Below are 57,264 nucleotides of genomic sequence, written 5' to 3' on the forward strand. Positions count from 1 at the left end.
CGCTGGCCGCGGCATCAAGACCGTTATCCCGCAGAAGAGCACCGAGACCGACGCCCGCAAACGCAAAGGCTCCACCGGTGGGCGGCCTCCTGCTTTCGATGCAGTCCTTTACAAGGGCCGCAACGTTATTGAGCGTTCCTTCAACGACACCAAGCAGTGGCGCGCCCTGGCCACCCGCTACGACAAACTCGCCATCACCTACCGAGCCGCCGTGGTCCTACAGGCATGCCTCCGCTGGACACGCCTATTAGGAGACACGCCCTAGCCATGACCATCGAAGAGCAGGACACGCAGGTGCACCCGGACAAGCGGCGCCGCTCACGGCGCGAACTCGCCCTGAACGTGGGCGCGATCGCGGGCACCATCTGCATCGTCGCCACCGTGCTGTCGTTGATGTTCGGCGTCAAGCCGCTGGTCTTCCGTTCCGGCTCCATGTCGCCGGCGATCACGACCGGTTCGCTGGCACTGGCGCAGAGCGTCTCGGCCGACAAGGTCAAGGTGGGCGACGTCGTCAGCGTGATGAATCCGCAGGGCACGCGAATCACCCACCGCGTCTTCCGGATTCAGCACATCGACGGCCAGACGCTGCTGACCCTGAAGGGCGACGCGAACGCGCAGCCGGACCTGCTCCCCTACCCGGTGACCAAGGTCGACCGCGTCTTCGCGCACGTCGGCTTCCTCGGCTACCTGGTCGCGTGGCTGTCCAGCGGCATCGCGATCTTCCTCGGCGGCCTGCTCGCCGGTGCGCTGCTGATGCTCGCGTTCGGCCCGATGCGCCGCCCCGGCGATAAGCCCTCCGACAACCAAATCACTCAGTCCGACAATGACATTCAGCCAGCGTTCGCCACCAGTCCGGTGAATGCCAACGTCGTCACCGAAGACGCAGCCGACCCAGTCGAGGAGCCCCAGCGTGCCTAACCTTCCCAAACTCTTGCGTATGCGGCCGTCCAAGCGCGTGCTCGTTGCCATCGGCGGAGTCGTCGCGATCGGCACCGGTGCCGCCAATACCGTTGGGACACAGGCCGCGACGCAAGACGTCGCCACCGCGAAAGCCTCACAGATCGCGACGCAGAACTTCTATCCTGTACCCGTTTCAACATCGATGAGCTGCTCCAAGAGCGGCTCGAAGGTCAACCTGTCGTGGACGGCAATGCCAGGAGTGAAGTACTCCGTCGAGGAATGGCGGAACAACAGCTCCCTTATTTGGTCGGGAGTTCAGACCAGCAATTCGTACAACGGCTGGTACGGCGGTACGGGGGGCGGCACAGCAACCAACGATCGCGTGCGGATCTATTCGATCAACACGACAACCAACGAAAAATCGACTGGCTATATCAGCTGGTCCACGTATAACCCAACGATCTTCGGCACGAACTGCTCATCGTCATTCCCGCAAGAGAACGTCACCTGTTGGCAACAGCAAACATCCTGGAGTCCCGGGCAGGATTCGGCCACATGTGCAGGCGACTCGCTTGTCCAGGGCGCGGGCACCAACCAGTCACGGTTGCTGCGGTCACCCGTGACGAGCACTGCCACGCCGGCACCAACAAGCACGACCACGTCGGCGCCGACAACCACAACCTCACCCACCCCGACAACAGATGCAACGTCCACGGCTACGAACAGCCCAACCGCGCCGACGGTACCTACGTCCAGCCCGACGATCACCACAACCACACCGCCGGAAACGATGCCGAGCAGCGGTGCAGCGGCCAGCACGCCGACCGCCCCGGCCACGACGACCGCCCCGGCGACCACCACAACACCCACGAACTAGGGCGACGCCGACCCGGATAGGTGAGTTCTGACATGTTCAATCGCACAGCGACTATGCAATCCCGTACGTCCAAGCGGGCCGTTCTGGCGCTGGGCGGAGTAGTGGCAGTTGGTTTCAGCATTGCGAATGCCGTTGGGACACAGGCCGCGACGCAAGACACCGGCACGGCCAATGCGTCCCAGATCGCGACGCAGAACTATTACCCGGTCCCGGTCACCTCCGGCGTTACTTGTTCGAATAGCGGAACCGCCGGATTCCGCAGTGCAAACCTGTCGTGGACCAGCGCTGGCTCGGGGGTGAAGTACTCGGTCGAGCGATACCTCGACAACGCCGGCAGCCCCCAATCGACCGCGTCTGTCACGGGTACCAGCTATGGCGGAATCAATGTGGGCAGCACCGGCAAGAGCTATCGAATGCGGATCTACTCGGTAAACACCACAACTGGCGAGAAGTCGACCGGGTACTCCAGCTACACGATCTACAGCGCCACCGTGTGGGATACATACTGCACAGGATCCGCATACATCCAGGAGAACGTCACCTCCTGGCAGCAGCAAGCGTCGTGGACCCCGGGCTCGCCGGCGCAGGTGTCGGGCTTCGCCGCCCAGCGGATGGTCGCACCGCCCTCCACGACCGGATCGACAAACCCATCGACCACGGCTCCGTCGACCACCACCTCGGAGCCGTCCACGTCGCAGTCGTCCACCTCGCCGAGCACCACGACCACGCCGACCGCCACGACCGCACCGACGACGACCCCGCCGGCCGCGTCGGCACCGACAACCACGACGACGGCACCGAAGACCACCGCCACCACGACTGCACCGTCAACGACGACCACGAGCAGCACGACCTCGTCGACTTCGGCGACTTCGGCGAACTGAGGAAACACTCCCGGACTGCACAGCGGCCCGGGGGCGTTTGCACAGCTGACGGTAAGGGCACAGCTGATACCGTGTTCGGAACCCTTGGGCCTTGGAACCACCGCGGGCCTGTCCGTTGTCCCCGACGTAAGAGTGTGCGCTAGCCGATGACCATCACCGGTAACCCGACGCCTGCCGGCGCCGGGATCAGCGCCCCGCAGACCAGCGATCACCCGGCCGTTCGGCCCGCCGCGCGAGCCCACATGTATCAGCTCGACCTGGTTCGCGTGATCACCTTCTCGTGCGTGATCCTGGCGCATGCGCTGTCGACGACCACGCTGGACACCTCGGCGGGCGCGGGCGCGATCACCCTGTTCCTGCATTTCACCCGCAACGCCTTCTTCGCGTTGACCGGGTTCGTGCTGATGTTCCAGTACTTCCACCGGACCGACTTCAAGGCGCACCAGTTCTGGCCGCGCCGCCTCAAACCGGTGCTGGTGCCCTATCTGGTGTGGTCATTCGTCTACTGGATCTACTCGCTCTGGAGCGAGGGCCGGATGGACATCCTGCTGCACCCGAGCCGGCACGGCGGCTTCCCGGCCAACCTGGGCGAGTTCGTCGAGCGGGCGTCCTGGGGAATGTCCGGCTTCCAGATGTACTTCCTGTTCGTCACCATGCAGGCGTACCTGCTGTTTCCGGCGCTGATCTGGCTGGTCCGCCGGACCGTCGGCAACCATCTGTGGGTGCTGGCCGGCAGCGCGCTGCTGCAGGTGCTGACCCTGGTGGCGATGATGGACTGGCATCAGCCCGCCTGGCTGGCCGAATACTCGTGGCACGCCTACGCGACCTTCCTGCCATACCAGTTCTTCATCGTCGCGGGAGCGCTGGCGGCGGTGCATCGGGAGGCCATCGAAGAATGGCTGCGCGGTCGCGGCGCGTGGATCGCGATGTCCTGGCTGGTCGCTGGTGGCGTGGAGCTGGTGCTCTATCTGCGGCGCACCACCAATGGCGATCCGGTGTCGCTGGCCAGTTCACCGTTTCAGCTGACGCTGTTCCCGTTCATCGCGCTCACCATCGTCGCGCTGTACTCGTTGGGACTCTGGTGGTCCGATCGCCGAGTGCCCGGATCGTTCGCGGCGCGCGCGTACGCCTACGGCGCCAACCGTTCGTTCGGCGTCTTCCTGGTGCACGTGCTGATCCTGCAGTTCCTGGTGCAATTCAACGCCCTCGACCTGCACAAGCAGGGCTGGCTGAAGGCGCACCTCGGCGGCTGGACCACCGTCGTCGTGTACCTGCTGACCATCGGCCTGACCCTGGTCGCCGTCGAGGTCCTGCGCCGGCTGCCCGGTTCCTACCTTTTGACGGGAAGGTCCCGAATTCCATTGCAGCGCAAGGTGACTGCGCCAGCAACTGCCTGAACACACCGGCGTACCGTCGACGCTCATGAAGCGCGTCATACCGATATCCATTGCCGTCTCGGCTGTCGTGGCCACGCTCGGTGCCGCCGCGGCGGTCGCCTCGCCGATGCTGCCGACCCTGCCGGTGGGCGCGCTGTCGTACACGGTGAACGTCAACAGTCCGACCGGCGCACCCGGAGATGTCTTCTACACGACCGGCATGAGCGCCGCGGCCGTGCTGCCCAACATCCCGCTGCCCGCGGCACAGCCGTCGAACGTCATCGCCACCAAGACGGGACAGGCGATCTGGCGGTATACACCGCCGAACGGCCAGGGCGTCAGCAACTTTCGGACGCAGACCTATCAGGGTCGCAAGGTGCTCACCTGGTGGCAGGGGACGTCGGTCGGCGGTCACGGCACCGGGGAGGACGTCATCTCCGACGGTCGCCGGATCATCAGGACGCTCACCCCGGGCGACGGCTTGACGTCTGACGTCCACGAGTTCCGTCTGGTCTCCGGCGGCCGCGCCCTCATCACGTCCTACCGGCCGGTGACAGCGGATCTGCGGAGTATCGGCGGACCGGCGAACGGCACGATGTACGACTGCATCGCCTCGGTCGTCGACGTGGCCAGCGGCCGGGTCATCTCTCGTTGGGACGCAAGGCAACACGTGCCGATCACTGATACCGAGTCGGCGAAGACACCGGGGGACGCGGCTTTCGACCCGTTCCATATGAACTCGATCGCGCTCGACCCGGCCGGCAACCTGATCATCTCGATGCGCAACACATCCGCGGTCTACGACGTGAATCCGAGCACCGGAGTGATCAACTGGCAGCTCGGGGGCAAGCATCCGACGCTGCGAGCCGATGCGGGCGTCGAATTCGCCTTCCAGCACGACGCCGAATTCGTCGGCCCGAACGAGATCACACTCTTCAACGACAACTCGAGCGGCGCCGATACGCGCGGACTCTCCAGCGCCGAGGCGATTCACATCGACGCCGCCCACCACCACGCGACCCTGGTGCACAACTTCACCCATCCGGCCGGGCTGGTCTCGTTCGCGATGGGCAATGTGCAGACCCTGCCGAACGGCGATGAATTCGTCGGCTGGGGCATGGCGCCGCACATTTCGGAGTTCGATCGCGCCGGCCGGTTGGTCTACGACGCCTCGCTGCCGCTCGGCAGTTACCGCGCGTTCCTCGACACCTGGCCGTGAGCGCTCGCGCTGCTCAAACCGTGGGGATAGCGGCATGCCATGGACATAGCGTCAACGGCGCCGCGCTATCCCCACGGCTTGAGCGGGCATCCCAGACAACTCGCCTGAACCAGACAGCAGGCTGCCAGGAAGTTCACAGCCACGTACGGGCGCCCGCCCAGCAAATACCCCGACAGTGGTGCCCATGACGACCCTCGCGCCGACCGCTGCTGTCGGCACCACGATCCGCGACCGGGCCACCGACCTCCGACACAACTGGCGTCAGCACATTCCGCTGGCGCTACTGCTCATCGGAACCGCGGTCTTCTATCTCTGGGACATCACCCGCAACGAGATGGGCAACAGCTTCTACGCCGGCGCCGCCTGGGCCGGCTCGGAGAACTGGAAGGCCCTGCTGTTCGGGTCGGTGGACCCGTCGAACTTCATCACCGTCGACAAGCCCCCGGTATCGCAGTGGGTGATGGGCCTGTCCGGCCAGATCTTCGGCTTCTCCAGCGCCAGCATGCTGATCCCCGAGGCGATCATGGGCGTGCTGTCGGTCTGGTTGCTGTATTCGGCCGTGCACCGGCTGACGAACAATCGAGGCGCCTCGCTGCTCGCCGGTCTGGCGCTCGCGCTCACTCCGGTGGCCGCGCTGATGTTCCGATTCAACAACCCCGATGCCGTCATGGTGCTGCTGATGACCGCGGCCGCCTACTGCACGGTCCGGGCCACGCTCGCCGGATCGGCGAAATGGCTGGCACTGGCTGGCGCGGCAATGGGATTCGCGTTCCTGGCGAAGATGCTCGAGGGCCTGATGAGCCTGCCGGCCCTGGCGCTGGTCTACCTGATCGCGGCGCCGGTGGTGGTGTGGCACAAGCGCATCCTGCATCTGCTCTATGCCGGCCTCGCGATGATCGCCGCATCCGGCTGGTACGTGGTCCTGACCCTGTTGTGGCCCAAGGATTCCCGCCCGTACCTGGCCGGCTCGACCGACAACAACTTCATGAACCTGGTGTTGGGCTACAACGGCCTGGACCGAATCCAGGGCAGGTCCGGCGGGCATGGCGGGTTCAACCCGGGCCGACTGCCGGAGAACATCACGATCAACGGCCACACCTATAGCCACGACCAGATCACGCACGCGTTCCACGGCGGCGGGATGGGCGGCGCCAGCGCCGGCTTGTTCCGCCTCTTCAAAGGCGAGTTCGCCGTGGAGATCTCGTGGCTCATCCCGGCGGCGATCGTCGCCTTCGTCGCCGTCATCGTGCTGCGCTGGGGCATGCCGCGCACCGACGCGATCCGCGCCGGCGGCATCCTCTTCTTCTGCTGGATGCTGGTCGACGGCATCGTCCTGAGCTACATGCAGGGCATGATCCACCCCTACTACACGTTGGCCATCGCCCCGGCGATCGCCGGCACCGTGGGCGTCGGCGTGGCCGCCGCCTGGGCCGAGCGCGGGCGATTGATCGGCCGGGGATTCCTCGCGGCGATGGTGGTCGCCGCCGGTATCTGGGGCTTCGTGGTCGCCGACCGCGCACCACAGTGGAACGGCTGGCTGTCGTGGGTCGTGTTGGCGCTCACCATCATTGCGGCCGCTGCCATCATCGGCTCCCTCGCGCTGCCGGCCCGGCTGACCCGCGTGGTCGGCCTGGGCGTGATCGCCGCAGCACTGATCGCCGCCCTTGCCGCGCCGGCCGTGTACGCGGCGAATGCGGTGGGCACCAAGCAGACCGGCGGCAATCCGTCGGCCAACCCGGTGAGCCGCGCCGGCGGTTTCATGGGCGGCGGCACGAATCACCACGGCGGTGGCGGATTCGGCTTCGGCGGCGCCACGCAGGCGGATCCGCAGCTGTCGGCGCTGCTGAAGAGCGCGAACGGATACCGCTGGCCCGCGGCCACCAGCCGTTCCTCCTCGGCCGCCGGATACGAGCTCGCCTACCGCGTACCGGTGATGGCCATCGGCGGATTCATGGACGATCCGGCCCCGAGCCTGGCGCAGTTCCAGCAGTACGTGAAGGACCACGACGTCCGCTACTACCTGCAGCCGAACATGTCCGTCACCGCCGGCACGCAGGCGGGACCGAGCACCGGCGCGCCGACAACCGGTGGCACCACACACCATCGGGAACGTCCGGGTGGCGCAGACCAGCAGCAGTCGGGGCAACCGCAGTCGGGGCAGCAGCCCGGCGGATTCGGATTCGGCCGCGGTTCGAACGGCGTCACCGCGCAGATCCAGCAGTGGGTCGACGCGAACTTCCACTCGCAGACGATCGGCGGGGTGACCGTCTACGACCTGCAGGCGCCGCTCCACTGAGTCGCCGTCACGGTGAACCCCGCACCGCGCGACATCCGCGACCCGTTTCGGGTGTCGGATCCGTCGCCCGGTGCGGGGTTTGCCGTCCGCGCTACCCGAGCAGGCTGACGAGCATCTTCGGCCGCGACAGCAGCATCTCCCGCAGATAGTTGCGGCCGACAGTCCAGGCCGCGCAGGGACATCCGGCCTCGACCCCCGTCGCGGCGATGCCCGCATGCCGGCACAGCGCGATCGCCCGAGGCAGATGGAAATCCTGGGTGACGATCGTCGCGGCCCGCACACCCGCCGACCGCAGGTTGTGACAGCTGTCGGACGTGTCATAGCCGGTCTCATCGACGGCGATCAGCCCGTCGGGCACCCCGCGTTCGCGCAGATAGTCGCGCATCACCGCCGGCTCGTCCCCCGCCGACGGCCGGCCGTTGCCCGAGACCACGATTCGGTGGACGCCGCCATCGGCGTACAGCCGCAGCGCGGTGTCGAGCCGCCCGCGCACGTAGTTGCCGGGCGCACCGTCGGACACCTTCGACCCGAGCACCAGCAGCGTCGAACTGCGCGCACCGTCATGGATCCGGCCGACCGATGCGGTGTAGGCGACGGTCGCCCCGAGTGTGACGGTTAACACCAATGCGGCCCAGGCGCCACCGATCACCAGAACAACAGGCCGATCGCGCATGGGTACATCGTGGCGCATTGATCACATATCGAACGCTCAGGCGGGTTTCTTAGGGCAACCTATGCAGATTTTCGTCCAGGCTTGGCTTTACCTTTATGGGGAACGAGTCTGACCGTTGCCCCGCGGTCGGATAAGCCGAGGAGAAAGGCCGGTTCGCCGTGAATGCCACGACGATCACCATTGGCGCCATAGCTGCCGCCATCAGCCTGCTGTGCTGGGCATCATTCCTGAGTGGCGTCAGCCGCATCGTCCGCGTGGTCATGAAGGGCCAGCCGGCACCCGATCGCTGGTGGCCGCTGTTCCCGCGACTGAAGACGATGCTGGTCGAGTTCGTCGCGCACACGCGAATGGTCAAGTTCCGCACGGTCGGCTGGGCGCACTGGCTGGTGATGTTCGGCTTCCTGATCGGATTCCTGTTCTGGTTCGAGGCGTACGGCCAGATCTTCGATCCCGAGTTCCACTGGCCGGTCATCGGCGCGTGGAACATCTACATCTTCGCCGACGAGGTCCTCGGCCTCGGCACGGTCATCGGCATCACGGTGCTGATGATCATCCGCCAGCTCAATCACCCGCGCGTTCCCGAGCGGCTGTCACGGTTCGGCGGATCCGTTTTCGGCGCAGCGTATTTCGTCGAGGCCGTGGTGCTGCTCGAGGGCCTGGGCATGGTCTTCGTGAAGACCTTCAAGATCTCCGGCGGACTCGAAGACCCGCCCGTGTGGACGTCGTTCTTTACCCACTACTTCGCGGAGCTGTTCGACGGATCGTCCGAGTACTGGGTCACCGGCGCCGCGATCGTGAAGCTGATGAGCGGCATGATCTGGCTCGCCGTGGTCGGCAAGTACATCACCTGGGGCGTGGCCTGGCACCGCTTCGCGGCGTTCTTCAACATCTACTTCAAGCGTGAGGACGACGGCGGCGTCGCGCTCGGCGCGGCCAAGCCGATGATGTCGGGCGGCAAGGTCCTCGAGATGGAGACCGCCGATCCGGACGTCGACGCCTTCGGCGCCGGCAAGATCGAGGACTTCACCTGGAAGGGCATCCTCGACTTCACCACCTGTACCGAGTGCGGCCGCTGCCAGAGCCAGTGTCCGGCGTGGAACACCGGAAAGCCGTTGTCCCCCAAGCTGCTCATCATGTCGCTGCGCGATCACGCCTACGGCAAGGCGCCGTACCTGCTGGCCGGCGGCAAGAAGGACATGGGCGGCGACGAGATCGGCCTGGTCGACAAGGACGGAAACGTCCTGTCCGACAAGCTCGATGCGATCCCCGAGGCAGCTCGCGCCGAGGCCGAGCGCTCGATCGTGGGTGCGGCCACCGGCGGCCTCGACGGTGCGGTCATCGACACCGAGACCCTGTGGAGCTGCACCACCTGCGGCGCCTGCGTCGAGCAGTGCCCGGTCGATATCGAGCACGTCGACCACATCATCGACATGCGCCGCTACCAGGTGCTGATCGAGTCGGACTTCCCGACCGAGCTCGCCGGCCTGTTCAAGAACCTGGAGAACAAGGGCAACCCGTGGGGCCAGGCCTCGGCGGCGCGGACCAACTGGATCGACGAGGTCGACCTGGAGATCCCGGTGTTCGGCAAGGACACCGACACCTTCGAAGGCTTCGAGTACCTCTTCTGGGTCGGCTGTGCCGGCGCCTACGAGGATCGCGCGAAGAAGACCACCAAGGCCGTCGCGGAGCTCCTCGACATCGCCGCGGTCGACTTCCTGGTCCTCGGCGAGGGCGAGACCTGTACCGGCGACTCGGCGCGCCGCGCGGGCAACGAGTTCCTGTTCCAGATGCTGGCGCAGCAGAACATCGAGATGCTCAACGAGGTGTTCGACACCGCGCCCAATCAGCGCAAGAAGATCGTCGTCACCTGTGCGCACTGCTTCAATGCTCTCGGCAACGAGTACCCGCAGGTCGGCGGACAGTACGAGGTGGTCCACCACACCCAGCTGCTGAACCGGCTGGTCCGCGACAAGCGGCTGATTCCGGTTGCGTCGCTGGGTGATTCGGTCACCTACCACGACCCGTGCTACCTCGGCCGGCACAACAAGGTCTACAACGCGCCGCGTGAGCTGATGGCCGCGTCGGGCGGCGTCCTGACCGAAATGCCCCGGCACGGCGAACGCTCCATGTGCTGCGGCGCCGGCGGTGCGCGGATGTGGATGGAAGAGACCATCGGCAAGCGCATCAACATCGATCGGGTCGACGAGGCGCTCGGCACGCTCGACGGCACCCCCGAGAACGACGGGGCGACCAAGAAGATCGCGACCGGTTGCCCGTTCTGCCGCGTGATGCTGACCGACGGCGCCACCGCCCGGACCAGCGGCACCGAGCAGGAAGACAAGATCGAGGTCGTCGACGTCGCGCAGATGCTGCTCGAGTCGGTCAAGCGGGGGGCCCCCGAGATCAAGCGCAGCGGCCGGTTCCTGGGCGCCATCACCTCGGCCGCTGCCGGCGCAGGGGCCGCCGCGGCGACGAAGGAAGAGGCTCCGGCCGCGACTGCTGCCCCGGCGGCAGCTGCGGCTGCACCCGCCGCACCGACCGAGGCGAAGCCGAAGGTCGGCCTCGGCATGGGCGGCGCGGCCAAGAAGCCCGGCGGGGGAGCGCCGAAGCCGGGCGGCGGCGGCCTCAAGATGGGCGGCGGGGCACCCAAGCCCGGCGGCGCACCCAAGCCTGGCGGCGGAGCGCCGAAGCCGGGCGGGGCACCCGCACCGGGTGGCGCACCCAAGGCCGGAGGCGGCCTCTCGACGGGTGGCGGCGCCAAGAAGCCCGGCGGCGGCCTGTCCATGGGCGGCGGCGCCAAGAAGCCGGGAGCGGCAGCTCCCGCGGCCGACAGCGCACCGGAAGCGGAGGCACCCGCGACCGAGACACCGGCGGCTCCGGCGGCCCCCGCCAAGGGATTGGCGATGGGCGGCGGCGCCAAGAAGCCCGGCGGCGGTCTCGCCATGGGCGGCGGCGCCAAGAAGCCGGGCGCGGCAGCAGCCGCCCCGGCGGCCCCGGCAGCGGAGTCGACCCCGGCGCCGGCCGCCGAGGTCGAGGCGCCGGCTGCCGAAGCTCCGGCCGAAGCGGAAGCGGCTCCCGCAGCACCGGCAGCACCGGTGAAGGGGCTCGCGATGGGCGGCGGCGCGAAGCGTCCGGGTGCCCCGCGGGCGGCTGCCCCGGCAGCTTCGGCACCGGCGGCCACTCCGGCACCGGCCGAGCCCGAACCCGAGCCCGAGGCGGCTCCGGCCGAATCGGCCGAGGCTGCCGCAGCTGCGCCGACGGAATCGGCACCCGCAGCGGCGGAATCGGAGACCCCGGCGTCGGAGGCCCCGGAACCGGACGCCCCAGCCTCGGACTCCACTGGCTCGGACTCCTCCGCCTCGGATGCCGCGGTCACCACCGAGGCCGAGCCGACCAAGGCGAAGGGCTGATGCCGCGGTCACCACCGAGGCCGAGCCGACCAAGGCGAAGGGCTTCGGCATCGCGGCCGGCAAGAAGCGGCCCGGATCGCACTGATCACGCACTGAAATGCGGCCCTCCTGCTCACCCGAGCAAGAGGGCCGCATTTTCTGTTGCTGTGGGGCGCTTAGGGACAATATTTGTCGCATGGCGGCGCCACAGCCACAGATAATCACGCCGCCCCGATCCGACGGTGATTGTTATTCACTTGCCCCCACCTGGCACGATGAACGCGTGAGCCGACCACACGTGATGCAGCCGAACACCAACCTCAAGCCGCTTGAGCAGTCCACCAAACTGCGCAACGTGTGCTACGAGATCCGTGGACCCGTGCACGCCCACGCCGCCCGACTCGAGGCCGACGGCCACCGCATCCTCAAGCTCAACATCGGCAACCCGGCGCTGTTCGGTTTCGAGGCGCCCGACGTGATCATGCGCGACATGATCCACGCGCTGCCGTATTCGCAGGGCTACTCCGAGTCCAAGGGCGTGCTGTCGGCGCGGCGCGCGATCGTGACCCGGTACGAGATGGTCCCCGACTTCCCCTACTTCGACGTCGATGACGTGATCCTGGGCAACGGCGTGTCCGAGCTGATCACGATGACGATGCAGGCGCTGCTGGACGACGGCGACGAGGTCCTCATCCCGGCGCCGGACTATCCGCTGTGGACGGCGATGACCGCACTGTCCGGCGGCAAGGCCGTGCACTACGTCTGCGACGAGGCCAACGACTGGAATCCCGATATCGCAGACATCGAGTCGAAGATCACCGACCGCACCAAGGCGCTGCTGGTGATCAACCCGAACAACCCGACCGGTGCGGTCTACTCGCCGGAGGTGTTGCGGCAGTTGGTCGATCTGGCCCGCAAGCACTCGCTGCTGCTGCTCGCCGACGAGATCTACGACAAGATCCTCTACGACGACGCGGTGCACACCTCGGTCGCCTCGCTGGCGCCGGACCTGCTGTGCCTGACGTTCAACGGCCTCTCCAAGGCGTACCGGGTGTGCGGTTATCGCGCCGGCTGGGTCGCGATCACCGGACCCAAGGATCATGCCCGCGGCTTCATCGAGGGCCTGGAGACCCTCGCCTCCACCCGCCTCTGCTCGAATGTGCCTGCGCAGCACGCGATTCAGGTCGCACTGGGCGGCTACCAGAGCATCGATGATCTGGTGAAGCCTGGTGGGCGCCTGCTGGAGCAACGCAATGTCACCTGGGAGAAGCTCAATGAGATCCCCGGCATCTCGTGCGTGAAGCCGATGGGCGCGCTGTACGCGTTCCCGCGAATCGACCTGGAAACACACAACATTCACGACGACGAGCTGATGGTGCAGGATCTCCTGCTGCGCGAGAAGATCCTCGTCGTGCAGGGCACCGGCTTCAACTGGAGCAAGCCCGACCACTTCCGCATCGTCACCCTGCCGTGGTCGCGCGACCTGGTGGACGCCATCGAACGTCTCGGAAACTTCCTCGCCAGCTACAAGCAGTAGCCGGCCATGAGCGCATCGGGCTGAGATCACGCCGGGCCAGGTCCAGACGACTCCGTACGACCCTCGAGTCGACGCGGCCCACCGCCCTGGCGCTGCGAGTCACGCCGTCTCACCAGCAGCTCGTTCCGTTGAGAGGAACCCGGCGTAGACCTGCTTATGGGCACCCAATAGCGTCACCTGTGTGACTCAGGACACCACCGCCGAACTCGAGCAGCTGCGCCAGCGCGTGGCGCGCATGGAAACCGTCGAGGCCATCAAGGCCCTCAAGCATCGTTATTGGCGTGCGTGTGATGCCAAGAACCCGCAGGGTTTTCGAGATTGCTTCATCGCAAAGGGCGCCTCCATCGATTTCGGCGCGCTGGGCCGGTTCGACGACGCCGACGGCATCGCGAAGGTCTTCGAATCCATTGCGCTGCAGCAGGTCGACGGCAAGCCGGTGATCCTCGACATGCATCACGGCGTGCTCCCCGACATCACCATCACCTCGGAGACGACCGCCACCGGCGCCTGGACCCTGCGCTTCCGCCAGGTCAATCTCATCGACAACACCGAAACCGTCTCGACCGGCGAGTACGACGACGAGTATGTCATCGAGGACGGCGAATGGAAGATGTCCAAGTGCCATTTCCGGCCGTACTGGTCGATCACCCGTCCGGTCACCGCGGACACCGTCGTCACCGCCGAGTAGCACGGCTGCGCCGTCCGAAAACCACTGAAGGAGAACGCAGATGAGCAAGGTCGCAGTAGTCACCGGGGCGAGCCGCGGTGTCGGTAAGGGTGTCGCCACCGCATTGGGCGCCGGCGGCTGGACGGTGTACGTCACCGGCCGCGGCCCGATCGACGCCGACTCCCCCTTGGGGTCGACAGCCCAGGTCGTCGACGACCGCGGCGGCAAAGGCATTGCGGTACAGGTCGATCACCGCGACGATGAGCAGATCGCCGGACTGTTCGCCAAGATCGCACAGGAGCAGGACGGGCAGCTCGACCTGCTGGTCAACAACGCCTGGACCGGGCCCGACGACGGCTACGCCGGATTCGCCACACCGTTCTGGAATCGTCCGGTCTCCGACTGGGATTCGCTCATCGGCGTCGGTCTGCGCGCACATTACGTCGCCTCGGTAGAGGCGGCCAAGCTGATGGTGCCCCGCGGCTCCGGCGTGATCGGGAACATCAGCTCGTTCGGTACTCGCGGCAAGCTGCATTCGGTGCTCTACGGTATGTCGAAGGCCGGCCTGGACAAGATGGCCGCCGATATGGCGGTCGAGCTGGACGGCACCGGCGTCACCGCCGTGTCCTTCTGGCTCGGCCTGGTGAAGACCGAGCTGCTGATGTCCTTCGGCGTCGACGAGTTCGAGGGCTTCTCGATCACTCGGGCCGAGTCGCCCGAATTCGTCGGCCGGGTCATCAAGGCCGTCGCCGAGGACCCGAACGTGACGGCACGCAGCGGCGACACCATCATCACCGCGGAGGCGGCGCTCGAGTACGGCATCACCGATGTCGATGGGACGCAACCCGATTCGCACCGGACCCAGTTCGGCGGCGGCGCCGTGTTCGGGCCGTCGGTCCTCGGCCGCTACCCGCAGCTGGGATAGCGCCTAGGACGCCGCCCGATGCATGCCGCGTGCCAGTGCGGACCGGCGCACCTCCGACGGCGAGTGCCCGGTCGCGGCGCGGATGGCCCGGGTGAACGAGGTGACCGCGCCGAAGCCGGCCCGCTCGGCGACGTCGCGGACGCCGAATGACGCATACCGCGGGTCGGACAGCAGGCGGATCCCCTCCTGCGTCCGGCGTTCGCGGAACAGTCCGGGGACCGTCGACCCGTCCTCGGCCAACAACGTGTGCAGCTGGCGCACGCTGATCCCGACATGCTCGGCGACGGCCGCGGCGTCGGCATGCATGTCGCGGAAGTTCTCGTCTATGAATTTCAGTGCGGCGCATCGCATGACGGCCTTCGCGCCGACCATCTCGGCGCCGCGGAAATAGATGGTCGCGGCGGCGAGGTTGGCGGCCGCGGCATGCACATAGTGCCGGACCGGCACATCACGGACGATCGTGGCCCCGGCAGCCAGCTCGGAACTGATCGCCGTCAGCCGTGCCGCGATGTCGGGCTCGTCCTGCCGTAAGTCCGAAACAGGCCGCTGGGCAAGCAGATTCTCGGCCCGGACGGCGCGCGGCGACTTGCCCGTTTCCTTCGATATCACCCGGCTGAACTGTGCGTGGCCGTTGAAGCCACTGATTCGGCCGATCTCGGTGATCGTCAGTTCCGCCCGTGCGGGATCGCGCAGAAGGCGCAATCCCTCCTCGATCCGCCGATGCAGGATCAGGTTGTACGGCGACTGCCCGACATCGGCGAAGACGACATGCAGTTGCCGCCGGCTCACCATCACGTCGGCGGCGATGTCACCGACACCCAGCTGCTCCTCGCGGAACCGCAGGTTGATCGACGCCGTCGCATGCTGACGGATCGCATACCGTTCGGCGTCGGTCGCGCTCCGGCCGACGACGGTAAGTATCAGGTCATCCAAGGCGGTTTCGATCAGCCGGCACGCCGTGGGCTGCGTGCCGTTCCTGATACACGCCCCGAGGATATGGCGTAACTCGGCGCGGATCCGCTCCGCGGAGCGCGGTGGAACGACGGTCCCGACCGCGCGCATCGACATCCGAACGTCCCCGACCGACCGGTTCGCCACCGGCCTTACCGTTACGGCAGTCACTGCACTCCCTCCGAGAATACTTAGCGCAAACAATGCATAAACCTGCGCGTCAAAATCCGGTGAAATACGCAACTGATCGTATGGCGGGCGCGAGTCGGAAATTGCCATTCCGATGCCCGGCACCCGACGCTTACCGCCGACCATCCGACGATTTCCGCCACGCCCCACCCAACGGGACGATACGATCCGGATGCTGGCTAAATAGACGTCTGATGGGTCTCGGGGGAGCCATGCTTGACGACGATTTCCATGTCGGCGACGATCAGCGTCGCTGGGCGTCAGGCATGCGACTGGCAGGGCCGGACGACCTCAATGCGCTGGCCCTTCCGCTGCGCTTGACCTGCGACGGCGAGTTCGAGGCCAGGTTGTGGACCGGACGCAGCGGCCCGATGATCTTCGTCCGATACGACGGGGTTCGAGTGCGCGCCGAACGCACCGCACAACACCTCGGCGACAATCTGTCGGGCCACGTCATGCTGACCGTGGTGCTCCGCGGACATTGGAAGGGATTTCAAGGCGGCCGCGAATTCAACGCCGTTGCGGGCGAAGCGATGGCGACGCGATTCGATCAGACCTTCCAACTGCTGACGACATCAGCCGATAGCGACACTCTGGGGATCTACATTCCGTTACCGCTGTTCGATACCGCCAATCTCAGCCCCGACGCGGTCGCGGGAGGATCGTGGAAACTGGCGAATCTGACGATATCCGCAGTGGAATTCGTGACGTCGGCGCTTGCCGACTCCTCGAAGAACAGCCCGACACGCGCGGCCCGCCTCGACGGGATGATGGTGCGGATCGCCATGCTCATCCTGGACGACTTCCCCACCGCGGCCCACGACTCCGGCCTCGACCGCGACGATATTCGCACGCAGGTCCGCGATGTCATCGATACCGACTTCCGGGACCCGCTACTGAACTCGGACACCATCGCCGAACGGCTCAATATCAGTCCGCGCAGCCTCTTCCGCGCATTCGAGAAGTCCGACGTCACCGTCAATCAGCTGATTCGCAACACCCGCCTCGATCGCGCGGCCGCCGAACTCGCCGGACAGGGATCGACCAGAACCATTGCCGCAATCGCGCATTCACACGGTTTCAGCGGGGCCGACACGTTCTCTCGCGCCTTCCGGCTGCGTTTCGACGAGTCGCCCTCACAGTTCCGCCGCCGCATCAATTCGTCCGTGACGACATGACGACCCGGGTCGGAACCCGAGTCAGAACAACGAATCCTGTTGCGGGGCCAGCACACCTTCCAGCTCCAGCAGGAACCGCTTGCGATCCGGGCCACCGGCATACCCCGTCAGCGAGCCGTCGGCACCGATCACCCGGTGGCAAGGCACGATGACGCCCAACGGATTCCGGCCGTTGGCCGCTCCCACGGCGCGCGTCAGCGTGGGGCCGCCGAGCACCTCGGCGATCTCGCCGTAGCTCCGCGTCTCGCCGTAGGGAATCTCCCGCAGCCGCTGCCACACGCGCTGCTGGAAGTCGGTGCCCACCGGCGCCAGCGGCATGGTGAATTCGACGCGTCGCCCTGCGAAGTACTCGCCGAGCTGCTCGCGGGCCTCGGGATACAGCGCATCGTCCCGCTCGCCGAACGACCCGGGATCCGGCAGATGCCGCTGCAGGCCGAAGTAGGAGCCGGTGAGCGCCCGCCCGTCGCCGACGAGCGTCAGCTCGCCGATCGGCGTCTCGAGCACCGCGTACGACATGGGTCGATAGTAAGGCCGGCCACTGACAGGTCCGGGCAACCGGAGAGACTGGCGAGCCGACCGGACTGGCGAACCCAGCGGATCAGGGAATGACGACGATCGGCGGCTGACCGGGGATCGGGTTCGGCAGCACCAGCCGCGGCTTGTGACCGCGCGTCGGGCCGTTCCCGCCGCCGCCATTGCCACCGACACCGCCGCTGACGGAATTGGGCGGCGGCTTCGTCGGGCCCGGGGTGAACTGCACGACCGGTGCGGTGGCCCCCGCGGTATCCGGCGCGACCGACGGGATCGGCACGTTCGGCGTCGGCGTGACACTCGGTCGCGGGCCTTGGTCCTGGGTGCCGACGGCCGCCTCGTTGGCAGTCGACCGATTCGGCGTATCACTCGACCACGACGGCGAGGTGATGGCGACCGCCCCGCCCACCAGAACCGCGGCCGCGGCGGCGGCACCCAACAGAACGTTGCGGTTGTGCCGACGGCGCGCCGCGCGCTGCTCCGGATTCAGCAGTGCCGTCGCGTCGAACGGCTCCGGCTGCATGGCCGGCGGGAACTCGTCGGTGTCCAGATTCTCGATGATCGCCGGGATGTCGAGCTCGTCGGTGACGGACGTGTCCACGTCGACCGCACCGGTGGCGCCCGGGACCTCCGAGTACGCGAGCGCCAGCGGCATCGCCAGCCGGTCCTGCTCGCGGGTCGTCGGCGACACCCGAGGCGCGTGGGTGACCGGCGCGACGACGCTGGTCACGCCCACATCGGGCTGCTCGTGTCGATATCCGGCCACGACCGCGACGGGCTGGCCGACCGCGATCACCGGCACGCCGTAGGCCGCGGTGAGCCCGGCCGTCAGGCCCGGCCACCACGACTGCTGAGAGGTCAGTACCGCCGCGGTCACCTCCAAGGTGCAGGCCACGGCGGCCCGGTTGCCCAGCCGCTCGGCGCGGGCCACGAACGGCAGCAGGGCCGCGTCGACGACCCCGCGGTCGATCTGGATGAAGCCCACGTGCTCGGAACCCATGACGAAGGTGCTCGTGTGCTCGACCAGCCGCGCCCGTACGGTGGCCATCAGGCCGACCAGCTCGCGCGCCCACGCCCGCGTCGTCGGGCGCTCGGCAACCCCGCCGGCCACCAGATGATCGGCGATGTTGCGGTCCAGCGCGGCCGTGCTCACGGCACCGTCGCGGACATGCGCCAGCACCTGGCCGGTGGTCATGTCGACGGCCGCCACATGCAGGGCGTCGGCGACCAGATCGAAGAGGACGATGGCCGGGCCCACGGGCATACCCTGCGAGGCCAGCCGGCGACGAATGGTGCTCAGCAGGACCGGATCCACGATCGCGCCCGGTGACAGATCATCGCCGAGTCGCGCCGTATCGATCGACGGTGCCTGACTCACGTAACGATTAGAACACGTCACCATTTCTCTGACCGACTTAGCGATGTCCGTTAGTGGCTGTACTCACGCGGCCTCAGCGCAGGCGGGACTCCGTAGGTGCCGCCGTCCGCGCAGGTGACGCCAGCCGGCCCGCATTGAAGTCGTCGAGGAGCAGGCGCACGGTCTCCTGCGCGTCCGACTTGTTGGTCCCGATGAACCCGGTCGGCCCGCGTTTGATCCAACCGGCGACGTAGACGCCGGCCATCCCGTCGACCCGGCCGGCCGCGTTGGGGATCACCCCGCGCCGATCGTCGAACGGCAGGCCGGACACCGGACGGCCGTGATACCCGACCGAGGTCAGCACCAGCGACTCCGGGACCGTCTCGACATCGTCGGTGGCGACCACTCTCGTGCGGCCGTCGGCGTCGGTCTGGAACTCGTTGCGGACGAGCGTGATGGCCCCGTCGCCGATCGCGCTCGGGGCGCGCATGAAGCGGAGGCGGATCAGCCGATCGTCGCTCGCACCCGCGTCGCCGCGGGCCGCGACCTCGCGCAGCATCTGCAGTTTGAACTTGGTGGCATGCGGCAGGTCGCCGGAGGCCTCCAGGGCGGCGGTCTCCGGATCGATGACCAACTCGGCCGGATCCACCGCGAGCGTGATGTCGGGCCGGTCGACCAGACCCACGAACTCGGGCACGGTGAACGCCGCCTGGGCGGGACCGCGTCGGGCCACGATGTCGATCTCCCGAATCTTGCTGTCCCGCAGGGCCTGCAGCGCGTAGGGCGCAATGTCGGTCTCGGTCAGCTTCGCTGGGTCGACCGCCAGAATCCGCGCCACGTCGAGGGCCACGTTACCGTTGCCGACGATCACCACGCGCTCGCCGGACAGGTCGAAGGTTCGGTCCGCGTAGTCGGGATGGCCGTTGTACCAGGCGACGAATTCGGTAGCGCTGGTGACCGTTTCCGCTCCGGGGACATCGAGCTTCTTGTCGGTCGACGCGCCGACGGCATAGACCACCGCATGGAACTGCTGCTGCAGCTCGTCGATCGTGACGTCCTTGCCGACCTCGACGCCGGTCAGCAGCTTCACCCGTGGGTTGGCGGCGACCAGGTCGAACAGCTCGGTGACCTGACGCGTGGTCTGGTGATCGGGCGCGACGCCGCGCCGGGCCAGGCCATACGGATCGGGGAGCCGCTCGAAGATCGTCACCTGCACTCCCGGCCGCTTGATGAGGTCCTCCGCGGTGTACATCGCGGCCGGCCCGGAACCGATCACCGCGACCCGCAGGTCCTCGTCGACCTTGGTGATCGGGGTCAGCGGAATCGGTTTGGCGAGGATCGACCGGCCACTGGCGCCGGTGACGGTGGAGCCGCTGCGGTCGGTTCCGTCATAGAAATCGTGGTTGATCTCGAGGAATCGGGACTGCTTGGCGTTCAGCTTGCGGTCCGGGACGATCGCACCGACGGGGCAGGCCCGCACGCAGGCACCGCAATCGACGCAGGCATACGGGTCGATATGCAGCATTTCCGCGGTGAGGAAATCGGGCTCGTCCGGGGTCGGATGGATGCAGTTGACTGGGCATGCGTAGACGCACGAGGCGTCGCTACAGCATGACTGGGTGACGACGTGAGGCATTATGTGAATGTACGGCTGCTACACAGGGTTTCCGTGTAGATCAGGCAGCCATCTCCTCATGCGGCTGGCTGCGGTAGCGCGAGACCTTGCCGTCGATCTTCAGCGCCCGCCACAGCTTGCGCGACACCGGGTTCATCAGGCCCGAATCGTTGGCGAGCATCCGGACGTCGGCGAACACCTCGGTGAGCAGTGCGCGGCCGTCCTCGCTGTCCCAGAAGATCTCGTCCATGACTTCCTTGGGGACATCGAATTCCTTGCGGAAGGACTTCGGCGGCTTCACGATCACGTCGCACAGCACCCGCATGACGATCGGGAACATCAACGACGACATGAACTTCTTCGCCTTGCCCATCTCCTTGAGGTGGTACTTGATGAACTCGTGCGCGTACGAGATGTGGCGCGCCTCCTCGGCGACATGCACGGCCATCACGTTCGCGAACATCGGATGCAGCTGATCGGCGCTGCGCAGGATGCTCTTCTGCAGATGATCGATCGGCTCCTCGCCGGCGAGGATGCCGGTGAAGAACGTCAGCGGCAGCGGCGTCGACGCCAGCGGGACCAGCGGCGACACGATCTTGAACCAGCGCGGGCCGCCGGGGACGTCCACGCCCATCCGGTTGACCAGCTCCTGGAACATCATGATGTGGTTGCACTCCTCCTTGGATTCGTGCATGCCGTAGCGGAATTCGGGCGCCCCGTTCGGCAGCTGCATGACGTACTGGATCATGCCGCGGATCAGGATGGCCTCGAACTCCAGACCGACCTTGGCGACGTTGGCCTGCCGCCACATGCCGATCTCGATCTGCCGTTCCTTGGTCTGGCTCTGGTACCAGGGGTGCTTGCCGATCGGGTCGACCGCCGGCAGGATCCATCGCTCATCGTTCTCGATGATCTTCATCTCCGGCGCGTCCCAATCGATGTCGCCGTAGGCGTCGAACGACCGGTTGACCGAGCCCTTGTTGAGAGTGTCGATCATGTCGGTGAACTCGTTGAACCGCTCGCCATCGGCGGTGCTGGCGCCCTTACGGGTGCTCCCCTTCTTGGCGACGCTGCGTGCGCTGCGAATGTCCATGAGGGTCATCGTCGGCTCCCTTGCCTGGTTCGGGTTCAGCCCAAAGCCAAACCTGTTACAACGATGCTAAGACGATGAACCGGAATGTTGCAATACCCGTTGTCACAATTCTCGACGGCGCGATCTGTGATGGTCGATACTCAGCCCCTGACCAGGGTGTTCGCGGTCACAGTCGGGAGCAGCGCCGGCGTGCCGCCGAGGGCCCGATAGGTCCATCCGGCGGTTTCCCAGGCCTTTCGGTCCAGGCAGCGACGTCCGTCGATGATGTTCGTCCGGCGTACCAGCGGCGTCACCTCGGCCGGGTCGAGGTGCACGAATTCGTTCCACTCGGTGAGCACCAGCACCGCATCCGCGCCGCGGGCCGCGTCCACGATCGAGTTCGCGTAGTTCAGCGTCGGGAACACCCGGCGGGAGTTGTCCATCGCCTTCGGATCGAAGACGCTCACCGTCGCGCCCTTGAGCTGCAGCTGGCCGGCCACGCTCAGCGCTGGTGAATCGCGCACGTCGTCGCTCTCGGGCTTGAACGCCGCGCCGAGGACCGTGATGTTGGCCCCGAGCAGGGTGCCGCCGCAGGCCGCGGTAGCCAGATCGACCATGGCCGCGCGGCGGCGCATGTTGATCGAGTCGACCTCGCGAAGGAAGGTCAGCGCCTGCGGCGCACCGAGTTCGCCGGCGCGCGCCATGAATGCGCGGATGTCCTTGGGCAGGCAGCCGCCGCCGAAACCCAGTCCGGCATTGAGGAAGCGGCGCCCGATGCGGGCGTCATGCCCGATCGCGTCGGCCAGCATGGTGACGTCCGCCCCGGCCGCCTCGCACACCTCGCTGATCGCATTGATGAACGAGATCTTGGTCGCCAGAAAGGCATTCGCCGACACCTTGACCAATTCCGCGGTCGCCAGATCGGTCACCAGGAACGGGATGCCCTCGTCCAGGATCTGCGCGTAGACCTCGCGGACGATCGATTCGGTGCGCGTATCGGTGTCATCCGCATTGAGACCCAACACGATCCGATCCGGATGCAGGGTGTCGTCGACCGCGAACCCCTCGCGCAGGAATTCCGGATTCCAGGCCACGGTGATCGCCGCGTCGGGCTGCGCCGCGAGTCGAGCGCGGGCGCCGAGCTCGCGCGCGGTGCCGACCGGCACCGTCGACTTGCCGATGATCAGGTGCTCGCCATGCAGTCGCGGGGCGAGATCGTCGATGACTGAGTGCACGTGCCGGAGGTCGGCGCCGTACTCGCCCTTCTTCTGCGGCGTGCCGACGCCCAGGAAGTGCACCCGCGCGAAGTCGGCCGCCTCGGCACTGTCGGTGGTGAAAGACAGTCGGCCCGAGTCGATCCCGCGGCGCAGGACGTCCGACAGACCCGGCTCGTAGAACGGCAGCTCCCCCGAGTTGAGCCGCTCGACCTTCTGCGGATCGACATCGACGCCCAGCACCTCGTGACCGAGCTCGGCCATGCAGGCCGCATGGGTGGCACCGAGATATCCGCAACCAAAGACTGTGACCTTCATACTCATCTGAGTACGCGGCGCAATCGACGTCGCCGGAACCTGCGGGTGTCAGACACTCACGACTTCGGTGAACCGTTGGGCGACAACATTGCTGACGAGTGAACGCGGGGCATCACCCGGACGCCCGCCGCCGGCGGTCAGCGCAGTACGAAATGCCCTTCTATCGGCGCGCGATGCTCATGCCACACGTCCACCAGCCGCCACGGGCACGCGACGATCACGCGACCGGTGTCGTTGCGGTAATACGTGTGGGCGTTCGGCGAATGCCGCCAGATGGTCTCCTCCATCGCGGTATCGATCCGTTCGACATAGTCGTCGTAGGCCGCCCGTGTCGGCTCCATCGACCGGGCCCCGCGCAGCGCCATCAGGTGCAGACATTCGACCAGGTAGTGCACCGCCACCTCGATGCCGAAGTTGTTGCCGGCGCCGTGACTCGGGTTGGCGTTGGGCGCCGACGTGATGAACAGGTTGGGAAAGCCCGGCACGGTGCCGCCGCGATACGCGCGCGGGTTGCCGGCCCATTCGTCGTTCAGGGTGCGGCCGTCCCGACCGCGGATGTCCAGCGTCGACAGGAAGTCGAGGTAATAGCCGGTCGCGTAGACGATCGCGTCGAGCTCGATGAGCCGGCCATCGGCCGTCACGATCCCTTCCGGAACCACCTCGGCGGGTTCGCCGGCGATCAACTCGACGTGCTCGCGGGCGAGCGCCGGGTAGTAGCCGCCGGGATCGCGGATGATGCGCTTGCCGAATGGCGCGAAGTCAGGGGTGACGGCGGCCGCGAGTTCGGAGCCGGCGCCGAAGATGCGGTCGATATAGGCGAGGCAGTCCTGCAGCAACAGGTCGTTGGTCGGCGAGATCGACAGATGCGACGCCGCCCATTCCCGGTCGACGATCACCACCTTGTAGGCGGCGTCGGCTGACCCCCAGAAAGCCTTGAGCCGCAACCAATTCGCGTAGTACGGCAGCTCGCGGCACAGGATGCGCTGGTACTCGGGCACGTCGTCGGACTCGCGTTTGCGCGGCGCCACCCAGTGCGGCTGCCGCTGGAACTGCGTGAGGCGCGCGACGTCGGGCGCCAGCGTGTCGACCAGCTGCGCCGCCGTGCAGCCGGCGCCGATCACCGCGACCCGCTTTCCGGTCAGATCGATCGCCGGGTCCCACTCACCCGAGTGCACGCTGAGCCCGGCGAAGCTCTCGCGCCCCGGCACGTCCGGAAACTTGGGTCGGTTGAGATAGCCGAGCGCGGTCACCACCACGGTGGCCCGGGCGCTCTGCGTGCGACCGTCGCGGTCCCGGAATCCGATCTCCCACACCGCCGCGTCGTCGTCCCACACCAGCGAGGTGACCTCGGCCCCGAAGAGGGTCCGTTGGTCGATTCCGTGCCGACGGCCGAGATCCTGCAGGTAGTCACGGTATTCGCCGCCCTTCGGGTAGTAGCTCGACCAGTCGGGGTTCAGCGCGGACGAGAGCGAGTAATAGGACGACGGCGTATCGACGCCGACCCCTGGATAGGTCTGGATCGTCCAGGTACCGCCGAGCTGGTCGCCGCGTTCGAAGAGCTGGTAGTCGATGCCCTCCCGGGCAGCCGCCAGGGCGGCCGCGATGCCGGCCAGACCGCCGCCGATGATCGCGAGGCTGAGCGTCTCCGGCAGCGGGCCCGTGCGCGGGACCACCGGCCGCGACTGATGGAACCCGCCCTGTTCCGCGAGCATCGGCAGGAACTCGTCCCCCACTGTCACGCCGAGCGCCAGCGGGACCAGGCGGGCGAACAGCGCCGGATCGTCGGGCGCGAGGCCGTCGCCCGGCCGGTCGAGCGCCGCGAACAGCTCGTCGATGATCGCCTCCGCGATCGCCGGTTCGGCGACACCGGCCATCTCGGGTGCCGCCGGGACATGTGTGATCGCGCCGGCGTAGCGGTCCAGCGCCGCGGTACTCCCGCTGACCTGGGCGAGCACCGCGAGCAGCACGGCGGGATCGGCGGCGCGCAGATGCTCGCGCAACGTCTCAGCTGCCGGGACGGCGGCGCGGACGGTGTCGGTGGCCATGGCAGAGTCCTCTCCGAGGTTCAATAGATCACCAATTCAGTAACTGAACTGTTAGTCTAGTTTTTTTACCTGAAAAGTCTGCCGAAAGACAGAAAACAAGGAGGCCCGCCGCATGGGTGAACTGCGATTCGACGGCCAGGTTGCCCTGGTCACCGGGGTGTCGACATTCGGCTTGGGGTTGGCCTACGCGCGCCAGCTGGCTGATCGAGGCTGCGCGGTCGTCGTCAACGACCTCGGGCGCGACTGGGCCGGCGGTACCAACGAACCCGGCACCGTCGAGGCCGTCCGGATCCTGCGCGAGGCGGGCGCGACGGCGGTCGGCGTCACCGGCGACGTGGTCACCGAGGCGACCGAGATCGTGCAGCGCGCAGTCGACGAATACGGCCGTCTCGACATCGTGATCAACAATGCCGGTGCCGGCGGCTCCTTCGACACCCTCATCGATGTGCATCTGCGAGGCGCGCACCGGATCAGCGAGGCCGCGTGGCCGCATCTCGCCGCGAGCGGTGGCCGCATCCTCAACATCTCGTCCAACGGCAGCTTCGCCGCCCCGGCCATGCCCGGCTACGCGGCCGCCAAGGGCGCCATCCAATCGCTGACCCGCACGCAGGCCGTGCTCGGCCGGGCCGAGGGCATCCGGTCGAACGCGATCCTGCCCGCGGCGTGGACCCGGTCGACCGCGGGCATTCAGCAACCCGGCTTCGCCGAATTCATGACCGAGCACTTCCCGCCCGAGGCCGTCGCCGCGTTCGCCGCCTACCTGCTGCACGCCGACACGTCGCTGTCCGGTGAATGCTTCGCGGTCGGCGGCGGACTGGTGACCCGCATCGTGCTGGCCGAATCGGCCGGAGCGCTAGCCGCGGCACCCAGCCCCGAGGCCTGGCCAGGCCTCATCGACCAGGTACTCGATTCCGCCGAACTGACCGTGCACCACTCGCTGTGGGAGCAGCTCGATTACTTCGTCGGCCGGATGGGACCGGACACCCGCGCCGCCTGGGAAGCGATTCGGATCAGCCCCGACACCGCCGCGAAGGTGAACGGATGAGCGCGCCCGAGACCGCGCCGACGTGGCCGGGCCTCGATTCGGACGTCGCCGCCTACCTGGGCAACCGCGCGATGGTGCCGATGCACGTGGCCGGCGTCGAGGCATCGCGGGCCGCCTTCGAGGCGCTCCCGCAGCAGCCCGGACCCGACATGCACAGCGTCCAGGATCGGGTCGTCGAAGGACCGCACGGCGATCTGCTCCTGCGGATCTATCGGCCCGTCGACGAGCCCGACCTGCCGGCGATGGTCTATCTGCACGGCGGCGGTCTGGTGATCGGCAGCGTGCGCACCTTCGATCGGCTGGCCCGGTTCCTCGCGGAGGCGGCCCGCGCGGTCGTGGTGTCCGTCGACTATCGGCTGGCGCCGGAACATCCCTACCCGGTGGCGAGCGACGAGACCTACTTCGCCGTGCAATGGACGGCGACGAATGCCGCCGACCTCGGCGTCGATACCGCGCGCATCGCCATCGGCGGCGACAGCGCCGGGGCGGCGCTGGCCGCGGGAGCCGCGCTGCAGACCCGCGACGAGGGCGGCGCCCCGATCGCCTTCCAGCTGCATATCTACGGCGGGTTCGAGCGGGACGACACCCGCCCGTCGGTCCTCGAATACGCCGACGGGCCGATCATCACCGCCGGCGACTTCGCCTGGACGAAGGATCTCTACCTCGGCGACGACCCGAGCAAGGACCATCCGTACGGCGTGCCGCCGCTGGCCGACGACCTGTCGGGACTGCCGCCGGCGATCGTGCTGACGGCATCGCACGACCCGAGCCGCGACGGCGCCGAGTCCTTCGGCGAACAGCTGCGCGATGCCGGGGTGCAGACGGCGCTACTGCGCTATCCCGGTGTGTACCACGGCTTCATGATGCATGCGGACGATCAGTCGCGGGCCCGGCTGGCGATGGCCGAACTCGGCGCGCTGATGCGGGCCAAGTTCGCGGTCGGTCCGGGATCGGTCGCCTGGGGACTCGACCACTGCTGAGCGTCCGCCCGCAGATCGACGGACTCAGCCGACCCCGAGGGTCGCGCACCAGACGTCCGTGAGAGTCCCGATGGCGCCGTCCCGGTCCATCGGGAAGCCGCGGACCATCCAGGTGTTGAGGAACAGTTCGAGTCCGCTGATCAGCAGCAGTGCCCGGCGCTCCTGTTCGGCCGCGTCGAAACGCGACCAGAGCGCGGCATTCGTCGTCAGCGCCGCGATGTAGCGATGGTGATAGTCGAGATAGTTCTCGTCGAACGCGACGACGCCGGCCGATTGCACCCGCAGCCGGTCGCCGCTGTCCTCCCACACGTCGATGACCCGACCGACCCAGCCACCGATCGATTCGCGCGACCATTCATCCAGCGCCCCGAAGTCGGCGTACAACGCCTCGGCCGCATCCCAGACCTGAGTGACGATGGCCCGGACGATCTCGTCCTTGCCCGGAAAGTAGGAGTACAGCGTCGCGCGGCTGGCACCGGCCGCCGACGCGATGTCGTCGATGGTGGTGCCGCGGTATCCGCGCTCGGCGATCAGCCCGGCGGCCACTTCCAGGAAATGCGCCCGGCTCTTGCGCTTCTGCAGTTCACGGAGCGACAGACGCCCGTTCGTTTCGGTTTCCATACTCGGGGTTCAGGTTACCGGGGTGCGGGCCATCGTCGGCCGCCGAATCGCGCCCCGCATCGCGCGCCCGCCCGGCTCGTACCAGGCGCAGCCAGGCCACGCCGTAGAGCAGCGCGCCCGCGGCGATCCAGCACAGCAGCACCAGCACCGGGCGGGCTCCGCCGGCACCGTCGAAGAAGGCCAGCGAGCGCAGCAGGTCGCCCGCGGCGCCGGGCGGGAGCAGCTGGCCGAAATGCCCCCACCCCGCCGGCAGCCATTGCCACCCGGTCGCCAGACCGGACAGCGGATTGCCGATGACCAGCATGACGAGCACGGTCAACACCAGTCCGACCTTCCCGACGATCTCGTTCAACCCGACCGCGACGAACGAAATCGCCATGGAGCCAAGGGCTATCGCGCCGGCCACCGACCAGTAGTGCCCGTCGACCGTGCCCGAACCGAACCGCAGGAACGCCGCCACCGCGAGGCCGAGGACCCCGGAGAACAGGGTGACGCCGACCAGCCGCCGGACGAACGAGTCGGCGATCAGCAGCACCACGAGCATGCCGGGCGCGTAGCCGCCCAGCACCAACGGCAGACCGAGTCCGGAGAGCCCGGCGGCCTGCGGATCGCTCGCGGTGGTCGGGGCGAGGTCATGCACCGGCACGCGATGCCCGGTCGACATCGATAGTTCGGCCGCAACCGTTTTCAGCGTCTGCGCGATCGGGGTTCCGGCGCCGGTCGCGATCAGCACCGCCGGACGGTCGGCCTCGGTGACGATCCCGCCGACCAGCTTTCGATCGGTGATCCCCGCGCGCACGGCGTCGCTCGACGAGTACTGCCGCAGATCGAATGCGCCGGACTGCGCGGCATCGAGGCGCTCGGCGACCCCGGTCGTAGCGGCACCGGCGACGCCGATCGGAAGATCATGCGGTCCGCTGTGCTGGGAGGGCAGGACGAAGGCCACGGTGAGCCCGACTATCGCCGCCGCCAACAGCAGCAATGCGACCGCTTCCTTCCGCAGTTTGGTGAACGACACGTCCATCTCAAGCCTCCGAACGCATTTCTGGAGGATTTTCCTCCGATTACCAGTGGAGGATTTTTCTCCATATAGACTGCGATTGTCAAGAAGGAGGCAGTGGATGCGAGCCGACGCAGCAGAGCGCCGACAGCGATTGATCGAGGTTGCGCGGGAAATCCTGGTCGAGCGCGGGCCGAACGCGCCGCTGGATGCCATCGCCAAGCAGGCGGGGGTCGGCATCGCCACTCTCTATCGCAACTTCCCCACTCGGGAGGCGCTGCTCGAGGCGGTTGCCGTGGCCAGCCTGACCGAGGCGCATAGCGCGGCGGTGTCGGCCACCGAACTCGCCGACACCGATCCCGAACGCGCTCTCACCGAATTCTTGATGGCGATGGCGCGCTTTCGCACCGGGGCCCTGCTGCCGATGCTCGCCGACCAGTCTCTGTCCGAGCTGCCGGCATCGGTGCACAAGGCGCGCGCCCGCAACATCGAGATCATCGATGACCTGCTCGCCAAGACCGCCGCGGCCGGCGTGACGCGGCCCGACATCGACACGATCCAGTTCATCTCTGGCCTGGCACTGCTCACGCGACCACTGCCGCCACTGGCAGAAGTGTTGCCCGCCAACAATATTGAGCGACTGCTGACCATCTACCAGGCCGGGCTGCGGCCGGACGGCAAGCCCCTGCCCTGATCCTGTCTACCGGGCAGGACTGCGGTCCCGCGGCGATTCGCTCCGCTCATCGTGCCGATCATCCGCCGACGGCGCGGCGTCGAGCACGCGTCGTCGCAGAAACGACAATTCGGCGGCGACGGCCGGTTCGTGACCGGCCAGGTAGGACGAGTAGTGCCCGCCGGAGAGTCGAACCAATTCGGCGTCCGGCGCGCGCTCGGCGACCCGCAGCGCCGGTTCGGTCAGCGCGGAATGGTCCTGATCGCAGGCGATCACCAGCAGTGGGCACCGAATACGGTCCGCGTACCGGCCCGGCCGGTAGAAGCCCGTGCGCATCGCCGAGCGTGCGGCCACCGTCTGCCGCCAGTCCGGATACCGGTCGTCCGGATTGAGAGCGCGGGGCATGTCGGCGCCATCGGGGGTGGTGAGCGCGGCGACCGTCCCGGGTTCACCCACGAGCGGCACCAACAGCGGCGCGCGGCCGAATAGTCCACCGATCGCGTCGAGCAGGGCCCGGCCGCCGAAGCGCAGCATCGCGGCCGGCCGCTGGTAGCGAGAAGCGTTGCGCGAGATGGCCTGGCCATCCGCGTGCGGGGACTGCGCGATGGCGGCGGCGAGGTCGTCCCGATGCGCGGCCAGATTCAGAACGTGGCCGCCGGAGAGCGAATGTCCCCAGATCGCCACCCGTGCCGGGTCGACCTCGGGCAGCTCCGCCGCGAAGTCGATCGCGGCATTCCAGTCCGCCAGCTGCTCGCCGATCCGCACCACCTGTCGGGGCTGACCGCCGCTCTCGCCGAGATGGCGGTAGTCGAAGGCGAGCACCGTGAATCCGGCGTCGTGGAACCTCGCCGCGAACGCGTCGGTGCCGGGTTCCTTGGTGGCCGCGATCGCACCCGCCATGACCACGCAGGCGCCGTTGTCACCGGGGTAATGCCAGGCGACGCAGTCCGCATCGACGCTGGTGAAACTGACTTTTCTGCGTGCGCCGGACATCACGGGCCTCTCTTCGGGTGTGCGGGTCATCGTCCCAAGTGAACCACGTGGTTCACTTTGAGGCAATGGGTTCGACCTGCGTTCGAATCAGCGGTCCGCGGCCTCCTCCCGATCCAGCGCACGGGTCAGCGCCTCGAACCCGACATTCGCCTCCTCCGGCTGACCGCTGATCAGCCAGTCCACGAGGAATCCACGAAGGGTTGCCAGGATCAGTTCGGCGATCTCGGTCTTGCGCTGCTGTGACCATTCAGCAGGGCAGATCGAAAGCAGCAGTGGCAGATACTGTTTCGTCGCCTCCCGGCCGAGGCGTGCATGCCGTCCCGGGTCGTACATCGCGAGCCCGATGGCCTGATCGAGGACGCGTAGACCCGACTCCGCGCCGGTCAGGATCGGCCAGAGCGCGCGCACTCGATCCGACAGTGCCGCATGTTCGCGGCCCGCGACTGCGAACGCGTTGGCGATGCGTTTCTCCCGCAGCAGCACGATCGCCTGCATGAGCAGGTCGTCGGCATCCTCGAAGTGATAGAGCAGGACCTTGTGCGTCGTGCCGGCCGCTCGCGCGGCTCGGCGCAGCGAAAAGTCCACCAGGCCTTCGGCCGCCAGATCGTCGGCGACGTCGTCGAGGAGCTTTCGACGTCTGGCCTCACCGCGTGCGGTCCCCGTGGATCGGCGGTAACCGGCCCGCTCGGGTGCAACCGGAGTGCCATCACCGGTGTCGGTAGCGCCGTCCATCACCGGAACATACCGCTGTTCCGGTGATGGCCGTGCGGGCTACTGCTGGAAGTTGAGATACGCCTTCGACGGCGTCGGGCCGCGCTGGCCCTGGTACTTGGAGCCGACCGCCGAACTGCCATAAGGATTTTCGGCCGGGCTCGACAGTTTGATCAGGCACAGCTGACCGATCTTCATTCCCGGCCAGAGCGTGATCGGCAGGTTGGCGACATTCGACAGCTCCAGCGTGATGTGGCCGGAGAAGCCGGGGTCGATGAAGCCAGCGGTCGAGTGCGTCAGCAGGCCCAGACGGCCCAGCGACGACTTGCCCTCCAGCCGACCGGCGAGATCGTCCGGCAGCGTGCACACCTCGAGCGTCGACCCGAGCACGAATTCGCCTGGGTGCAGGACGAACGGCTCGCCGCCGGCCGGCTCGACCAGGGTCGTCAGCTCGTCCTGGCGCTGCGCCGGGTCGATGTGGGTGTACCGGGTGTTGTTGAAGACCCGGAACAGACTGTCGAGGCGAACGTCGATGGACGAGGGCTGGACCAGGCTCGGCTCGAACGGGTCGAGGGCCAGGCGGCCCTCGGCGATCTGGGCGCGCAGGTCGCGGTCGGAAAGCAGCACCCGCACAGGCTATCGGGTCGGATCGTGACTGGGAGCGTGACTCATATGAGTCGTGAAGGACATATCGTCCTCCGCGGCTCGCCATGGTCACGCTCCCAGTCGCCGATGCCGCTGCTAAGCTCGTTCTCGCGGTCCCGGACCGCACGCCGATGTAGTTCAATGGCAGAACTTCTGCTTCCCAAGCAGACAGCGCGGGTTCGATTCCCGTCATCGGCTCCATAGAAAAGACCGCCGAACGCATGCGTCCGGCGGTCTTTTGGTTATCCGTCCGTCAGCTGAGCGCCTTGGCCTTCAGCGATTCGAACTCCTGCGGCGAGATCGCGCCGGAATCGAGCAGCGCCTTCGCCTCGTTGATCTGCTGCGTCGGCGTGGTGCCGGCGACGTTGCGGATGTAGTCGTCCGCGGCCTGCTTCGCCTGCACGCGTGCCTGCTGCTCCCGCTCGCCCATGCCCCGGCCCTTCGCCAGGAGATAAACGATGGCCGTGAGGTACGGGAAGATGATCAGGAAGATGGCCCAGGCCGCCTTTGCCCAACCCGACGATTCCTTGTCACGGAAAAGGTCGGTGACGATGTGCCACAACACGATCAGGTAGGCGACGAACGCGAACACCACGATCGTGTACCAGAGGAAATGCCAGAACCAATCCATCTATACAACCCCCATCAGCATCGATTGATCGCCCCGACCCTGCTGACCAGAATCGGTAGCTTTCGAAGTTTACCCTTGGGATTGTGACCCGGGGCACACTTCACCTGGCTATTGAACGGCTGACACATAGACAGCGGGGCAGCCACGCGGTTAACTGTGACAGCAGGTAACGTACAAAATCTCATATCGCCGACGCCGCAACGCCGACGCCACCGTCACAGGAGACACAGTGCCGAACTGGATCGAACGCACCATCCGTCGCGATGACCTTCAACTCGCGCTCTACGAGCTCGGCGAGGTCGACAAGCCGACGGTCATCCTGGTGCACGGGTGGCCCGACACCCATCACCTCTGGACCCATGTGGCGCCACTGCTCGCGAAGAACTACCACGTCATCGCGTATGACACCCGCGGCTACGGATCGAGCGACAAGCCGGACGAGGTCGCCGCCTACCACCTCAAGGAGCTGGCGAAGGACCTCTTCGCGGTCGCGGACGCGGTCAGCCCCACCCAGCCGGTACACCTGGTCGGCCACGACTGGGGCTCGGTGCAGCTGTGGGAGGCCGTGACCACGCCGGGCGCCGACGAGCGCATCGCGTCGTTCACCTCGATCTCGGGCCCGAACCTCGATTTCCTCGGCACCTGGGCGCGAGAGAAGATCAGCAATCCGACGCCGCGCAACCTCGGGCAGGCCGGATCGCAGATGGCGTCGTCGGCCTACACCGCCTTCTTCCAGACCCCGGTGCTGCCCAAGCTGTTCTTCTCCGCGGTCGGTCGACCGGCCGTCTGGCGGCAGTTCCTCAAGACCGTCGAGGGCATGGATCCCGCGCAGGTGGTCACCGGACCGACTCTGCACGAGGACTTCCAGTCGGGCCTGAAGTACTACCGCGCCAACATCGTTCCGCATCTGGCAAACCCCGATCCCCGGAGAACGGCTGTGCCCGTTCAGGAATTGGTCAACACCCGCGATATCGCCCTGCGCGAGGCCATCTTCGACGACACCCGCCACTACGCCGACAAGCTCTGGCGCCGCAGCTCGCCGACCGGGCACTGGCTGCCGTACAACAAGCCGACCTACGTCGCCGACGCCGTCCACGAGTTCATCTCGGGCCTCGGCGGCAACCCGGTTCCCGCCCTCGACCGGGCCCGGGTGGCCGGCGTTCCCGGCCGCTTCACCGGCAAGCTCGCCGTCATCACCGGCGGCGGCAGCGGCATCGGCCGCGAGACCGCCTATCTCCTCTCGCGACGCGGCGCCGAGGTCGTCATCGCGGACCTCGATCTGGATGCGGCCGAGGAGACGGCCGGCGTCATCAAAGAGCGTGGCGGACTGGCGCATCCGTATCGCCTGGACGTCAGCGATGTCGCCGCGTTCACCGAGTTCGCCGCGACCGTCCGGGACACGCACGGCGTCGCCGACCTGATGATCAACAACGCCGGCATCGGCCTCGGCGGCAGTGCGCTGGACGCGAGCGACGAGCAGATCGAGCGCATCCTCGACATCAACCTGCGGGCGGTCATCACCGGCAGCAAGCTGTTCGGCAAACAGATGGTCGAGCGCGGCGTCGGCGGCCACATCGTGAACCTCGCCTCGGCGGCCGCGTTCACCCCGTCGCGATCGCTCGGCATCTACTCGGCGACCAAGGCCGGCGTGCTGCTGTTCTCCGAGTCGCTGCGCGCCGAGCTGGCGGCCGACAACATCGGAGTCACCGCGGTCTGCCCCGGCATCGTCGACACCAACATCGTCCGGAACACCGAATTCGCCGGACTCGATGCCGCGGAGCAGGATTCGAAGCGCCAGCAGGTCGACAAGTTCTACCAGCGCCGGCACTACACCCCGGACAAGGTCGCCGCCGCGATCGTCCGGGCCATCGAACGCAACAAGGCCGTCGCCCCGGTCACGCCCGAGGCGCATGCCGGCAACCTGACCTACAAGCTGGCGCCGTGGATGTCGCGGCTGCTCGCCCGCTTCGACGTCTGACCACCCGTACCCAAGGAGAACCACGATGGCCATGCCCGCCCTGGATCCCGGCCCCGTAGAGCTGCACGCCCGCAACGTCGTCTTCGACTGGAGCGAGACGCCGCTGCACTGGATTCCGAACGAGCCCACCGCATCCAACGCGATCAGCGTCGTCAACATGCTGTTCCCGGAGGCCGAGCGCTGGTTCATCGAGGCCTACAACGAGGCGCTGCCGTTCGTGCAGGACGACGAGCTCGCGGCGACGATGCGCGGCTTCATCGGCCAGGAGGCGATGCACGCCGAGGCGCACGACCACGCCATCGCCGAGTTCCTGGAGGCCAACGGCATCGAGACCAAGGCCTTCCTCGCGCAGATGGAGTGGCTGTTCCGGAAGCTGTTGGGCCCCAAGAAGGCCGGCTCGGCGAAGGCCAAGCGCAAGCAGCTCGTCGAGCGGCTCTGGTTGATCGCCGCCGCCGAGCACTACACCGCGATCCTCGGCAACTTCGCGCTCAACAACACCTGGGAAGAGCACGGCGCTGATCCCGCGATGATGGACATCCTGCGCTGGCACGGCGCCGAGGAGGTCGAACATCGCTGTGTCGCACACGATGTCGCGGTCTACTTCGGCGACGGCTACCTCCGGCGCGCGCGGGCCATGGCCGTCATTCTGGTGGGACTGCTCGCCGTGGTGTTCCGCGGCGCGGCATTCATCGGCGCGCAGGACCCGCACTACCGGGGCGCGCACGCGCTGTTGATCCTGCCGCGCTACATGAAGGCCGCGCACAAGGGCCTGCTGCCGTCGCTGCGCTCGGTCCTGTTCGCGACGATCACCTACTTCAAGCCGTCGTTCAGCCCGGTCGAGGTCGGCTCCACCGCCCAGGCGGTCGCCTACCTCGCCAAGTCGCCCGCGGCCCGCCGCGCCGGTCACGCGCCGCGCGCGCTGGAGGACTGACCGCACGTGAACCACCTGAACCATCCGCACCAGACCCCGATGACGTCGCCGCCGCCGGGGCTGCACGGTCGTTTCAAACACGACCCCCTGATGGTGCTCGCGACCGGTGTCCTCAAGGCATGGTTCCCGCTGTGGGGGTTGGTATCCCGCGATCATCAGGTCGAATCGGTCAATCGCGTCAAGCAGTTGCGGCTGGTCGGCCGCGACGTGGTCGCCGAGGACGAGGACGTCGTCGCCTTCACCTTCGCCGATCCGCAGGGCGGCGAGCTCGAGCCCTGGTTCCCCGGCGCGCATCTGGATGTGCTGCTGCCGTCCGGCCTGATGCGGGAGTACTCGCTGTGCGGCGATCCGGGCGAGCGCAAGACCTATCGCATTGCGGTGCGCCGGATTCCGGACGGCGGTGGCGGCTCCAAGGAGATGCACGACGTTCTGAACATCGGCGATCTCGTCGGCATCAAGGGTCCGCGCAACGCGTTCCCGCTCGCCATGCCCGGATTCGGTTCGGGCGCCAAGCATCTGCGCTTCATCGCCGCGGGAATCGGTATCACGCCGATCCTGCCGATGCTGGCCGCCGCCGATCGGGTCGGCCTGGACTGGTCGATGCTCTACTCGGGCCGCAGCCTGGCGTCGATCCCGTTCCGCGACGAGGTGACCAAGTACGGCGACCGGGTGACCATCCGGACCGACGACGAGCACGGACTGCCCACCGCCGCAGATCTTCTCGGCCCGTTGCCGCCGGACACCGCGGTGTATACCTGCGGCCCGGTGCCGATGCTGGAGTCGATCCGGCGCGAACTCGTCGGGCGGCCCGACGTCGAGCTGCACTACGAGCGGTTCTCGCCGCCGCCCGTCGAGGACGGCAAGCCGTTCACGATCACCCTGAAGTCCGGCGAGACGATCGGCGTCGCCGCCGACGAGACGGCGCTGTCGGCACTGCTGAAATCCCGCCCGCACACGCCGTATTCGTGCCGCCAGGGCTTCTGCGGAACCTGCAGGGTCCGGGTGACCGACGGCGAGATCGACCATCGAGACAGTCTGCTCACTGAACCCGAGCGGGCCGACGGCATCATGCTGGCCTGCATCTCCCGCGCCGCCGGCGACCATCTGGCCGTCGATCTCTAAACCACACGACCACGACAACGACGTCAAGGAAAAGGATTGAGCGACATGGATATTGTGCTGCGGGACGGAACCCGGGTGACCGCAACGGTGGCCGGCTCCGACGATCCAGCGGTGACGGTGGTGTTCGCGCACGGCTGGACGCTCGATCATCGGCTCTGGCACGAGGTGGTCCCGCAGATCGTCGCCGGCGCGACCATGCCGGTGCGGGTCGTCGCGTTCGACTGCCGCGGGCACGGGACGGCGGACCGCGCGCCCGCCGGCACCGCCACCGTCGAGCAGTACGCCGACGACATCGCCGAGATCGCCGACCGTTACTCGGCGGGTGACAAGTCCGTCATCCTGGTCGGGCATTCGATGGGCGGGATCGCGATGTCGACACTCGCACACCGGCATCGGGAGTTCTTCACCCGGGCTGTCGGCGGCGCCGCGTTCGTGGCGTCGAGCTGTCTGCCGCTGCCGAAGCCGCTGAATTTTCTGGCCCGCCATGCCCCGACGGTGCTGCCGCCGGTGCTGCGGCTCGGCTCGATCGGTCCGCGGTGGCAGGCCCGGCTGATCGCCCGCGGCGTGTTCGGCCGGGATCCGGAGCGGGCCGAGGTCGACCTGGTCGCGCAGCAGGCCCTCGACGGCGACCGGCACGACCTCGCCGCCTTCGCGAACTCGATGTGCGACAAGGACTTCACCGATCGGGTCGGCCCGTACGGCATGATCCCGACCCTGGTGCTGGGCGGATCGCGGGATCGGCTGCTGCCCAACGGTTTGCAGCGAGCGCTCACCGATGCCGTCGACAACGCCCGCCTGACGATCTACCCCGACGCCGGACACCAGCTGCCGCAGGAGCGCCCGACCGAAGTGTCCACCGCGCTGATCGACCTCATCGCCGAGGTCGCCACCAACCGTCCGGGTCAGCAGCAGACGGCCTGACCCGCACCCCACGAACGCAGCGAGCGGGTCGATTCTCCTCGAATCGACCCGCTCGCTGTCTGTCAGCCGTCAGTCGGCCAGGAGCCCCTTGGCCACGTGGGTCACCTGAATCTCGTTGGCGCCCGCGTAGATCATCAGCGACTTGGCGTCGCGGGCGAGCTGCTCGACGCGGTACTCGACCATGTAGCCATTGCCGCCGAACAGCTGGACAGCGTCCATCGCGACATCGGTGGCCGCCTGCGAGGAGTACAGCTTCATCGCCGATGCCTCGGCCAGGCTGATCTGTTCGCCGGCCGCCGCCATCTCCAGGTGGCGGAACACCATGTTCTGCACGTTGAGTCGCGCGACTTCCATATTGGCCAGCTTCAGCTGGATGAGCTGGAAGTCGGCGATCGGCTTGCCCCACAGCACGCGGTTCTTGGCGTAGTCGACGGACAGCCGCAGGCATTCCTCGATGACGCCCAGCGCCATCACCGCGACGCCGGTGCGCTCGGCGGAGAAGTTCGACCGTGCGCTCTCCCGGCCATCGCCGCCGCCGTGATCCTCGGTCTCGCCGAGCAGGCGGTCCTTCGTCAGCCGGACGTTGTTGAAGAACAGCTGACCGGTCTGCGATGAGGCGAGGCCCATCTTCTTGAACGGCTTGGACTGCTCGAGGCCCTCCATGCCCTTGTCGAGCACGAAGGTGAGCACCTTGCGGTCACGGGGGTCGGTGCCGTCCTGCTCGTCGAGCTTCGCGTAGACCACCATCACGTCGGCGACGGGACCGTTGGTGATGAAGGTCTTCTGCCCGTTGAGGATGTAGTCGTCGCCGTCGCGACGCACATAGGTCTTCATGCCGCCGAACGCGTCCGATCCCGAGTCCGGCTCGGTGATCGCCCACGCCGCGACCTGCTCGTAGGTGACCAGCTTCGGCAGCCACCGCTCCTTCTGCGCCAGCGTGCCCCGCGAGCGGATGGTGCCGACGCCCAGGCCCAGGCTCACACCGAAACCGGCGACGATACCCATCGAGACCTTGCACAACTCGCTGATCAGGATGTAGTACATCGACTGACCGGAGCCGCCCATCATGCCGCCACTGCCGCCCTCGGACGACTTGCCGGACTCGCCGGCCCGCTCCTTCTCCAGCGACTTGTTGAGCTGATCGGTCATCATCGCGTCGAGGCCGAAGGTGGTGAAGAGCTTGCGGATCAGCGGCGTCGGGTCCTCGCCGCCGTGTTCGATGCCATCGACGTGCGGCTCGATCTCCTTGGCGATGAAGTCGCGAATCGCTTCGCGCACAGCGAGATCAGTGTCGGACCATTTATACATTCGTCTAACTTCCAGTCGTTTCTGGCGTGGGCGGGGGCTTTACGTCCAGGCGCTTGTCTGTTCGGCGATGAGATCGATCGACCAGGGGCCGTCGGTCTCAGTGTGATTCTTACGCGTCCAACCCTGCAGCTGCGCGATGGCCCCTCCCTGGACCTCGAACACCTGCCCGGTGAACGGGCAATCGGCGGCCGCCAGGTAGGCCACCAGCGGCGAGATATTCGCCGGACTGAACGCGTCGAACGCCCCCTCGTCGACCGGCTGCGCGAAGATCGCGCCCATGCCCGGGGTGGCCAGGGTCAGGCGTGTACGGGCGATCGGCGCGATCGCGTTCACCCGGACGCCGTAGCGCGCCAGCTCCTGGGCGGCGACCAGCGTCATGGCCGCGATGCCGGCCTTGGCGGCGCCGTAGTTCACCTGCCCCGGGTTCGGCAGGGTGGTGCCGGACGCCGAAGCCGTGTTGATCACCGCCGCGTTCGGCTGGTTGCCGGCCTTGGACTGGTCCTTCCAGTGCGCGGCCGCGTGATGCAGGACGTTGAAATGCCCCTTCAGATGGACGGCGATCACCGCGTCCCACTGCGCCTCGTCCAGGCCGGCGATGAAGCCGTCGCGCAGGATACCGGCGTTGTTCACGACGACGTCCAGTCCGCCGAACGCCGATACCGCCTGCTCGACAAGGCCTTTGGCCCCATTCCAGTCCGAGACGCTCTCCGTGTGTGCGACGGCCCGGCCGCCGGCCGCGACGATCTCGTCGACGACCTCCTGTGCCGGCCCCGCGTCGGAACCGGTGCCGTCGTTGGCACCGCCCAGGTCGTTGACCACCACCGCGGCGCCCTCGCGGGCGAACAGCAGCGCGTGCTCGCGCCCGATGCCGCGTCCCGCGCCGGTGACGACCGTGACTCGTCCGTCAAGCTTGCCCATTCTCAGTCTCCCGCTGCCGTTGACTGCCCCCTCCGACGTCAGTCGGATATCCGGGCCCAGCCGTCTTTGATGACCACGTCGCCTGCGGCGACGGTTTCGTACTGGTAGATCGAGGCGCCGTCGGCGGTGCGGCGGCGCCAGAACGTGCTGGTGATGTCTTGGCCGGGCAGAACGGGTTTCGCGAAGCGGACCGCCAGTTCCCGCAGCCGGCCGGTGTCGGACGCGCCGAGCTCGGTCAGCGCCGCCCACGAGGTGAACGCCATCGTGCACAGACCGTGCGCGATGATCCCCGGCAGGCCCGCCGCCTTCGCCGCTTCCTCGTCCAGATGGATCGGCATCGGATCGCCGGCCGCCGGCGAGTACCGGAACGTCTGATCGTCGTCGACATGCTGCGTGACGGTGGCGACCGGCGCACTGTCGCGCAGGCTCTCGTCGAAGGTGTGGTCCGGCGCCGAATCACCCACGGACTCACCGGCATCGAAGCCGCGGAAGAAGAAGGTCACCCACTGCTCGTTGACCAACTCACCGTCCGCATCCCGTACCTCGGCGTGCACCACGCCTGGCGTGCCCTTCTCCTTGCCGGTGTAGCCGATGACCCGCGAGCGGGCGCTCAGTACGTCGCCGGCCCGGATCGGCCGGTGGAACCGGAAATGCTGCTCGCCGTGCACGACGCGGGGGATGAGTTGGTAGGGAACCACTTCCATCGTCGTCACCACCAGCGACTGGAACATCGGGACGATCGCGAACACCGGCGGCGCTATCTCCCCCGTCCGGTGTGCGGCGATCGGATCGTTGGTCGCCTCGGCGTATGCGACGATGCGGTCGCGTTCGACGGGGAAGTCCTCGCCCGGCACCCACTTACCCACTGCTGCCGCGTTGAACGACAACTCACTGAGATCAGCCATTTCGCAACCAGATCGGCTGGTTTACCGGTCGGCCGGCTGATAGGCGGTCACGACGACCGCGCCGCCGAGGCCGATATTGTGCTGCAACGCCACCTTCGCCCCGGCCACCTGGCGAGCATCTGCCTGACCGCGCAGCTGCCAGTTGAGTTCGGCGCATTGGGCCAGGCCCGTCGCGCCCAGCGGGTGTCCCTTGGAGATGAGCCCGCCGGACGGATTGACGACGACCTTGCCGCCGTAGGTGGTCTCGTCGTTGTCGATCAGCTTGTGTCCCTCGCCCTCCGCGGCGATCTGCAGCGCCTCGTAGGTGATCAGCTCATTGGCCGAGAAACAGTCGTGCAGCTCGATCACGTCGACATCGTCGGGCCCGAGTCCGGACTGGTCGTAGACCTCCTGGGCCGCCCGCCGCGACATCTCCTTGCCCACCAGCGTCTGCGCCGACTTCGATTCGAAGGTTCCCGGCGTATCGGTGATCATCGACTGGCCGACGATTTCCGTTGCGTGCGGCAGCAATTCGTTGTGCTCCTGCAGGTAGCTCTCGCTCACCAGGATCGCCGCGCCGGAGCCGTCCGAGGTCGGCGAGCACTGCAGTTTGGTCAGCGGACCGTAGATGACCCGGGACTCCAGGATGTCGTCGAGCGTGTACTCATCGCGGAATTGCGAGTACGGATTGTTCACCGAATGCTTGTGGTTCTTGTAGCCGATCTTCGCGAAATGCTCCGGCGTGGAGCCATATCGCTCGTTGTGCTCGACCCCCGCGACGCCGAACATCCACGGCGCGGCGGGCATGGCGAACTCGGCGATCTCGGCCAGCGCCATGATGTGCTTGGTCATCGGCTGCTCGCGGTCGTTGAAAGTCGTTCCCAGCGAACCCTTCTGCATCTTCTCGAAGCCGATCGCCAGCGCCACGTCGGTACGACCGCCACGGATGGACTCGGCCGCGAGGTACAGCGCGGTCGATCCCGTGGAGCAGTTGTTGTTGACATTCATCACGGGGATGCCGGTGAGACCCAGTTCGTAGATGCCGCGCTGGCCGGAGGTCGATTCGCCGTAACAGTAACCGGCGAAGGCGATCTCGACGTCGCCGTACGAGATGCCGGCATCCTCGAGCGCCCGGGTGCCGGACTCCTTGGCCATCGCCGGGTAGTCCCAGCCTTCGCGGGATCCCGGCTTCTCGAACTTGGTCATACCGACGCCGACCACGAATACCCGTTCGGCAGTGCGCTTGGACATGTACCACTTCTCCCTGAACGTCGACAGCGTTCCCACCACGGGGAACATACATGCAGAACTGTATGCGATTGCGGGAGCTGCGTCCATAGCTCCTCAACTGGGAGAATGGCGATCTAGGAGTTCTCGGCGATGTCCGGTCGGATCGTGTCGGCGTCCGCCGCCGCGGCGGCCACGGCCGCCCGGCGCTCGCGTTCGACATCCTTCATCAGGCGGGCCATCATCGCGAACAGCTCCGGGTCGCTGATCGCGGTCCACCGGGGCGCGAGCAGCTTCATGTACCGCTCGACATACAGCAACTGCTTGCCGACCAGGACCAGCTCCCGCGGCAGCCGCAGGTCGTACTCCTTGGCCAGATCCATCAGCTGCTTGCCGAGATCGGCGTACGAAAGGCTGCGCATGTCGGTGGTGGCCAACGGATCGGTGAAGTTCTTCATCACCTGCCCGACGTCGCCGCCGTCCAGGCTGTGGCGAGGCACGGCGCCCAGCTCGAACAGCTTCTGCACGGCCGCCTCGTGGTCGCTCCGCACCAGGAGATCGATCACCAAGCCGCACAGGATCTTTCGCGATCGCTCATCGAACCGGCCGACGATTCCGAAGTCCAGCAAAACGATTCGGCCGTCATCGTCGACCAGCACGTTGCCGGCGTGCAGGTCACCGTGAAAGATGCCCTGGTTGAGGCCAGTATCCAGCAGCGACAGCAGCAGCGTCTTGACCAGCCGCGTGCCGTCGAACTTCTTGGCGCGGATCGTCCGCAGGTCGTCGATGCGTGTCGCGGTGATCCGCTCCATCGTGAGCACGCGCTCGGTGGTGTATTCGTGGTAGACCTTCGCGACGCGCACCCGGTCGGCGTAGTCGGTATCCGCGACGGCGGCCTGCCACTCCTCCATCGCCCGGGCCTCGGCCCGAAAGTCCAACTCCTCGTTGAGGTTCTGAGTGAAGTCTTCGACGATCTCGGGCGCGTTCATCACCTTGCCGACCGAGGTCACCCGGGCGACCTTCGCCGCCCGCGCCAACAGCTGGACATCCGAGGCCAGCCGCATCCGGATGCCCGGGCGCTGGATCTTGACCACGACATCGGCGCCACTACGCAGCGTCGCGGTGTGCACCTGCGCGATCGACGCCGACGCGATCGGCTCGGAATCGAAGCGCGCGAAGATCTTCTCCGGCTCGTCGCCCAGCTGCTCGATGAGCACGCGGCGCACCTCGGCCGGGTCCGCCGGCGGCACCCGATCGAGCATCGAGCGGAACTCCCTGGACAGCGGCAGCGGGAAAACGCCTGGGCTGGAGGCGATCAGCTGGCCCAGCTTCACGTAGGTCGGCCCCAGACGGGCGAACGACTCCCGCGTCTGCTGCGCGGCACGGATCTTCAGCGGCTTGCCATGCCCCGGCCTTGCGAGTCGCACCCCGGCCCGACCGGCCTGTCGCAGCAACGATCCCACCCGACGGATCTCGGTGACAGCGGGAACCTTCTGCAGCATCAACACGTCGTCAGCCGGTCGGCTGCCTATCGATCGGGGGCTGTCCGGTCGCTGGCTCATCTGATCTACTCCGGTGCGGTGATCCGGGCCCCCGCCAGCACCGGGAATCGTTCCTGAATCTTCGCGATCATCGCGTCCTCCTGCTCGGCCAGTGCCTGCTGCGCCATCATGCCGAGCGGGCCGTCCATGATCTCGCCGGTCAGCGACGTCTCCACGTCGGCGATGCTCGTGCCCGTCGTGCCGTCGAGATCAATGGCCACAGCGACGTTGGTGTCGCCGAAGCCGAGGCCGTTCATCCGGTAGCGGCCCTTCTTAGTGGCCAGCACGGCGTCCTTGTTGTCGGCCTCGGTGAAGGTCAGCACCAGCTCCTGGGGCATCCCCATCACGGTGGCCATCAGGCTGATCGTGTCGCCGGGCGCCACGGTCTCCCAACTCGGCGCGTTCTTCACCTCGACCTGCACGCCGACCTCGGCCTCGACCTCGGCCTGACTGATCGATCCGGACGCGGCGGTGAACTCCGTCAGCAGCTCGTCGATCGTCTTGTCGATCTCGAGATGGCGCTTGATCTCCACGGGACTCCTTATTCGTCGCACGGTTGCAACTTGTCGGCGCTGCCGACGGCCGATGTCGATTATGACCCCCGCCGCGCCAGGAACCGAACCGAACCGGCAGGTGCCATCGCCTCGTGGCGCCTTCCGTCCGGCGCGGTGACCGAAACCACCATTTACATATATGCATCAATGTAGGTAAGTTGGGGCAACACCCCACGGAGGCACTCATGACCACCTATTTCCTCACCGGCGGGACAGGCTTCATCGGATCTCGCCTGGCGGCCGCGTTGCTCGATCGACCCGACTGCGACGTCCTGTACCTGCTGGTTCGCGAATCGTCCCGCACCCGGCTGGCCGAGCTGATGGCCGACTGGCCGAATTTCGACAGGGCGGTGCCGATCGTCGGCGACCTCACCGTGTCGGAGCTCGGCGTCGACGTATCCGCGCTCGACCAGGCGCCCGATCACGTCGTACATCTGGCCGCCAGCTACGACATGACGGTCGACGACCAGGTCAACGTGCGCGCCAACGTCGACGGCACCCGGCATGCGCTGGAGTTCGCCGCGGCCGTCGGCCGCCGCACGGGACAGGCGCCCGTCTTTCACCACGTGTCGTCGGTGGCGGTATCCGGCGACCACGCAGGCCCGTTCACCGAAGCCGACTTCGACCTCGGTCAGGGCTTCCCATCGTCGTATCACCGGACCAAGTTCGAGGCCGAGAAGCTGGTCCGCGACCAGGCCGACCGGTCCGATGGCGTGCCCTACCGCGTCTACCGTCCCTCGGTGGTGCTCGGCGATTCGACCACCGGCGAGATCGACAAGGTCGACGGGCCGTACTACCTGCTGCCGATGATGACACGGATGGCGCTGCTGCCGCACCGGCTCCCGCTGGTGAGCCCGGATCCCGGCGGCGTGCTGCGCTCCCGGATGAACGTCGTCCCCGTCGACTACGTGGTGTCGTCGATGGCGGCGCTGATCGCCGCGGACGTCCCCAGCGGCAGCGTCTTTCACCTCGGTTCGCCGACGGACGAGACCTATCTCAGCGTGATGAACGTCTTCGCGGACATCCTCAACGCCCCGCGGGTCCGCTCCGCCGTCAACATTCCGCTGCCCAGCGGCGGCCACCGGAGCATGGTGCGCCGTGTGTTCGACGAAACCGTGTCCGAGGTCGGCATCCCGCCGCAGCTGCTGGCGATGCCGCCGATCAAAGTGCGCTTCGACACTAAGGCGACCGCGTCGGCCCTGGCCGAGCTGGGCCTGCCCGGCACCCCGCCGCCGCTGCGCGACTACGCCCCGGCGCTGATCGACTACTGGCTCGACAACCTCGACCCGGACCGCGCCCGCCGCACCTCGCGCCGGCATCCGTTGCGCGACAAGGTCATCGTGATCACCGGCGCCTCGTCGGGCATCGGGCGCGCGCTGGCCCTCGAAGTGGGCGCCATGGGGGCGGTTGTGCTGCTGCTCGCCCGCCGCGGCGACGAACTGGACGCGGTGGTCCGCGAGATCACCGCCGCCGGTGGCCGGGCCGGCGCCTATCCCGTCGACCTCACCGACGACGCCGCGGTGGACGCGACGGTGAAACAGCTTCTCGCCGAACATGATCACGTCGACTATCTCGTCAACAACGCCGGCCGCTCGATCCGCCGATCGGTGATGGCGTCGGTCGATCGGCTGCACGACTACGAGCGCACGATGGCGATCAACTACACCGCCGTGGTGCGGCTGACGCTGGCGCTGCTGCCGTCGATGATCGAGCGACAGTCGGGACATATCGTCAACGTGACCACGGCCGCCGTCGACGCGCGCCTCGCGAAATGGTCCGCCTACACGGCCTCCAAGGCGGCCATCGACACCTTCGGGCTGATCGCGGGAGAGGATCTGCTGTCCGAGGGCATCACCGTCTCGAACGTGCGGATGCCGCTGGTGGCGACGCCGATGAGCGCACCCAGCCGCGAGGTGAACCGGCGGGTGCCGGTGCTCACCGCCGAGGCGGCGGCCCACAAATACATTGTGCGCCAAGCGCTCATCCGCAAGAAGCCGCTGGTGAACACCGCGGGCGGACCGTTCATCACCATGGCGCACAGCTTCAGCCCGCGGGCCACCCGGCTCGGCGCGCATCTGATCGCCGGCCAGGCGATGGGTGAGACGGCGCCGGACGGCCGCGAGCGCAACACGGCGCCCGCGCCGGCCCGGGTCGCAGGCGCCGCCACCCGGCTCGCGTGGCGCCGGCTCGCCACTCGCCCGGTGCGCCGAACGCGCTGAGCCGCCTGTCGGGCAACCACGGCGTCTCGGCGCCCGGCGCAACCGTCGCGACCCGGGTAGAAATGAGTTTCATGGGCCGAGAGATTCGCACGATCGATCCCAGCAACCGCGACGTCGCGTGGCAGGTATTCGCCACCGCGTTCGCCGATGACCCGGTGATGCGGTGGGTGATCGCCGACCCGCGCCGGGACGGCTCCGCCTTCGAGGGGCTCGACCTGGCGCTGCACGGTGCGCCCGACAGCGGCGAGCTGCTCTACGACGGCGACGTGGCGGTCGGTGCCGCGCAATGGGATCCGCCCGGCCACGAACCGCCACCGAGCGAGTCGATGCGCAGCCTGCCGATCTTCGCGCGGGCTCTCCGCGGGCGCCTCCCCCGGGGAATCGCGCTGGCGGTGTCGACCGCGCGTCGGCGTCCGAAGGAGCCGCACTGGTACCTCGCGACGATCGGTGCGGTATCGCAGGGCCAAGGGATCGGCACGACGTTGCTGCGTCATCGGCTCGACGAGATCGAGGGCCCCGCCTATCTGGAAAGCTCCAACATCGCCAACAACCCGCTCTACGAGCGGTTCGGGTTCAAGGTCACCGGCGAGATTCACCTGCCGATGGGCGGCCCCACCCTGTGAACGATGTTCCGGGACTGACCCGACGGCCCCGACCGCCTACTGTCCGCCGAAATCGGCGATCAGGTTGCGGCGCAGCAGCTTTCCTGACGCCGTCCGCGGCAGCTCGTCGAGGTAGTGCACATCACGCGGCTGTTTGTACCGCGCCAGGTTCTCCTTGACATGCGCCCGCACCTCGTCAGCGGGGAACTCCGCGCCGTCCTCGAGCACCAGCACGGCGGCCAGCCGCTGCCCGAACTCGTCGTCGGGCACACCGAAGACGGCGGCCTCCCGGATCTTCGGATGCGCGTACAGCAGATCCTCGACCTCGCCCGGGAAGACATTTTCGCCGCCGGACGCGATCATGTCGTCGTCGCGACCGTCGACATGCAGCCGACCGTCGGCATCCCAGTGGCCGACGTCGCCGGTCGACATCAAGCCGTCGATCATCTTCTTGGTGCCCCCGCCGGAGTAGCCGTCGAACATCAGCGCGCTGCCGGCATAGATGGTGCCTCGTTTGTTCGGGCCCTCGACCACGTTGCTATCGGCGTCGATGAGCCGCACAGTGACCACCGACGGTGGGTAACCGGCGCAGCCCGGCGCCGCGATCCAGTCCTCGGGCTTGGCGACAGTGACGACGCTGACCTCGCTCGAGCCGTAGAAGTTGTACAGCGTCGGCCCGAATCGCTCGATCGCCTTGTTGCCCACGCTGATCGGGATGCCTGACCCGGCCGAGAAGATCACCTGCAGGCTCGAGGTGTCGTACTTCTCGTTGTCCGGCACCGACAGGATCCGGTGCAGCATCGTCGGCACCAGGACCAGGGTGGTGGCCCGGTACTTCTCGACGGCCGCGAGCGTGGCCTCGGGGTCGAACTTCGCGCGCAGGACATTCGTGCTGCCCAGGGTCATCGAGTACAGGAACTGGCTGAGGCCGGTGCCATGGAACATCGGCGCCGCGTAGACGGTGACGCCATTGAGCGGCACCGGGATCCGCTCGATCATGCCGGCCGCAGCCAAGGGGTTGCTCACCGACCGGGAGGCGCCCTTGGGCAGCCCGGTGGTGCCGCCGGTGAGAATCACCATCGAACCCGGCTGCGACGGGCGCGGCGCCGCCGGGAGGTTCGCCCCCTCGGCGATCAGCTCACCGATAGTCTCGGCGCCGGCGGCCGGGCCGTGCACCACCACTCGCACGCGCGGCTGCGCGGCCAGGGCCGCCTCGGCGAACTCCGAATCGTGCATGATTGCCGAAATACCCTCGCGGACACAGACTTCTGCGGTCTGTTTGGCCGACATGCTGGTGTTCAGGAAGACCACCCGCGCGCCCACCTGACCGGTGGCAGCCTTCGCCTGCACCAGTCCGAGACGGTCCCGACACAGCATGCCGACGACGGAGTCGGGACCGATCCCGCGCTTGTGCAGCGCGGCCGCCAGGCGGTCCACCGTGCGCTCCAGCTCGCGGTAGGTGATCTGGGTGTCGTCGTCGATGATCGCAATCGTGTCCGGGAACCGGCGGGCGCTGCCCTTGACCGGGCTGGCCAGCGGTCCGATCGTGCGCATGTCCTTGGCGGCGGCGACCAGGTGGTCCGGCCGCTTGAAGTCCATTGCACCGGAACGAACGATCACCCCCACCGACTTGGCGTTGACGACGGCCGGGGCGGCCAGGCGTTGCAGACGATCCAGAATCATGTGTCTCCTCGTGGGGGCAGGGCGGGATCAATGGGGTCGGAATCATCGTCGGCCGTGGCGAGTTCGGCGTCGATGACAGTCGTCTTGTCAGAAGTGCGGCCGGTCCGCCGGCGGCTGCGGCGCTGACCCTGCGCCAGCAGGCCGGTGGCGAAATCGCCGAGCGGCGTGTCCTTCAAGCCGGCGGTGTCGTCCATCGCGGACTGCAGCCGCGGCGTGAGTTCCTTGAGGGTCGGCGCGAGGATCTGCAGCGTCTCCTCGACGGTCTTGACCTGATCGAGCGTGCCGCCCTCGCGGACCGCGCGTTCCAGCAGACCGTCGGGGCCGAACAGCACGCCGACCCCGCCGTCGACATCCAGCAGTTTGTCGACGGCGCCGCCGGGCGCGAGCGCCTCGCCGATGCCGCCCTCGGCGGCCAATGCCTTGCCCAGCGGGCGGTCCGGGTCGGCCAGGGCGATCACCTGACGCAGGGTCCGCAGCGCGACCACGATGTTCGCGGGGTCGGACAGCTCCCAGCCCACCCGGGCCAGTTCCATGCCGACGGCGCCGGCCTCTTTGGTGATCGCGGCAATGCCGTCGGGCAACGCACGCAGCCGACCCAGAACATCCACCTCGCGCTCCGATCTCCCAGAATCGTCTGACTCAGAATCGTGTCGTAGGTCACCCTATGCCGCCGGGCGGTTCCGCGGCGATCAAACCGAGCGATCGCTAGGTTCGTCGCGGTTCCCACACTGTAGTTTCCCGAAAGCTCCCGAGCGCGGGTGGGGTACGACGATGATGAGAACGTGCTCGAGGAGATGGAATCCGAGGCGGCCGATCTCTATGCCAAAGGCGACTACGACGCCGCATTGGCGGAATTCTCGGTGCTCCGCGAGGTCCGCGCACGCCGCGACGGCCCCTACTCGAAGAACTACCTGACCGATCTCCTGGGCAGCGTCCGGTGCATGGGCCAGCTCGAGCGCTGGGGCGACCTGGAACCGATCTCGGCCGAGTTCTACAACAAGTACCTGCGCACCCATCCGGCCGCCGACGCGATCTCGGTCGAGGCGGCGAGATGGCTCGCCTGGGCCAAGAGCCACACCGGTCAGGGCAGCGCGGCCGCCGATCTCTACGTCCGCGCCGCCGACGCCCTGGTGAAGGCCGGCGACGAGACCGGCGCGCTGCCGCTGCTGCGGGCCGGGCTGGGTCAGCTGCGGTCGCTGGCCGAGAGTGATCCGATCGCTGCTCTGCTGGAACGGATCTCGGCCCTGCCGGGCAGTTCCCGGCTGGCCGAGCTCGCCGCGGCACTGCAGTCGGACGGATCGGACGACGAAGTATCGTCGCCAGGTGCGACCGCAACGCCGCCCCGCCCCTGATGCCGGCTCCCGCCCCGTCGGCGCGAGCTCGTCGCCGCGGCGGTCGATGACGCATCCGGCGCTGGCGCGGATTCGCGAGCGTTCGTGGTGGCCGCTCGGCATCGGCGTACTCGCGCTGGTGGTGTCGCTTTGGCATCTGGGAGTGCCGTCCTACTGGTACGACGAGATGGCGACGGTATCGGCGGCGAATCGGCCACTGCCCGATATGGATCGGTTGCTTAGCCACGTCGACGCCGTACACGGTGCGTACTACGTCGTGATGCATTTCTGGTTCGACGCGACCCGCGATTGGGGGGCCTTCGGACTCTCCCAGGAGGCAGCCCGACTGCCGTCGGCGCTCGCCGTCGCCGCCTCGGCGGGCGTCATGGTGGTCCTCGGGACGAAGCTGATCGGCACCCGGTTCGGGGTCGTCGCCGGGCTGATCACCATGACCATCCCGCGGGTGCTGTGGGCCGCGAACGAGGCTCGCGGCTACTCCTTCTCGATCCTGTTCGCCGTGCTGACGATGCTGGCGCTGCTGGTCGCCATCGAGCGCGGCCGCGCCTGGTGGCTGCTGTACGCCGCGGCGATGGTCCTGTCCGGCGCCTGGTTTCTGCTGTCGATCACGCTCCTCGGCGCGCACGCGGTGGTCGTCCTGACCCGGCGCGGACGGCGGCGATCGTGGCCGTTCGCCGTCGCAGCCGGAATCACATTGGCCGTGCTGGCGCCGTTTGCCGTATTCGTGCACGGCCAGGCGGCCCAGATCTCCTGGATCCCACCATTCTCCGGCGGCACGATCGGCGACTACCTGCATTTCGAGTTCGTCCAAGGCGCACCGGGCTACGCCGTGGCAGCGGCCCTCATCGTGGCGGCGGGCATCGGCCTGACGCTCTGGAGACAGCCGGCTCCCTGGAAGCAAACGGGGCCATGGCGGCAGCAGTCGGGGGCCCGCGCGGTGATCGTGCTGGCGCTCGCGTGGCTCGCCGTCCCGGCGATCCTGGTCCTCGTGTACTCGTGGCTGGCGACGCCGACCTACGTTCCGCGGTATCTCGCATTCACGGCGCCGGCACTGGCCCTGCTCATCGCGGTCGGCGTCGAGAAACTCGTGGAGCTGCATCGATCGGCGCTACTGCTCATCCCTGTACTCGTGGTGCTGGTGGCGCCGACGTATCTGGCGCAGCGGACCGCCTACGGTCATATCGGCGGCAGCGACTTCTCGGCCGCCGCCGCATTCGTTCGGTCGCACGCGCGTCCCGGTGACTGCGTGGCATTCGAATCGCAGATCAGTTGGAGCCCGGCGTCGGATCGGATGATTCTATTGGCCGCGCCCAACGACTTTCGCGGGCTCGCCGACATCGGTCCGGCGGTGGCGGCCGACCGGGCCGGCACGCTGTGGGATACCGATCGCCCCCAGCAGGACTACGGCCCGTGGGCCCGCGCCTGCGCGACCGTGTGGGTGATCACCGACGGCGACCGCGGACGGCGCACGGTCATCCGACCGGCCGGCGGGGTGCACTGGATCTTCGACCCGTTCCGCTTCACCGACTCCGGCCTGTACCGCGTGCTGGCGGCGAGTGGCCTGCGGGTCGACTCCGCGACGCGGTTCAACCATTCGCAGGTGGTCCGCCTCACCCGCCCGTCCTGACCGCGCGACCAGGCGAAATCCACGATTCCGCCACCCGGGGACGCCCGGTTCGGACCGAGGGTGCAATATCCGAAGAATGACCACCGCCGCATTCTTCGAACCCGGCCCCGACGGATACGTCCCCACCAAGTGGGCGTTGGGCCGCTGGTCCAAGGACACCCTGCACGGTCCGGCCGTCGTCGCGCTCGCCGCCCACGAACTGGAACTGGCCTGCATCGACGACTCCGGCGACTTCCTGCCGACCCGCCTGACGGTGGACCTGTTCAAGGCGGCGAAGCTGGATCCGATCACCGTGCAGATCGAGATGCTGCGTGACGGTCGTCGAATTCGGGTCGCCGAGGCTCGGCTCCTGCAGAACGGTGCCATGGTGTCGCGAACCCTGTTGGTGCTCTTGCGAAAATCGGCGCCGCCGCCCGGGGCGGAATGGACCCGTGGCGAGCTGCCGGCGCCGCCGGCGGATCAGGAGTTGGCGAATATCGGTACGCAGCGCAGCCGGATCGGTCTCATCGGCTCCGACGACACCGGGTGGACCGGCGGCACCGGAAACATCCAGAACGCGAGCCGCAAGCGCCTGTGGTCGACGCTGCCGGCCACCGTCGTTCCGGGAGAAGCGCTCTCCCCATTCCAGCGTGCGGTCATCGCCGCGGAGTCGACCAGCCTCATCACCAACCTCGGTACCGACGGCATCGGCTACATCAACGCCGACCTGACCGTCGGACTATCACGGCTTCCCGTCGGCGACAAGATCGGCCTGGAGGCCGACAGCCATTGGGCCGACGACGGCATCTCGGTCGGCACCGCCACGCTCTATGACGAGAAGGGCCCGTTCGGCACCGGAATGGTTGTGGCGCTGAACAACTCGGCAGCGCAGATCGATTTCAGCGACGACAAGCCCGGCGAGCATGTCGTCCGAGATTGAGGTAGCGCCCGGCGTCGTCCTGCATTACGAACGCGCCAACCCCGGCGCCGACAAGACGATCGTGCTCCTCGGCGGGCTCGGGATGCCCGCCAGCACCTGGAAGATCGTCGGACTGGTGGATCGGCTGGCCACCGCGGGCTTTTCGGTCGTCAGCTTCAGCGCGCGCGGGCTCGCGCCGTCGTCGGCACCCGAACCGCCCTACTCGGTCGCCGACCTGGCCGCCGATGCCGAGTTACTCTTCGACCATCTCGGTCTGCGCGGTGTGATCACCATCGGATATTCGATGGGATGCTATGTGGCACAGACGATTCTTCGGCGGCGACCGGAACTGATCGGCGCGCTGGCGATGGTGGGCGGCTTGCGATCGTCGGCGATCAGCCGGCTGGTCAACGACATGGAGCTGGGGCTGATCGAGAAGTACGGCGAATTGCCCACCGATGTACTGACTTTCGAGACGATCATGACCACGCTGCCGCCGTCGATGGTGCAGGACCAGCCCACCGTGACCGCGTGGCGCGGGATGCTCGACGGCGTCACACCGGACGATCCGGACGCGCATCGGCGCGGCATGCGTGGACAGCTGGAGGCGTCACGCGCCTGGGTCGACGCCGGCGAGCCCACGGACGAGTCCCTCGCCGCGATCGCAAAGCCGGTGCTGGTCATCGCCTTCGAGCACGACGCGTTCTTCCCGCCCGGCACCAGCAAGCAGGCCGCGGAGCTGATTCCGGGCGCGCGCTATGTGCAGGTCGACGGAGCCGCGCACGGCGGACTGATCACGCACCCGGTCGACGTCGGCAACCACCTGGAACTCTTCTGCCTGGAGCATCGGTGACTGCATTCGACGAATCGACGGCCTAGATGGGGGTGCCGTCCCAGTCATGGTCGTAGAGAAAGGCTTCCGGCAGCGTTACGTGATACCGCAGCGCGTGCAGGCTGATGTTGCCGAGCGCCAACGGAACACACATGACCGGCGCCTTGTCCTGCCGATCGGAGATGATCTCGTCGGTGGCCCGGTAATCGCGCCAGAAACCGCGCCAGGTGTTGCCCGCCAGCGATGACTTGCGCCAGCCGTAGAGCATCATGCCCGGGCCGATCATCCGGCGCACATCCGACCGCGGCGTCACCAATTCCGTTGCGGTACCAAGGAATGCCTTGTCGATCCCGCTGCCGCGATCGAACATCAGGATGCCGCTCGTCGAGCGCGGGTTGCACTCGATCGAGAGCAGTCCGCGCTCGGGCGAGTCGATGAAGTCGAATCCGATCTGACCGGTGAAGCCGACGTCCTTGACGATCTCGGCGATCCAGTCGCTGATGCCCGGGTGATCAGTCTGCTCGAAGGTAAGGCTGGAGCTGCCGTCGATGGCATACCGCACCGGGTAGATCGATTCGGCGAGCACCCGCCCCTCGTGGACCACCGAGTAGCTGCAGTACTGCCGACCGTCGACCCATTCCTGGGCGATCCACGGGTTGTCGGCCTCGAACGTCAGCCCGGTCGGCTTCTGTCCCGGCCGCACCTTGTAGACCTCGGCCGAGCCGCGCGAGTAGCTCTGCTTGAGCGCGTATGTCAGATCGCCCATGTCGAGCTCGTCGAGCTCCTGCTGCGACCGGACCTCGGCGAAACGCATGACCGGCACCGACCGGTCGACGAGCAGCTTCTGGAATTCGACCTTGTTGTGCAGCTGGTTCTCGAGACGGAAGTCGGAGAGGAACAGCTTGGTGGTCGGCGGGAACAGTTCCCGCTGCATCGAGAGGTAGTAGGTCTCCTCGTGCATGGGGATGATCAGGTCGATCGACTCCTGCTCCGCGATGCGCGCGAGCTCGCGGCCGTAGCCGTGCGGATCGAAACGCGGCGCCGGCACACGGAACACCCGGCTCACGGCGTTCGAGAACCGGGTGACGGGCAGCTTCATCGAGTCGGCGATCATCACCTCGTGACCGGCGTCGGCGAGAAGCCGGGCCAGATGCAGGGTCAGAAACGAGCGGCCGAAGGTGATCAGGATCCGTGCCGATCCACCGTCACGTGGCCCGCCAAGCGGTCCCGGGTCGTTTGCCATTACTCACCCAATTCCCAAATTCGACAACGTCAATTCCGCCCCTGATCAGGACATATCGTATCCCACCGCGGTTCTGACGCCCCATTCGCCCGCGTCGCCAGCACAGCAGATCCGCACTATCCCGGCATGTCCGATTCTCGCTTTGCCGCGATAGTTGCCAGGTAGTAACTTCTCCGAAGGTGCGTTCAGTCACAAGGGTTGGGTGAACACATAACGAGAGAAGATGCTTTGGGTCACTTGAAACGCAAGCGTAGCCGCATCGTGGTCGCCGCCGCCGCACTGTTCGCCACCGCAGGACTCACGGCCACAGTGGCAGCCCCGGCATCGGCCTCACCGAATCCCATCCCCGGAATCAACGGAGTCTGGGGCACCCCCAATCTGACCGGACCGGCCAAGGCCGTCAACTGGATCACGGGACTCAACAGCATCAACAACACCGCGCAGTACGCGGTCCTCGGCGCCGACCTCGGCATCACCTGGGACGATGGTCGCGGCCGGATTCTGTCGGTCTTCGGCGACTCGGCCAGCTTCAACCCGCTCTCGTGGGTGCAGAATCGGACGTTCTTCGCCTGGCGTTCCAACGTGATCTTCACCAGCCACACCCGCGATCTGAGCCGCGGCATGTTCTTCGACGGCGCCATCACCGATTTCCCCGGCCACGCGAAGGAACTGCTCACCCCGCAGATCGGCGCGGAGATCACCAAGATCCCGACGTCGGCCATCGCCATCAACGGCAAGCAGTACATGACGTGGATGGACGTCACCCGCTGGCCCGGCGGCAACAACTGGGACACCAAGTTCTCCGCCATCGCCGTCTCCGGCGACTACGGCCAGAACTGGGCCGAGCTGCCGAACACCGTGCGCCCGTCCGCCGGCGGCAACTTCAACTTCCAGATGCAGTCGCTGCTGCGCGTGGGCAACACGGTGTACGTCTACGGCACGCCGGCGGGCCGCAACGGCATGGTCTACCTGGCCCGCGTCGACGCGAACCGCATCACCGACCTGGGCGCCTACTCGTATTGGTCGAAGGGCAAGTGGGTGCCGAAGAACCCGGACGTCGCCAGCCCGGTGAACGTCAAGCCGACCGGCGAGCTGTCCGTCGCATGGAACGCCTACCTCGGCAAGTACGTGATGCTGTCGACCAACCCGGCGATCATGATGCAGACCGCGTCCAGTCCGGAAGGCCCGTGGAGCCCGCCGCGCACGATCATCGGCAGCGGCGAGATGGTGTCGGCCTACGCGCCGTACATCCACCCGTGGTCGAGTGGGTCGAACCTGTACTTCACCGTCTCGCAGTACCAGAACTACAACGTGCTGCTGGCGCGGCTGCCACTGGCGCAGTTCAAGTAGTCGATCTCTACCGACGATCGGGCCCCGACGGTAATCCGGCGGGGCCCAATCGTTGTGGTTGATTACGGCCGTCGTCGGCCGACTACTGCGGCAGCATCGACCGCATCTGTGCGATCTCCTTCTGCTGCGCGTCGATGATCGACTGCGCCAGTGCCTTGGTCGCCGGATCCTTGCCCTGCGCGAGCTCGGTCTGCGCCATCTCGATCGCACCCTGATGGTGTTCGACCATCATCCGCAGCCACATCGTGTCGAAGGCGCTGCCGGACAACGTCTTCAGTTCGTTCATCTGGTCGTCGTTCATCATGCCGCTCATCGAATGGCCACCGTGCCCGCCATGTCCGCCGTCGGACGGCATCGAGGTCGGCTGATGCCACGCCTGCAGCGCGGCGGTCATCTGGTCGATCTCCGGCTGCTGCGCGCCCTCGATCGCCGTGGCCAACGCGCGAACCCGCTCGTTCGTGGTGCGCGACGGGACCAGCTTCGCCATTTCCACGGCCTGCTGATGATGCGGGATCATCATCTGGTCGAACATCACGTCGGCCGCATTGAAGCTCGCCGATGCCGGAATGGACGCCGAGCCGGACGGCATCGACATGGCCGATGACGACGCGTGGTCGCTGGATGACGAATCGTCGGAACATGCTGCGGCGGTGCCGATCACGACGATCGATGCGGCCGCGGCGACGGCGATCCTGATAGATGTGTTCATGAGAGACTTCCTGTTTCGTCGGTGTTCGAGCCCGCCACAGCGGGCTTCGGGTTGAGGCAGATGCCGGTCGCCCCCGATTCGGGGCACCGGGACGTGCGTCAGCGCCGGAACACCGACAACGAAGCCTGGGTGGGAGCCGTCCACGGGGGTGGCCGTTCGGCGATGAAACGCAGTCGGCGCGAGCAGATTCCGACGATGTCGACGGCGATCGCGACTGCCACGATGGCGATCAGCACGGCCGCTGCGAGCGCAATCTCGGCCGAGCGCACGAAGACGCAGTGGTGCCCGTGCTCGCAGCCGGCGACCCCGGAGGCCTTGTCGGCGGCTTGATGGCCGGCCACCGGCGTCGACTGCGCATGCATCGAAGCCGGCATGGCCATCGGCGCGGCCACGGCCATTCCGACCGCACCCTGATGCATGAGGAAGACGGCGAACACCGCTGTCAGCACCACTGGCAACCGACCGCGCATTACACCTCCTCCGATACCCCCGACCGGTATGCAGGATACCGAATCGACCGATCCGGTGTCGGCCGTCGAGCCCGGAGGGCAAGATCGGGCGCATGGCCAAGCGTTTTCTCCGGTACGGCGATCGCAAATACATCCTGAACCGCGAGGCCGAGGCGCGGCTGGAACGCACCGTCGAGCAGGTCTATGCCGACGGCAGCGGCGGGCATCAGTGGCTGACGCTGTATCCGGATACCGAGATGCCCTGCCGGGTGCTCATTGCGGCCGGGGTACCGATCTCGGTCGAGACCGAACTCGGCCCCGACGACTGACCCGACCGGACATTCACGTTCGCCGAGTGGACCGTGAGGTTCATCGAGTGGACCGTCATGAGCACCGACCGGACAGAC

Annotated in this window: 52 protein-coding genes and 1 tRNA gene; 26 read left to right on the plus strand and 27 right to left on the minus strand. The window is 67.3% G+C overall.

Annotated elements, in window-relative coordinates:
* Together G341_RS0105455 and G341_RS21120 are read left to right on the plus strand one after the other, a co-directional pair.
* A partial coding sequence (locus tag G341_RS0105455; RefSeq protein WP_018178102.1) for an IS5/IS1182 family transposase occupies positions 1-265 on the plus strand: 265 nt, incomplete at its 5' end.
* 2 nt (positions 266-267) lie between these two features.
* Positions 268-918, plus strand: a complete 651-nt coding sequence (locus G341_RS21120; RefSeq protein ID WP_018178103.1) for a signal peptidase I — start codon at positions 268-270, stop codon at positions 916-918.
* Between the two features lie 411 nt (positions 919-1,329).
* Here G341_RS21120 and G341_RS22935 read toward each other — a convergent pair whose 3' ends face one another.
* Both G341_RS22935 and G341_RS0105475 read right to left on the minus strand, forming a co-directional pair.
* Complete coding sequence (locus G341_RS22935) at positions 1,330-1,770, minus strand: hypothetical protein (protein ID WP_155826797.1); 441 nt, start codon at positions 1,768-1,770, stop codon at positions 1,330-1,332.
* 485 nt (positions 1,771-2,255) lie between these two features.
* Positions 2,256-2,669 carry a hypothetical protein gene (locus G341_RS0105475; protein WP_018178106.1) on the minus strand — a complete coding sequence of 138 codons (414 nt, stop codon included), beginning with the start codon at positions 2,667-2,669 and terminating at the stop codon, positions 2,256-2,258.
* Positions 2,670-2,807: 138 nt separating this feature from the next.
* On the opposite strand from G341_RS0105475, the gene G341_RS0105480 reads away from it, so the two are divergent.
* From G341_RS0105480 to G341_RS0105490, 3 genes are all read left to right on the plus strand, one after another.
* Positions 2,808-4,058, plus strand: a complete 1,251-nt coding sequence (locus G341_RS0105480; RefSeq protein ID WP_018178107.1) for an acyltransferase — start codon at positions 2,808-2,810, stop codon at positions 4,056-4,058.
* Positions 4,059-4,083: 25 nt separating this feature from the next.
* On the plus strand, positions 4,084-5,256 hold the full coding sequence (locus G341_RS0105485) for an arylsulfotransferase family protein (RefSeq protein WP_018178108.1): 1,173 nt from the start codon (positions 4,084-4,086) through the stop codon (positions 5,254-5,256).
* Between the two features lie 184 nt (positions 5,257-5,440).
* Complete coding sequence (locus G341_RS0105490) at positions 5,441-7,552, plus strand: ArnT family glycosyltransferase (RefSeq protein ID WP_018178109.1); 2,112 nt, start codon at positions 5,441-5,443, stop codon at positions 7,550-7,552.
* A 91-nt stretch (positions 7,553-7,643) separates the two neighbouring features.
* Here G341_RS0105490 and G341_RS0105495 read toward each other — a convergent pair whose 3' ends face one another.
* The gene (locus G341_RS0105495) at positions 7,644-8,225 is read right to left on the minus strand and encodes a SanA/YdcF family protein (protein WP_018178110.1); all 582 of its coding nucleotides are present in this window, start codon (positions 8,223-8,225) and stop codon (positions 7,644-7,646) included.
* Between the two features lie 158 nt (positions 8,226-8,383).
* On the opposite strand from G341_RS0105495, the gene G341_RS0105500 reads away from it, so the two are divergent.
* From G341_RS0105500 to G341_RS0105515, 4 genes are all read left to right on the plus strand, one after another.
* A complete protein-coding gene (locus G341_RS0105500; RefSeq protein WP_018178111.1) occupies positions 8,384-11,635 on the plus strand; it encodes a (Fe-S)-binding protein in 3,252 nt (1,083 codons plus the stop codon).
* 262 nt (positions 11,636-11,897) lie between these two features.
* Positions 11,898-13,151, plus strand: a complete 1,254-nt coding sequence (locus G341_RS0105505; protein ID WP_026303281.1) for a pyridoxal phosphate-dependent aminotransferase — start codon at positions 11,898-11,900, stop codon at positions 13,149-13,151.
* 235 nt (positions 13,152-13,386) lie between these two features.
* A complete protein-coding gene (locus tag G341_RS0105510) occupies positions 13,387-13,839 on the plus strand; it encodes a nuclear transport factor 2 family protein (RefSeq protein WP_051092665.1) in 453 nt (150 codons plus the stop codon).
* 40 nt (positions 13,840-13,879) lie between these two features.
* Positions 13,880-14,743: an SDR family NAD(P)-dependent oxidoreductase gene (locus tag G341_RS0105515; protein ID WP_018178114.1), complete on the plus strand. Its 864-nt coding sequence runs from the start codon at positions 13,880-13,882 to the stop codon at positions 14,741-14,743.
* A 3-nt stretch (positions 14,744-14,746) separates the two neighbouring features.
* On the opposite strand, the gene G341_RS0105520 is transcribed toward G341_RS0105515, so the two are convergent.
* A complete protein-coding gene (locus tag G341_RS0105520; RefSeq protein WP_162140701.1) occupies positions 14,747-15,865 on the minus strand; it encodes a helix-turn-helix domain-containing protein in 1,119 nt (372 codons plus the stop codon).
* Between the two features lie 230 nt (positions 15,866-16,095).
* Here G341_RS0105520 and G341_RS22940 point away from each other — a divergent pair, with 230 nt between their 5' ends.
* Positions 16,096-17,061 carry a helix-turn-helix domain-containing protein gene (locus G341_RS22940; protein ID WP_018178116.1) on the plus strand — a complete coding sequence of 322 codons (966 nt, stop codon included), beginning with the start codon at positions 16,096-16,098 and terminating at the stop codon, positions 17,059-17,061.
* A 21-nt stretch (positions 17,062-17,082) separates the two neighbouring features.
* Here G341_RS22940 and G341_RS0105530 read toward each other — a convergent pair whose 3' ends face one another.
* The 6 genes from G341_RS0105530 to G341_RS0105555 form a co-directional block, all read right to left on the minus strand.
* Complete coding sequence (locus G341_RS0105530) at positions 17,083-17,577, minus strand: methylated-DNA--[protein]-cysteine S-methyltransferase (protein WP_018178117.1); 495 nt, start codon at positions 17,575-17,577, stop codon at positions 17,083-17,085.
* A gap of 82 nt (positions 17,578-17,659) precedes the next feature.
* Entirely contained in the window at positions 17,660-18,970 is a 1,311-nt protein-coding gene (locus G341_RS0105535) for a hypothetical protein (protein ID WP_018178118.1), read from the minus strand.
* Between the two features lie 73 nt (positions 18,971-19,043).
* Entirely contained in the window at positions 19,044-20,585 is a 1,542-nt protein-coding gene (locus G341_RS21135) for an FAD-dependent oxidoreductase (protein WP_081622441.1), read from the minus strand.
* A 40-nt stretch (positions 20,586-20,625) separates the two neighbouring features.
* The gene (locus G341_RS0105545; RefSeq protein WP_018178120.1) at positions 20,626-21,666 is read right to left on the minus strand and encodes an AurF N-oxygenase family protein; all 1,041 of its coding nucleotides are present in this window, start codon (positions 21,664-21,666) and stop codon (positions 20,626-20,628) included.
* A gap of 131 nt (positions 21,667-21,797) precedes the next feature.
* The gene (locus tag G341_RS0105550; RefSeq protein ID WP_018178121.1) at positions 21,798-23,168 is read right to left on the minus strand and encodes a UDP-glucose dehydrogenase family protein; all 1,371 of its coding nucleotides are present in this window, start codon (positions 23,166-23,168) and stop codon (positions 21,798-21,800) included.
* Between the two features lie 137 nt (positions 23,169-23,305).
* The gene (locus tag G341_RS0105555) at positions 23,306-25,213 is read right to left on the minus strand and encodes a flavin-containing monooxygenase (RefSeq protein WP_018178122.1); all 1,908 of its coding nucleotides are present in this window, start codon (positions 25,211-25,213) and stop codon (positions 23,306-23,308) included.
* A 112-nt stretch (positions 25,214-25,325) separates the two neighbouring features.
* Here G341_RS0105555 and G341_RS0105560 point away from each other — a divergent pair, with 112 nt between their 5' ends.
* Entirely contained in the window at positions 25,326-26,258 is a 933-nt protein-coding gene (locus G341_RS0105560; RefSeq protein ID WP_018178123.1) for an SDR family NAD(P)-dependent oxidoreductase, read from the plus strand.
* Complete coding sequence (locus G341_RS0105565; protein ID WP_018178124.1) at positions 26,255-27,238, plus strand: alpha/beta hydrolase; 984 nt, start codon at positions 26,255-26,257, stop codon at positions 27,236-27,238. Before G341_RS0105560 ends, G341_RS0105565 begins: the two co-directional genes overlap by 4 nt.
* 24 nt (positions 27,239-27,262) lie before the next feature.
* On the opposite strand, the gene G341_RS0105570 is transcribed toward G341_RS0105565, so the two are convergent.
* Both G341_RS0105570 and G341_RS21140 read right to left on the minus strand, forming a co-directional pair.
* Positions 27,263-27,859: a TetR/AcrR family transcriptional regulator gene (locus G341_RS0105570; RefSeq protein ID WP_018178125.1), complete on the minus strand. Its 597-nt coding sequence runs from the start codon at positions 27,857-27,859 to the stop codon at positions 27,263-27,265.
* Positions 27,822-28,883: a hypothetical protein gene (locus G341_RS21140; RefSeq protein WP_018178126.1), complete on the minus strand. Its 1,062-nt coding sequence runs from the start codon at positions 28,881-28,883 to the stop codon at positions 27,822-27,824. The genes G341_RS0105570 and G341_RS21140 overlap by 38 nt, the downstream gene beginning before the upstream one ends.
* A gap of 97 nt (positions 28,884-28,980) precedes the next feature.
* On the opposite strand from G341_RS21140, the gene G341_RS0105580 reads away from it, so the two are divergent.
* On the plus strand, positions 28,981-29,553 hold the full coding sequence (locus G341_RS0105580; RefSeq protein WP_026303283.1) for a TetR/AcrR family transcriptional regulator: 573 nt from the start codon (positions 28,981-28,983) through the stop codon (positions 29,551-29,553).
* Between the two features lie 6 nt (positions 29,554-29,559).
* Here the strand turns inward: G341_RS0105580 and G341_RS0105585 are convergent, their stop codons facing one another.
* Genes G341_RS0105585 through dcd form a run of 3 tightly spaced genes read right to left on the minus strand, consistent with a single transcriptional unit; the run spans position 29,560 to position 31,863 of the window.
* Positions 29,560-30,555, minus strand: a complete 996-nt coding sequence (locus G341_RS0105585; RefSeq protein WP_222836582.1) for an alpha/beta hydrolase — start codon at positions 30,553-30,555, stop codon at positions 29,560-29,562.
* A gap of 57 nt (positions 30,556-30,612) precedes the next feature.
* Positions 30,613-31,257 (minus strand): TetR/AcrR family transcriptional regulator, encoded by a 645-nt coding sequence (locus G341_RS0105590; protein ID WP_018178129.1) that lies wholly within the window; start codon positions 31,255-31,257, stop codon positions 30,613-30,615.
* Positions 31,258-31,296: 39 nt separating this feature from the next.
* Positions 31,297-31,863 (minus strand): dCTP deaminase, encoded by a 567-nt coding sequence (gene dcd / locus G341_RS0105595; protein ID WP_026303284.1) that lies wholly within the window; start codon positions 31,861-31,863, stop codon positions 31,297-31,299.
* 145 nt (positions 31,864-32,008) lie between these two features.
* Here dcd and G341_RS0105600 point away from each other — a divergent pair.
* Positions 32,009-32,082: transfer RNA gene (locus tag G341_RS0105600), tRNA-Gly, on the plus strand.
* Positions 32,083-32,134: 52 nt separating this feature from the next.
* Here G341_RS0105600 and G341_RS0105605 read toward each other — a convergent pair.
* Positions 32,135-32,512, minus strand: a complete 378-nt coding sequence (locus G341_RS0105605; RefSeq protein ID WP_018178131.1) for an SHOCT domain-containing protein — start codon at positions 32,510-32,512, stop codon at positions 32,135-32,137.
* Positions 32,513-32,741: 229 nt separating this feature from the next.
* Between G341_RS0105605 and G341_RS0105610 the strand changes: the two genes are divergently transcribed.
* From G341_RS0105610 to G341_RS0105625, 4 genes are read left to right on the plus strand one after another with little or no spacing between them, the layout of a single operon-like run.
* Positions 32,742-34,490 (plus strand): SDR family oxidoreductase, encoded by a 1,749-nt coding sequence (locus tag G341_RS0105610; RefSeq protein ID WP_018178132.1) that lies wholly within the window; start codon positions 32,742-32,744, stop codon positions 34,488-34,490.
* Positions 34,491-34,515: 25 nt separating this feature from the next.
* A complete protein-coding gene (locus tag G341_RS0105615; protein WP_018178133.1) occupies positions 34,516-35,421 on the plus strand; it encodes a metal-dependent hydrolase in 906 nt (301 codons plus the stop codon).
* Positions 35,422-35,427: 6 nt separating this feature from the next.
* Positions 35,428-36,543: a PDR/VanB family oxidoreductase gene (locus G341_RS0105620; RefSeq protein ID WP_018178134.1), complete on the plus strand. Its 1,116-nt coding sequence runs from the start codon at positions 35,428-35,430 to the stop codon at positions 36,541-36,543.
* A gap of 45 nt (positions 36,544-36,588) precedes the next feature.
* Positions 36,589-37,464, plus strand: a complete 876-nt coding sequence (locus G341_RS0105625) for an alpha/beta fold hydrolase (protein ID WP_018178135.1) — start codon at positions 36,589-36,591, stop codon at positions 37,462-37,464.
* A 69-nt stretch (positions 37,465-37,533) separates the two neighbouring features.
* Here the strand turns inward: G341_RS0105625 and G341_RS0105630 are convergent, their stop codons facing one another.
* The 6 genes from G341_RS0105630 to G341_RS0105655 all read right to left on the minus strand — a co-directional run bounded on the left by G341_RS0105630 (position 37,534) and on the right by G341_RS0105655 (position 43,875).
* Positions 37,534-38,772, minus strand: a complete 1,239-nt coding sequence (locus tag G341_RS0105630) for an acyl-CoA dehydrogenase family protein (protein WP_018178136.1) — start codon at positions 38,770-38,772, stop codon at positions 37,534-37,536.
* Positions 38,773-38,811: 39 nt separating this feature from the next.
* Positions 38,812-39,690 (minus strand): SDR family oxidoreductase, encoded by an 879-nt coding sequence (locus G341_RS0105635; RefSeq protein WP_018178137.1) that lies wholly within the window; start codon positions 39,688-39,690, stop codon positions 38,812-38,814.
* A 38-nt stretch (positions 39,691-39,728) separates the two neighbouring features.
* Positions 39,729-40,595 carry a MaoC/PaaZ C-terminal domain-containing protein gene (locus G341_RS0105640; protein WP_018178138.1) on the minus strand — a complete coding sequence of 289 codons (867 nt, stop codon included), beginning with the start codon at positions 40,593-40,595 and terminating at the stop codon, positions 39,729-39,731.
* Between the two features lie 21 nt (positions 40,596-40,616).
* Positions 40,617-41,825, minus strand: coding sequence for a lipid-transfer protein (locus G341_RS0105645; protein WP_026303285.1), 1,209 nt, complete (start codon positions 41,823-41,825; stop codon positions 40,617-40,619).
* Positions 41,826-41,938: 113 nt separating this feature from the next.
* Positions 41,939-43,363, minus strand: a complete 1,425-nt coding sequence (locus G341_RS0105650) for an ABC1 kinase family protein (RefSeq protein ID WP_187329165.1) — start codon at positions 43,361-43,363, stop codon at positions 41,939-41,941.
* A 5-nt stretch (positions 43,364-43,368) separates the two neighbouring features.
* Complete coding sequence (locus G341_RS0105655) at positions 43,369-43,875, minus strand: hypothetical protein (protein ID WP_018178141.1); 507 nt, start codon at positions 43,873-43,875, stop codon at positions 43,369-43,371.
* 206 nt (positions 43,876-44,081) lie between these two features.
* Here G341_RS0105655 and G341_RS0105660 point away from each other — a divergent pair, with 206 nt between their 5' ends.
* Together G341_RS0105660 and G341_RS0105665 are read left to right on the plus strand one after the other, a co-directional pair.
* A complete protein-coding gene (locus tag G341_RS0105660) occupies positions 44,082-46,115 on the plus strand; it encodes an SDR family oxidoreductase (protein ID WP_018178142.1) in 2,034 nt (677 codons plus the stop codon).
* A 71-nt stretch (positions 46,116-46,186) separates the two neighbouring features.
* Positions 46,187-46,738 carry a GNAT family N-acetyltransferase gene (locus G341_RS0105665; RefSeq protein ID WP_026303286.1) on the plus strand — a complete coding sequence of 184 codons (552 nt, stop codon included), beginning with the start codon at positions 46,187-46,189 and terminating at the stop codon, positions 46,736-46,738.
* Between the two features lie 36 nt (positions 46,739-46,774).
* On the opposite strand, the gene G341_RS0105670 is transcribed toward G341_RS0105665, so the two are convergent.
* Together G341_RS0105670 and G341_RS0105675 are read right to left on the minus strand one after the other, a co-directional pair.
* Positions 46,775-48,400: an AMP-binding protein gene (locus tag G341_RS0105670; protein WP_018178144.1), complete on the minus strand. Its 1,626-nt coding sequence runs from the start codon at positions 48,398-48,400 to the stop codon at positions 46,775-46,777.
* Positions 48,397-49,008: a hypothetical protein gene (locus G341_RS0105675; protein WP_018178145.1), complete on the minus strand. Its 612-nt coding sequence runs from the start codon at positions 49,006-49,008 to the stop codon at positions 48,397-48,399. The genes G341_RS0105670 and G341_RS0105675 overlap by 4 nt, the downstream gene beginning before the upstream one ends.
* A 150-nt stretch (positions 49,009-49,158) precedes the next feature.
* Here G341_RS0105675 and G341_RS0105680 point away from each other — a divergent pair, with 150 nt between their 5' ends.
* The 4 genes from G341_RS0105680 (at position 49,159) to G341_RS21145 (ending at position 53,127) form a co-directional block, all read left to right on the plus strand.
* Positions 49,159-49,752, plus strand: coding sequence for a hypothetical protein (locus G341_RS0105680; RefSeq protein WP_018178146.1), 594 nt, complete (start codon positions 49,159-49,161; stop codon positions 49,750-49,752).
* Positions 49,724-51,376 (plus strand): glycosyltransferase family 39 protein, encoded by a 1,653-nt coding sequence (locus G341_RS0105685; RefSeq protein ID WP_018178147.1) that lies wholly within the window; start codon positions 49,724-49,726, stop codon positions 51,374-51,376. The genes G341_RS0105680 and G341_RS0105685 overlap by 29 nt, the downstream gene beginning before the upstream one ends.
* 76 nt (positions 51,377-51,452) lie before the next feature.
* Positions 51,453-52,295, plus strand: coding sequence for a thioesterase family protein (locus G341_RS0105690; RefSeq protein ID WP_018178148.1), 843 nt, complete (start codon positions 51,453-51,455; stop codon positions 52,293-52,295).
* Complete coding sequence (locus G341_RS21145) at positions 52,279-53,127, plus strand: alpha/beta fold hydrolase (RefSeq protein WP_018178149.1); 849 nt, start codon at positions 52,279-52,281, stop codon at positions 53,125-53,127. Before G341_RS0105690 ends, G341_RS21145 begins: the two co-directional genes overlap by 17 nt.
* A gap of 22 nt (positions 53,128-53,149) precedes the next feature.
* Here the strand turns inward: G341_RS21145 and G341_RS0105700 are convergent, their stop codons facing one another.
* Positions 53,150-54,349: an ATP-grasp domain-containing protein gene (locus tag G341_RS0105700; RefSeq protein ID WP_018178150.1), complete on the minus strand. Its 1,200-nt coding sequence runs from the start codon at positions 54,347-54,349 to the stop codon at positions 53,150-53,152.
* 237 nt (positions 54,350-54,586) lie between these two features.
* Here G341_RS0105700 and G341_RS0105705 point away from each other — a divergent pair, with 237 nt between their 5' ends.
* Positions 54,587-55,699: a glycoside hydrolase family 183 protein gene (locus tag G341_RS0105705; RefSeq protein ID WP_043450724.1), complete on the plus strand. Its 1,113-nt coding sequence runs from the start codon at positions 54,587-54,589 to the stop codon at positions 55,697-55,699.
* 82 nt (positions 55,700-55,781) lie between these two features.
* On the opposite strand, the gene G341_RS0105710 is transcribed toward G341_RS0105705, so the two are convergent.
* Together G341_RS0105710 and G341_RS22945 are read right to left on the minus strand one after the other, a co-directional pair.
* A complete protein-coding gene (locus G341_RS0105710; RefSeq protein ID WP_018178152.1) occupies positions 55,782-56,408 on the minus strand; it encodes a DUF305 domain-containing protein in 627 nt (208 codons plus the stop codon).
* Between the two features lie 98 nt (positions 56,409-56,506).
* Positions 56,507-56,878 (minus strand): hypothetical protein, encoded by a 372-nt coding sequence (locus tag G341_RS22945; RefSeq protein WP_155826799.1) that lies wholly within the window; start codon positions 56,876-56,878, stop codon positions 56,507-56,509.
* A 92-nt stretch (positions 56,879-56,970) separates the two neighbouring features.
* Here G341_RS22945 and G341_RS0105720 point away from each other — a divergent pair, with 92 nt between their 5' ends.
* Positions 56,971-57,186 (plus strand): hypothetical protein, encoded by a 216-nt coding sequence (locus tag G341_RS0105720; RefSeq protein ID WP_018178154.1) that lies wholly within the window; start codon positions 56,971-56,973, stop codon positions 57,184-57,186.
* The last annotated feature ends 78 nt before the right edge of the window (positions 57,187-57,264 follow it).

It is taken from the genome of Jongsikchunia kroppenstedtii DSM 45133 (assembly GCF_000380485.1).
In the GTDB taxonomy this organism is placed as follows: Bacteria; Actinomycetota; Actinomycetes; order Mycobacteriales; family Mycobacteriaceae; genus Jongsikchunia; species Jongsikchunia kroppenstedtii.

Coding starts and splice junctions, on each gene's coding strand:
- G341_RS0105720 (WP_018178154.1), top strand. CDS start 56,971: ATGGCCAAGCGTTTTCTCCGGTACGGCGATCGCAAATACATCCTGAAC.
- G341_RS0105660 (WP_018178142.1), top strand. CDS start 44,082: ATGACCACCTATTTCCTCACCGGCGGGACAGGCTTCATCGGATCTCGC.
- G341_RS0105665 (WP_026303286.1), top strand. CDS start 46,187: ATGGGCCGAGAGATTCGCACGATCGATCCCAGCAACCGCGACGTCGCG.
- G341_RS21120 (WP_018178103.1), top strand. CDS start 268: ATGACCATCGAAGAGCAGGACACGCAGGTGCACCCGGACAAGCGGCGC.
- G341_RS21145 (WP_018178149.1), top strand. CDS start 52,279: ATGTCGTCCGAGATTGAGGTAGCGCCCGGCGTCGTCCTGCATTACGAA.
- G341_RS0105625 (WP_018178135.1), top strand. CDS start 36,589: ATGGATATTGTGCTGCGGGACGGAACCCGGGTGACCGCAACGGTGGCC.
- G341_RS0105605 (WP_018178131.1), bottom strand. CDS start 32,512: ATGGATTGGTTCTGGCATTTCCTCTGGTACACGATCGTGGTGTTCGCG.
- G341_RS0105570 (WP_018178125.1), bottom strand. CDS start 27,859: ATGGAAACCGAAACGAACGGGCGTCTGTCGCTCCGTGAACTGCAGAAG.
- G341_RS0105615 (WP_018178133.1), top strand. CDS start 34,516: ATGGCCATGCCCGCCCTGGATCCCGGCCCCGTAGAGCTGCACGCCCGC.
- G341_RS0105545 (WP_018178120.1), bottom strand. CDS start 21,666: ATGACCCTCATGGACATTCGCAGCGCACGCAGCGTCGCCAAGAAGGGG.
- G341_RS0105560 (WP_018178123.1), top strand. CDS start 25,326: ATGGGTGAACTGCGATTCGACGGCCAGGTTGCCCTGGTCACCGGGGTG.
- G341_RS0105700 (WP_018178150.1), bottom strand. CDS start 54,349: ATGGCAAACGACCCGGGACCGCTTGGCGGGCCACGTGACGGTGGATCG.
- G341_RS22940 (WP_018178116.1), top strand. CDS start 16,096: ATGCTTGACGACGATTTCCATGTCGGCGACGATCAGCGTCGCTGGGCG.
- G341_RS21140 (WP_018178126.1), bottom strand. CDS start 28,883: ATGGACGTGTCGTTCACCAAACTGCGGAAGGAAGCGGTCGCATTGCTG.
- G341_RS0105555 (WP_018178122.1), bottom strand. CDS start 25,213: ATGGCCACCGACACCGTCCGCGCCGCCGTCCCGGCAGCTGAGACGTTG.
- G341_RS0105565 (WP_018178124.1), top strand. CDS start 26,255: ATGAGCGCGCCCGAGACCGCGCCGACGTGGCCGGGCCTCGATTCGGAC.
- G341_RS0105670 (WP_018178144.1), bottom strand. CDS start 48,400: ATGATTCTGGATCGTCTGCAACGCCTGGCCGCCCCGGCCGTCGTCAAC.
- G341_RS0105630 (WP_018178136.1), bottom strand. CDS start 38,772: ATGTATAAATGGTCCGACACTGATCTCGCTGTGCGCGAAGCGATTCGC.
- G341_RS0105480 (WP_018178107.1), top strand. CDS start 2,808: ATGACCATCACCGGTAACCCGACGCCTGCCGGCGCCGGGATCAGCGCC.
- G341_RS0105485 (WP_018178108.1), top strand. CDS start 4,084: ATGAAGCGCGTCATACCGATATCCATTGCCGTCTCGGCTGTCGTGGCC.
- G341_RS0105530 (WP_018178117.1), bottom strand. CDS start 17,577: ATGTCGTACGCGGTGCTCGAGACGCCGATCGGCGAGCTGACGCTCGTC.
- G341_RS0105510 (WP_051092665.1), top strand. CDS start 13,387: ATGGAAACCGTCGAGGCCATCAAGGCCCTCAAGCATCGTTATTGGCGT.
- G341_RS0105640 (WP_018178138.1), bottom strand. CDS start 40,595: ATGGCTGATCTCAGTGAGTTGTCGTTCAACGCGGCAGCAGTGGGTAAG.
- G341_RS0105515 (WP_018178114.1), top strand. CDS start 13,880: ATGAGCAAGGTCGCAGTAGTCACCGGGGCGAGCCGCGGTGTCGGTAAG.
- G341_RS0105580 (WP_026303283.1), top strand. CDS start 28,981: ATGCGAGCCGACGCAGCAGAGCGCCGACAGCGATTGATCGAGGTTGCG.
- G341_RS0105645 (WP_026303285.1), bottom strand. CDS start 41,825: ATGTCCAAGCGCACTGCCGAACGGGTATTCGTGGTCGGCGTCGGTATG.
- G341_RS0105495 (WP_018178110.1), bottom strand. CDS start 8,225: ATGCGCGATCGGCCTGTTGTTCTGGTGATCGGTGGCGCCTGGGCCGCA.
- G341_RS21135 (WP_081622441.1), bottom strand. CDS start 20,585: ATGCCTCACGTCGTCACCCAGTCATGCTGTAGCGACGCCTCGTGCGTC.
- G341_RS0105550 (WP_018178121.1), bottom strand. CDS start 23,168: ATGAAGGTCACAGTCTTTGGTTGCGGATATCTCGGTGCCACCCATGCG.
- G341_RS0105710 (WP_018178152.1), bottom strand. CDS start 56,408: ATGAACACATCTATCAGGATCGCCGTCGCCGCGGCCGCATCGATCGTC.
- G341_RS0105590 (WP_018178129.1), bottom strand. CDS start 31,257: ATGGACGGCGCTACCGACACCGGTGATGGCACTCCGGTTGCACCCGAG.
- G341_RS0105635 (WP_018178137.1), bottom strand. CDS start 39,690: ATGGGCAAGCTTGACGGACGAGTCACGGTCGTCACCGGCGCGGGACGC.
- G341_RS0105490 (WP_018178109.1), top strand. CDS start 5,441: ATGACGACCCTCGCGCCGACCGCTGCTGTCGGCACCACGATCCGCGAC.
- G341_RS0105690 (WP_018178148.1), top strand. CDS start 51,453: ATGACCACCGCCGCATTCTTCGAACCCGGCCCCGACGGATACGTCCCC.
- G341_RS22945 (WP_155826799.1), bottom strand. CDS start 56,878: ATGCGCGGTCGGTTGCCAGTGGTGCTGACAGCGGTGTTCGCCGTCTTC.
- G341_RS0105585 (WP_222836582.1), bottom strand. CDS start 30,555: ATGACCCGCACACCCGAAGAGAGGCCCGTGATGTCCGGCGCACGCAGA.
- G341_RS0105650 (WP_187329165.1), bottom strand. CDS start 43,363: ATGAGCCAGCGACCGGACAGCCCCCGATCGATAGGCAGCCGACCGGCT.